This window comes from Buttiauxella cochleicola (assembly GCF_021283185.1).
GTDB lineage: Bacteria > Pseudomonadota > Gammaproteobacteria > Enterobacterales > Enterobacteriaceae > Buttiauxella > Buttiauxella massiliensis.
Window position 1 is genome coordinate 57,672 of sequence record NZ_JAJSOS010000010.1, and the last position, 57,671, is coordinate 115,342.

The following is a 57,671-nucleotide window of genomic DNA, read 5'->3' on the forward strand; positions in this document are numbered from 1 at the left end:
TGCAGGAGGTATATGGCTACACGGCAACCTGGGCAGGTCTGGCATCGGCACCGGTCGGGCTTCTTCCTGTGCTGCTGTCGCCGATTATCGGGCGTTTTGCTCATAAGCTCGATATGCGAAGGCTGGTGACATTCAGCTTTATTATGTACGCCGTCTGTTTCTACTGGCGTGCATATACCTTCGAGCCGGGGATGGATTTCGGCGCATCGGCCTGGCCGCAGTTTATTCAGGGCTTCGCTGTGGCATGTTTCTTTATGCCACTGACGACAATTACACTTTCCGGGTTGCCGCCTGAGCGTATGGCCGCTGCATCGAGTTTGTCGAACTTTACCCGAACCCTTGCCGGTTCGATTGGTACGTCGATAACCACGACGCTCTGGACTAACCGCGAGGCGTTACACCACGCGCAGTTAACGGAGTCCGTTTCACCGTTTAACCCAAATGCGCAGGAGATGTATTCAAAACTGGAAAATCTGGGGATGTCACCGCAACAAGCCTCTGGCTATATTGCGCAGCAGATCACCAATCAGGGGCTGATTATCTCAGCCAATGAGATTTTCTGGGTTTCTGCAGGAATATTTATTCTATTGCTGGGTTTAATCTGGTTTGCCAGACCACCGTTTGGTGCCGGTGGTGGCGGCGGCGGAGCGCACTAAGTCAGAAATACTAAAGGGGCCGATTGGCCCCTTTTTGCTATTGGCGCTTACGCCTAATCAGAACTAGATATGCAGCTCTTTGAGTGTCTCTTTCGGCAGAGCCAACTCTTCATTGCTGTTTACGCTTACGCCATGCTCAAGGATATGACGGGCGATATCCTGTGCTTCTTCCAGCGAGTGCATGTGGTAAGTGCCACACTGGTAAACATTCAGCTCAGGGATCTGGTTTTGCTCTTTCACCTTCAACACATCTTCCATTGCCGCTTTCCATGCATCAGCAACGCGAGTCTCTTCAGGTACACCAATCAAGCTCATGTAGAAGCCCGTACGGCAGCCCATTGGCGAAATATCAATAATCTCTACGCCATTCCCATTCAGGTGGTCACGCATAAAACCAGCAAACAGGTGTTCAAGAGTATGAATCCCTTTTTCTGGCATCACTTCCTTGTTCGGGATGCAAAAACGCAGATCAAATACAGTGATAGTATCGCCATGAGGCGTATGCATCGTTTTCGCTACACGCACTGCTGGTGCGTCCATGCGGGTATGGTCAACTGTGAAGCTATCCAACAACGGCATCTGATCACCTCCGATAAGTGATTTTTTTTAAAAATAAAATGAACCATTCTTTCTCACACTACTCTGAGTATATGAAAGACGCGCATTTGTTATCATCATCCCTGATTCAGAGATGTATATTTTGGCCACACTGATTGTGGCCTTTTTCTTTTCTACTAAGCGTGTTTCTCAAGCCACACATCAAACGGCTCGGTATCACTGGCTTCGATATCTCGCTGGCGCTGCCATGAAGCATCATGTTCTTTCTGCAACACGTCTTCGGTCAAAATCTCCAGCGGCTCTTGTACCAAAATCTGACGATATTGCTCAGCAAGGGCAAGACCTGTACCGCCGATACCATTATCAATCATAGACCGCAGAATACGTGCTGAGTACGTTAATTCTGGATCGTCGAAGCAGGCAACCAGTTGGTCACACACATCCTGATATTCACTATTCCCGGCGATGCCATCGAGCGTTTCGGCAACACGGCGTAAATCTGTGAACAAATCTTTGCCCACTTTAGCCAACGGATGCTGAGCAGTTTCACAACCGATACCCAGCGTCAGGCCCGGCTTGCGCCCTTCCAGAATCACACGATTCCAGTTTGTGCGGGTGCAAAGCAATTCGTCGCTGCTCATTTCAGGCGCGTCAGCCAGCACACACCAAATCATGAACAGGTCGAGGAAACGAACCTGCTGCTCATCAACACCAATTGGTGAGAACGGATTGATATCAAGTGAACGCACTTCAATATATTCAATCCCGCCGCGCATCAATGCATCAGAAGGCGACTCGCCAGGCCCTGTAACGCGTTTAGGGCGAATAGGTGCATAGAGTTCATTTTCAATTTGCAGCACGTTGGTGTTGATTTGAAGGCGCTTGCCATCTTTCTCAACGCCCATCTGCGCATACTCTTCCGATGGCGTTTTAATCGCGCGCTTCAACCCGGCGACATAAGTCTCCAGATTGTTAAACGTAATACCAAGGTTACTCTGGGATTTATTGGTGTAGCCCAGGTCGCTCAGTCGCAATGAAGTCGCATATGGCAGGTAATTCATGCCACATTCGGTCTTTTCAAATGGCAGTGCGCTCTCTTTCCCTTGCAGGAAGGAGGAGCAAATCGCCGGCGATGCCCCGAACAAATATGGGATAACCCAACCAAAACGGTAATAGTTACGAATCAGGCGGAAGTACCCGGCGGAAATCGCTTCTTTGCCGCTTTCAGCATCTTCAACACCCAGACGCGCCTTCCAGAACTCTAGCGGCAGCGAAAAGTTGTAGTGCACGCCCGAAATAGTCTGCATCAACGCACCGTAACGGTTTTTCAGACCTTCACGGTATAACGTTTTAAAACGCCCGTTGTTGGACGAGCCATACTGCGCCAGCTCGATATTCTGACCATCGTTGATATAACACGGCATGCTAAGCGGCCACATACGCTCATCACCCAGTTCACGGGCTGTATGGCGATGGAGATCGCGCATGAATGTCAGCATATGGTCGATATCACCATCAACTGGAGTAATAAACTCCAGTAGCGCTTCCGCGAAATCAGTAGTAATCCATTTGTGTGTCAGCGCTGAACCAAGGCTTTCCGGGTGGCCTGTTGTTGCCAACTGACCATCTGGTGTGACTCGCAGCGTTTCACGCTCAAGACCACGACAAATACCTTTAACTGCCTGAGGATGCTGTTCCAGCCAGGCCAGCGCCTGTGATACGTTCGGGATCAAATTGACCTCCCGCCTGTCGAATTCATTTTTATTAAGCATAATTGTTTTAAATGGCGATGATAATTATACCCTTTAGATTTCGAGCTGCAGGAAGGCGGCAAGAGAGCAAATCCCCAGGAGCTTACTTGAGTAAGTAAGTGGGGTTTGCGATTACAGCCAACACATCTGCAGCTTGAAAGATAACGGGTATTTCAGTCCATGCAATTAGTGCCACCACGCGATGCCCTGTACCGTTGCAGCCGCTACAACGATATAGCGAAGCGCTTTACCAAGGCATAAAAAAAAGATTACCGGTCCCCAGCTCATTCGTAATAAGCCAGCTAACAGGCACAGTAGATCGCCAACTAACGGCATCCAACTGAGTAATAATGTTGCCGGGCCGAAACGTACCAGCCAGCCAGTTGCTTTCCCATGCCAGCGCGATTGTTCCCGCAATGGAAAAAAGCGCCCCAGAATAACGTTAGTTAAGCCACCAAGGCTATTACCCATTGTTGCTATTAAGATGAGTAACCAGGTTGGGCCAGAGCCTGCAACTAATAGTGCTACCAGCACCACTTCGGAACTTCCTGGCAATAACGTAGCGCTTAGAAAGCTACTGGTAAATAATGAAAAAAGTGATAGTCCTTCACTCACAGCAAACGGACGTCCACGCCATCCATTCCCGCCGCTCTTGCAGCTTCCAGGCCAAAATCTGCATCTTCAAACACCACACATTTATTTGGTGCGACGCCCATTAATTCAGCGCACAGCAAAAAAGTATCGGGAGCGGGTTTGTGATTTTTGACATGGTCTGCGGCAACAACAGCTGAGAAATACTGCCGTAAGCCTAAATGGTTGAGCAGCGCTTCGGCGATATCGCTTTCACTGCCCGTACCTACAGCCATAGGGCGACGCCCATGCCAGGATTTGACAACATCAATGAGGGGAAGTGGGCGCACCGTATCAAGAAGCATAGCTCTCACAGCTTGCGTCTTTTCTTGCGCCAGGCGATGAGGGTCAAGATCTGCACGATTGAGTTCGATAATTGCCTGTGCAATACGCCAGGTAGGTGAACCATTCAACGCAACCATTGCTTGTTCATCGAATTGCATGCCATAGCCTGCCAGCGTCTCACGCCACGCCTTGCGATGTGTAGGTTCGGTATCGAGGATGGTTCCGTCCATATCGAAAATTAGACCTTCGTAACGTTCGTACATCTCATCCCTCACATCACTCAATATTGAGGCGTTACTTTATCGTAAACCAATAATATTGTCGCTTATTTGTAATTGAGATAGTTCAGAAGGTGACTAATGGGTTTGTAGGGTGTTACAGGAGAGTTTAAGAATGACTTCAGGCAAATTAAAACGGGGGGAAGAATGGTGCACCCAGGAAGATTACTCGCCGAAGGCTCGCCCTTCGGGCCGTTGCTGAAGCAACGTTATCTTCCCTTGTGCTTGCTGAGAAATCGAATTTCTCTGAAGCGCTACCATTGCTGGTATTTGGGAGAAATATGGTGCACCCAGGAAGATTCGAACTTCCGACCGCTCGGTTCGTAGCCGAGTACTCTATCCAGCTGAGCTATGGGTGCATCGGGTTACTGCTTTTGACTTCTGACTCGATATTACTGAACTTGCCGTAACATCGAAGAAGAATGGTGCACCCAGGAAGATTCGAACTTCCGACCGCTCGGTTCGTAGCCGAGTACTCTATCCAGCTGAGCTATGGGTGCATCGGGGTATTACTTTACTGCTGATTCAATGTCGTTGAACTTACTACAACATCGAAGAAGAATGGTGCACCCAGGAAGATTCGAACTTCCGACCGCTCGGTTCGTAGCCGAGTACTCTATCCAGCTGAGCTATGGGTGCACAGGATTACTTCTTTTACTGCTGACTTAATGCTGTTTGTTGTTCTAAACAACATCAAACTAGATGGTGCATCCGGAGAGTTACTCACGGTGCTCGCCCAAACGGGCCGTTGCTAAAGCAACGTTTTTCTCCCTGTCGCTCCTTAAGAAATTAACTTTCTTTGGAACACTACCGGCGCAAAATGGTAGTAGGAAGAATGGTGCACCCAGGAAGATTCGAACTTCCGACCGCTCGGTTCGTAGCCGAGTACTCTATCCAGCTGAGCTATGGGTGCAAAATGGCGGTGAGGCGGGGATTCGAACCCCGGATGCAGCTTTTGACCGCATACTCCCTTAGCAGGGGAGCGCCTTCAGCCTCTCGGCCACCTCACCACACGCCTCTTTCGAGGTGTACCGTTGAACTTGTTTCTGCTCATCGGCACTGCGTGGCGCACATATTACTTTCCTGCACTTATAAGTCAAACAATTTTTCCCAACTAATAATCAATTGCACACTTCACGCACAATCAGGCCGAATTGACAGCAAAAAGAGTGTTTTATCAACAGGCAGGATAAGGATAATAGATAAATGAAAGCGTTCGGGATGAATAAGAAATTATGGTGATATCGAGAAATGAAGGGAGTATTGCGTGATAAAGCAAAGAAAATGGTGCGCTAAAGGAAGCGTCTCGCTAGTGATTAGCGAGACGCAGTAACTTTAGTAACTCGTTTGTTGCGATTTTTCAGCCTGGATACGTTGGTAGATCTCTTCACGGTGAACAGAAACTTCCTTAGGGGCATTAACACCAATACGAACCTGGTTACCTTTTACCCCAAGCACTGTCACGGTCACCTCATCCCCAATCATGAGGGTCTCACCAACTCGACGAGTTAGAATCAGCATTCTTTGCTCCTTGAAAGATTAAAAGAGTCGGGTCTCTCTGTATCCCGGCATTCTCCATCATATACGCCAAAAAGTAAGTGGTGACAAACACATAAACTGTCAATGACCACGACATTACCTTCTGTTATGACTAAGTCTAGCCGATATACGCAACTTTAACCTGACTTTATCATTATTGAGTGTGTGCAGATTAAGAAGACGCCATAACCTGAATGAGTTATGGCGTCTGTCTGCACTTTATTTTTTTACTTAGAGCTTAGCCGCGACCCAGGCTTCAACACCGGCCAGAGCACCAGGCAATGCTGCCGTGTCTGTACCACCTGCCTGAGCCATATCTGGACGACCGCCCCCTTTGCCTCCGACTTGCTGAGCGATAACCCCAATCAGCTCCCCCGCTTTAACACGGTCGGTCACATCTTTAGAGACACCCACAATCAGAGAAACTTTACCTTCTGATACCGTCGCCAGAACGATGATTGCCGAACCCAGCTGATTTTTCAGATCATCAACCATAGTACGCAACATCTTCGGTTCGACGTTGGCGAGCTCACTCACGAGGAGTTTCACGCCTTTTACATCGACAGCTTTGCTGGAAAGGTTTGCACTCTCCTGCACAGCCTGCTGTTCTTTCAACTGCTGCAACTCTTTTTCGAGCTGACGAGTACGCTCCAGTACCGAACGCACTTTCTCGTTCAGGTTCAGGCTGTCACCTTTAAGCAGTTGAGCAATATCCTGTAGTTGTTCGCTCTGCGCATGAAGGTTTGCCAACGCACCTTCACCTGTCACAGCTTCGATACGACGTACGCCCGCAGCAGTACCGGATTCCGCAACAATACGGAATAGGCCAATATCACCAGTGCGATTTGCGTGAATGCCACCACACAGTTCAGTTGAGAAATCCCCCATGCTCAGCACGCGCACATGGTCATCATATTTCTCACCAAACAACGCCATTGCACCTTTAGCTTTAGCAGCTTCCAGATCCATGACGTTGGTTTCGATTGGCAGGTTGCGACGAATCTGCGCGTTGACGATATCTTCTACCGCACGCACTTCCGCAGGTTTCATTCCCTCAAAATGAGAGAAGTCAAAACGCAGGCCTTTATCGTTAACCAAAGAACCTTTCTGCGCGACATGCGTGCCAAGTACCTGACGCAGTGCGGCGTGCAGCAAGTGAGTTGCAGAGTGGTTCAGACGAATACGCGAACGGCGCTCTTCATCAACTTCAGCTTTTACGCTATCGCCCACTTTCACAACCCCAGCAACGAGCTTGCCCAGATGACCGATCGCCTGACCATATTTCTGCGTATCGTTAACAGCAAAGTCTATGCCGTTACCCTTAATCGCGCCTTTATCACCGACCTGGCCGCCAGACTCCGCATAGAATGGGGTCTCATTGAGCACCACAACAGCTTCTTGCCCGGCAGTAATTTGTTCAACCGCTTTGCCATCAACAAATAGCGCGGTGACTTTAGCAGTTAAATCAGTGTGGTCGTAACCTTTAAACGCTGTGGCTGAATCAACGCGGATCATACTGTTGTAGTCAGCGCCAAAACCGCTGGACTCACGCGCACGACGGCGTTGTTCTTCCATCGCAGCTTCAAAGCCTGCTTCATCAACTTTCAGGTTACGCTCGCGGCAAACATCCGCCGTCAGGTCAACCGGGAAACCGTAGGTGTCATACAGACGGAATGCGGTTTCGCCATCCAGAGTATCACCCTTCAGATTAGCCAGTTCTTCATCCAGCAATGCCAGGCCACGCTCAAGCGTACGAGCAAACTGCTCTTCTTCGGTTTTCAGAACTTGTTCAACCAGCGCTTGCTGACGATGCAGTTCTTCACCAGCAGCACCCATGACTTCTACTAATGGGCCAACCAGTTTGTAGAAGAAGGTTTCTTTCGCACCCAACATGTTGCCATGACGGATTGCACGACGAATGATGCGGCGCAACACGTAGCCACGGCCTTCGTTCGACGGAGTAACGCCATCAGAAACAAGGAATGCGCAAGAACGAATATGGTCAGCAATAACACGCAGCGATTTGCTGGTCAGATCGGTAGCACCTGTCACTTTAGCAATAGACTGGATCAACTTGCTGAACAGGTCGATTTCATAGTTGGAATTAACGTGTTGCAGAACTGCAGCAATACGTTCCAGACCCATACCAGTATCAACAGACGGCTTAGGCAGTGGCAGCATAGTGCCATCCTGCTGACGGTTGAACTGCATGAACACAAGGTTCCAGATTTCGATATAGCGGTCGCCATCTTCTTCTGCGCTGCCCGGAGGGCCGCCCCAAATATGGTCGCCGTGGTCGAAGAAGATTTCGGTACATGGGCCGCATGGGCCGGTATCACCCATTTGCCAGAAGTTGTCAGATGCATATGCGGCACCTTTATTATCGCCAATGCGAATAATGCGCTCGCGTGGCACACCAACTTCTTTTTCCCAGATTTCAAACGCTTCGTCGTCAGTCTCGTAAACAGTGACCCAAAGACGATCTTTTGGCAGATTAAACCACTGTTCGCCGGTCAATAATTCCCATGCGAAGTTAATGGCATCATGTTTGAAGTAATCACCGAAGCTGAAGTTACCCAGCATTTCAAAGAAAGTATGGTGACGGGCAGTGTAACCGACATTTTCCAGATCATTGTGCTTACCACCGGCGCGGACACAACGTTGAGACGTTGTTGCACGGGAATAGTTACGCTTGTCGAGACCAAGGAAAACATCCTTGAACTGATTCATCCCGGCATTGGTAAACAGCAAAGTAGGATCGTTATTCGGAACCAGGGAGCTACTCGCTACAACCTGGTGGCCTTTACTATGGAAAAAATCGAGAAACGCCTGACGGATCTCAGCGGTGCTCTTGCTCATAATTATCCTGAAATCAAGCTAACGAGGAGTTAGCAAACCGGTCATAGCCAATTTTGTTGCTTTGGTCTTGACCTGTTTACCTGGAAAAAGTGGGAATAAGATAAGTTTTCTTATGAGGGAAGTAAAATCCCGTGTATGCCTAATCGGAAAAATTTCGGTTTTTATACCCAAAATAATTAAAGTTGCGTCAAGGCGGCAAGCGAGAAAATCCCGATGAGCTTACTCCAGTAAGTGATTCGGATGAACGAGTGAAGCTAACGCCGAGGCAACTTTAAGTATGAAGGGTATATCATGAATAAACAGCCTGGATGTCTTCCATAAAGAACCCACGATACTGAAGATAACGCTGCACTTTAGCTCGCTCTTTCCATTCTGTCGGAAGTTGCTCGCCAAATTTTCGCTCGGCAATGTCTCGAGCCATCTCTTGCCAGTCTATTTCGCAATTTTCCATTGCGGCTTCGCTCAGATCACGCGCGATACCTTTGCCCTGCAATTCCTGGCGGATACGTTGCGGGCCATAACCTTTGCGGCTGCGGCTTGCGATAAAACGTGAGGCAAATTGAGCATCGTCCAACCAGCGGTGTTCATAACACCAGGCAATGACTTTTTCGATATCTTCAGGCGTGAACGGATCTTCTTCAGCTCTTGGTTTTCCGGGAAACGTAGGCTGTGTCGCGAGTTTACGGCGAAGTTCTTGTTCACTGTGATCGCGCATCGCCAGGATACGAGTGGCTTTGTCTAATAAGCGGGAATAAGGACTGCGGCGGGAAGTAGATTCGGCAGGCATAGCGGATAACCTGTTTAAAAGAAAATGGAGTAAGGCAGAAACAAATAAGGGCTGCCGTAGCAGCCCTTATGGGATTTAGAAGTCTTCTTTGGATTCAGCAACGTCTTTGTCGTGGTCATCAGCAACAAAGTCTGGTGTACCATCTGGATTATTCAGCAGCATATCACGCAGTTTCTTCTCGATTTCAGCAGCCATTGGCTTGTTTTCTTTCAGGAAGTTACTGGAGTTTGATTTGCCCTGGCCAATCTTCTCACCGTTGTAGCTGTACCAGGCACCTGCTTTTTCAATCAGCTTGTGCTTCACGCCTAAGTCAACCAGCTCGCCGTAGAAGTTGATACCTTCACCGTACATGATCTGGAATTCAGCTTGTTTAAATGGTGCAGCAATTTTGTTTTTCACCACTTTAACGCGAGTTTCACTACCCACCACGTTATCGCCATCTTTCACCGCACCAATGCGACGAATATCCAGACGTACAGAAGCGTAGAACTTCAGCGCGTTACCACCAGTAGTGGTTTCTGGGTTACCGAACATCACACCAATTTTCATACGAATCTGGTTGATGAAGATAAGCAAGGTGTTGGATTGCTTAAGGTTACCTGCCAGTTTACGCATTGCCTGGCTCATCATACGTGCCGCGAGGCCCATATGAGAGTCACCGATTTCGCCTTCAATTTCAGCTTTCGGCGTCAGAGCGGCAACGGAGTCAACAACCAGTACGTCGACTGCACCGGAACGTGCCAGCGCATCACAGATTTCCAACGCTTGTTCGCCAGTGTCTGGCTGTGAACAAAGCAGGTTGTCGATATCTACGCCCAGTTTCTTAGCGTAAATCGGGTCCAGAGCGTGCTCGGCATCGATAAACGCACACGTTTTACCTTCACGTTGAGCGGCGGCGATAACTTGCAAAGTCAGCGTCGTTTTACCAGAGGATTCTGGCCCGTAAATTTCAACGATACGGCCCATTGGTAAGCCACCGGCACCAAGCGCAATATCCAGTGAAAGTGAACCGGTAGAGATCGTTTCCACATCCATGGTACGGTCTTCACCCAGACGCATGATGGAGCCTTTACCAAACTGTTTTTCAATTTGGCCAAGTGCTGCCGCTAACGCCTTCTGTTTGTTTTCGTCGATAGCCATTTTTACTCCTGTCATGCAGGGTGATACACGGATGTGCCACGCTGCTTACTATGCTGTTTTGTTGTGCCAATTATACTGTATGGTCATACAGTATCAAGCTTATTTTTGAGAAATTCTTCCCACAGGGTTTGCAGCGCATATTCAGTGGCCTGGCGTCGAACGGCATCACGGTCACCCGCAAAAATCTGGCAGTTGGCGATGGTACCATCAAGTTTTGAAGCGAAGCCAAACCACACCGTTCCGACAGGTTTTTCTTCACTACCGCCATTTGGCCCGGCAATACCACTGACAGCAACCGCGTAATCCGCAGCGGCCGCATAAAGCGCACCTTGTGCCATTTCACGCACCACGGCTTCGCTAACTGCACCATGAGTTTCCAGCGTTCCGCTATCAACACCAATCATTTGGTGCTTAGCCTCATTACTGTAGGTAACAAAACCGCGTTCAAACCAGGCGGAACTGCCTGAAACATCAGTAATCACTTTGGCAATCCAGCCACCGGTGCAGGATTCTGCCGTGGTAACGGTCGCACCGATATGCCCGAGTGCTTCGCCGACCTGGTGACTTAATTGACGCAATGTTTTATCTGTCATGTTGGCTCCGATTGTAGACATAGCGCAGGGCTACACGATAGCACTTAACCGCTCTTGCAGAGGATTACATTAGATAACTCGAGGCACTTCCAGAAAAAAGAACGGCCAGCGAATGCTGGCCGATTAAATCACTTCATGCTGTTAGCGATAGTATCCACATTGTGCTTGAACGCCATCTCGTAAGTGCTGGCTGACCCGTTTGCGGCTGATAACGCTTCTGGATATAGTTCGCCACCCGGTTGGGCATCACTCGCAGCGGCAATTTGTTTTACCAATCGAGGGTCAGTCTGATTTTCTATAAAGTAAGTTTTGATGTGTTGTTCTTTGAGCTGCTTAATTAGTCCAGCAACGTCACTGGCATTAGCTTCCGCTTCGGTCGAGAAGCCCACTGGTGCCATGAAAGTCACGCCATACTCCTGGCCAAAGTAGCCAAATGCATCATGGCTGGTGAGCACTTTACGCTTTGATTTCGGAATAGCTTCAAAGCGCGTCTTCGCCCAACTATCGAGCAGTTTCAGGCGTGTAACATACTCGGAACCACTGTCGTTGATTGCCGCTGCATCTTCCGGGTCCGCAGCCACCAGCGCCCTGGTAATATTTTGTGCGTAGATTGCGCCATTTTCAGCACTGTTCCAGGCGTGGGGATCGGTGATTTGTTTACCGTCATCGACCATTTTCCGCGTCGAGATGCCTTCAGAAGCAACAATCACTTTGCCTTTATAGCCTGATGCGCTGACCAGACGGTCCATCCACCCTTCCATTCCCAGCCCGCTTACGATAACCACATCTGCTTTGCTTAACGCCACGCTGTCTTGCGGTGACGGTTCAAAGCTATGTGGGTCGCCATCTGGCCCCACCAGACTTTTCACCGTGACATGCTCACCACCTACTTGTTTTGCCATATCTGCCAATACGGTAAAACTGGCAACCACATTGAGGCTTTTCGCCAACGCAGCCTGGCTTGAGCACGCCAACACCAATGACACCATCATCCCAAAACGTTTCATTTAATCCCCTTGCTTGTTGTTATCAAGCCTCGACAAAGGCTACGAACCAGCCCGCTGCGCGAACCAAAAAGAATCGAGATAAAGAAGCCGACGCTTGCCGTAAGAACAATTGCAGGGCCCGCTGGTAATGCGGCGGCAAAAGACCATGCAAGCCCAATCCAGGCCGACAACAAACCGCAGACAATAGCGATGAACATCGCCCCTGGTAGTGTTTTCGCCCAGCAGCGTGCCGAAACAGCGGGAAGCATCATCAGACCGACAGACATTAGGGTCCCGAGGATTTGAAACCCGGCGACTAAATTAAGTACCAACAACGCGAGAAATACACCGTGAATAAGATGAGGAGCCAGGCGATTATTGACCTGTAAAAAGCTGCGGTCGAAAGTTTCCATCACCAGTCCACGATATAAACCGGCCAGAATAAGCAACGTCACGCTGGCTATCACGCCAACAAAAATTGTTGACTGGCTATCCACCGCCAGAATGGAACCAAATAGAAGATGAAGTAGATCAACACTGGAACCACGTAATGAAATCAGCGTGACCCCCAACGCCAGCGAGCCAAGATAAAAACCGGCAAAACTGGCATCCTCTTTAAGATTGGTGCGTGAACTGACAAGCCCTGAAATTAGCGCCACCAGCACGCCCGCAATAAAGCCGCCAATTCCCATCGCAACCAACGACATACCAGCCAGTAAATACCCCACAGCAACGCCAGGCAAAATGGCGTGAGACAGCGCATCGCCCACCAGACTCATACGTCGTAAAAGTAAAAAGATCCCCAGTGGGGCTGTGCTTATCGATAGTGCAAGACAGGCGACGAGTGCGCGTCGCATAAAACCGTAAGCAATAAACGGTTCAAAGAAGAAGTGATAAATCATGCGGATAACGCCAGATTGATACTTGATTTGCAGTAATGGGGCAGTACTTCAGCGGTATCGCCCCAATGGAAATGGTCTTGCGTAAGCAACAGAACCTGAGGGAAGTGTCTGCTAACGAGCTCGTTATCGTGCAGCACTGCCATCACTGTCTGGCCCGCCTGATGCATCTGACAGATAAGCGTCATCAAAAAATCACTGGTTTGTGAGTCAACGCCGGTAAATGGCTCATCAAGCAATACTAATGGCGCGTTTTGTACCAGCAGGCGTGCAAACAGCATTCTTTGAAACTGGCCGCCGGAAAGCGTTTCGATGGGTTGCTTGCTCAATGTAGTAAGACCAACACGCTCAATGGCATCGGCTACTCGCAGACGGATTTGGCGATTCAACGAGGAAAACAGACCTCGAGCGGGCCATGCTCCCATGCAAACCACATCGTAAACCGTGGTAGGAAACTGCCTTTCCATTTCGGCAAGTTGTGGCAGCCATGCAATACGTGGGCGCCCCTCAGTAAAAGACAATTGACCAGATACAGGTGACTGTAACTTCAGGATCGTCTTGAGAAGGGTCGATTTCCCTGTGCCATTGGCACCTATGATGGCGGTCATACTGCCTTTCACAATATGGCCAGTTAATGGCGGTGTTACTGCCCTTCCCTGATAACCCAGTACTAACTGATTTAGCGAGATCATGGCAGAGCTATCGCCCAGCGAATAGCCAGCCATAACCCAGCCAGCAGAATTAAGACCGCGCAAAATCGGACAGGCGCAGCCACTGTGAATAGTGTCCGTATAGGAAGCATTGCAGGAAAACCACTGAATTTGATTTGTTATAACATAACATAAACCAAATCAAATGCGATGTAAATTCCTGATCGACGATCAGGAAAAACCTTCATAACAATCTGGGAAGCTAACCCCGCCTCAGAATAAGACGGGGGTGAAGATTATTGAACGCGAGCCAGCGCTACTGCCTGACCGAGCTGCCAGACCGCCATCGCATAATGCGTGCTGTGGTTATAACGTGTGATGGTGTAGAAGTTCGGTAAACCGTACCAGTACTGGTAGCTATCGCCCACATCCAGGCGCAACAAGCTTGCCTCCTGGTGGTTGCCCAGAGAAGCGGTTGGGCTTAAACCAGACTCAGCCAGCGCGGATACGGAATATTTAGTTTTAAAACCATTCGCAAGCCCCGGCACCTGGCCGTTGGCAGGAACCGCAACCAAATCACCTTTCACCCAGCCATGTCCTTTGAAGTAGTTCGCTACACTGCCGATAGCATCTTCCGGGTCCCACAGGTTTACATGGCCGTCACCGTTGAAATCCACCGCATATTCTTTAAAGGCCGAAGGCATAAACTGGCCGTAGCCCATCGCTCCAGCGAATGAACCTTTCAATGCCAGCGGGTCATCGCCTTCGTTACGCGCCATCAACAGGAAGGTTTCCAGTTCGCCAGAGAAGTATTGCGCACGGCGAGGATAGGCAAACGAGAGCGTAGCAAGTGCATCGACAATCCGCGTTTTCCCCATCACACGGCCCCAACGGGTTTCAACACCAATAATGCCAACAATAATTTCTGGCGGCACGCCATAAACCTGGAAGGCGCGTTTCAGAGTGTCTTCATATTGATTCCAGAACGCGACACCATTTTGCACATTATCAGGGGTAATAAATTTGCCGCGATAGCGTAGCCATGCACCGTTTGGACCTGCTGGTGGTGCAGTAGTCGGTGCCTGCTGGTCCATTAAACGCAAAACGTAATCCAGCCGTTTGGCCTGAGAAAGCACTTCGTGCAATTGCTGGCGATCAAAACCATGCTTATTCACCATTTTATCGATGAATTTCTCAGCTTCTGGATTGTTAGCAAAATCCCCCGTCTGCATAAACACATCATGCTGCGGTTGCAACAAGAACCCCCCAGTAGGCGTGCCGGTTTGTTGAGGCTGTGTTTCTGTTTTCGGTTTGCTGCTACAAGCGGCGAGCAAAACAATAAGCGGAAGTAACGCGACGGAGTAACGCATGTGTTGGGATATCCATATAGCTAACGACGAATGTGTATTACTTATGGTAAATCAAAATCACAGTGGTAGTAACAGACTCTGCGAGACGGCGCGAATTTTTCCTGCCTTTTGGCAATGTGTGATCGCAGAGTTATGTGGTGTAATAGCGAAGCTTTTCACGACAAATCAGCTTCATGAGATAATGTGAACACTAACAATAATAAAAAATCACAATTAACTTTTAATTCAATGGATTAAAAAAGAAAAACTATGAGTACAACGGAAAATTTAGACGCCCACACCCCCATGATGCAGCAGTATCTGCGCCTGAAAGCTCAGCATCCTGAGATCCTGTTGTTCTATCGCATGGGCGACTTTTACGAGTTGTTTTATGACGATGCAAAACGTGCGTCGCAACTACTCGATATCTCTCTGACTAAACGTGGTGCATCCGCGGGCGAACCGATTCCAATGGCAGGTGTTCCACATCACGCCATCGAAAACTATTTAGCCAAGCTTGTGAATCTGGGTGAATCTGCCGCCATTTGCGAACAGATTGGCGACCCGGCCACCAGCAAAGGGCCTGTCGAGCGCAAAGTCGTGCGTATCGTTACACCAGGCACCATCAGCGATGAAGCCCTGCTGCAAGAGCGCCAGGACAACCTGCTGGCTGCAATCTGGCAAGATGGTAAAGGCTTTGGTTATGCGACGCTTGATATCAGCTCCGGGCGTTTTCGTCTGTCAGAGCCTGAAGATATCGAAACCATGGCCGCCGAACTTCAGCGTACCAATCCCGCTGAACTGCTGTATGCAGAAGATTTTGCCGAAACGCGCCTGATTGAAGGCCGCCGTGGCTTGCGTCGTCGCCCGCTGTGGGAGTTTGAAATATCCACCGCACGCCAACAGTTGAATATGCAATTTGGTACCCGCGACCTGATTGGCTTTGGTGTTGAAAATGCTCATCATGCTTTGTGTGCCGCGGGCTGCTTGCTGCAGTACGTTAAAGATACGCAGCGCACTTCCCTGCCGCATATTCGCTCCGTCACCATGGACCGCCAGCAAGACAGCATCATTATGGATGCGGCAACGCGCCGTAATCTGGAGATAACCCAGAACCTGTCTGGTGGCTTTGAAAATACGCTCGCCTCAGTGTTGGACTGCACCGTCACGCCGATGGGTAGCCGCATGCTGAAACGCTGGCTGCACATGCCAATTCGCAACATCGACGTGCTGCAAAAACGCCAGCAGACCATCGCAGCCTTACAAGAGCGTACCGCTGAAATACAGCCGGTGCTGCGTCAAGTTGGCGATCTGGAACGCATTCTGGCGCGTCTGGCACTACGCACTGCGCGTCCACGCGATTTAGCGCGCATGCGCCACGCTTTCCAACAACTGCCTGAATTGCGTGAAATGCTGGCCGATGTGCCAACAGAATATGTACAGACCCTGCGCGAAAATATGGGTGAGTTCACCGAGCTGCGTGAATTACTCGAGCGCGCAGTAGTGGAATCCCCGCCAGTGCTGGTGCGCGACGGTGGCGTGATTGCGCCAGGTTATCACGAAGAGTTAGACGAGTGGCGTGCGCTGGCTGATGGCGCGACAGATTATCTCGATAAACTGGAAATCCGCGAGCGTGAAAAGCTTGGTTTGGATACGCTGAAAGTCGGTTTTAACGGCGTGCATGGTTATTACATCCAGATTAGCCGCAGCCAGAGTCACCACGCACCAATTCACTATGTTCGCCGTCAGACGCTGAAAAACGCCGAGCGCTATATTATTCCTGAGCTTAAAGAGTACGAAGACAAAGTTCTCACGTCGAAAGGCAAAGCTCTTGCACTGGAAAAACAGCTCTACGATCAGTTGTTCGATGCGCTGTTGCCACATCTTGAAGCGTTGCAGCAAAGTTCTACGGCTTTGGCGGAACTGGATGTGCTGGTTAACCTTGCTGAGCGCGCTTACAGCCTGAATTACACTTGTCCGCAACTGACTGATAAACCGGGGATTAAAGTGGTTGATGGTCGTCATCCAGTCGTTGAGCAAGTTCTTAGCGAGCCGTTTATTGCCAACCCGCTAAGTCTCGCACCTCAACGCCGCATGTTGATTATTACCGGTCCTAACATGGGGGGTAAAAGCACCTACATGCGCCAATCGGCGTTGATCGTGCTGCTTGCCTACATTGGTAGTTTTGTTCCAGCACAGCAGGCAGAGATCGGGCCAATCGACCGTATTTTCACACGCGTAGGCGCGGCTGACGATCTGGCTTCCGGGCGTTCAACCTTTATGGTTGAGATGACCGAGACGGCAAATATTTTGCATAACGCCACCGAGAATAGCCTGGTACTGATGGATGAAATTGGTCGTGGGACTTCCACATACGATGGTCTGTCATTAGCCTGGGCCTGTGCCGAAAGTCTGGCTAATCGCATCAAAGCACTGACCCTGTTTGCCACGCACTATTTTGAGCTGACGACGTTGCCAGAAAAAATGGAAGGTGTGGCAAACGTGCATCTTGATGCTATCGAACACGGTGACACCATCGCCTTTATGCACAGTGTGCAAGATGGTGCGGCGAGCAAAAGCTACGGCCTGGCCGTTGCGGCGCTGGCTGGTGTACCAAAAGATGTGATTAAACGAGCACGTCAAAAACTACGTGAACTGGAGACGCTTTCTAATAACACGGCTGCCACGCAAGTCGATGGTACTCAGATGTCGTTGCTGTCAGTTGCTGAGGAAACCTCGCCTGCGGTAGAAGCTCTGGAAGCGTTAGACCCGGATTCGCTGTCACCAAGACAGGCGCTGGAGTGGATTTATCGGCTTAAAAATCTGGTGTGACACCTGACTAAAGCCATAAAAAAAGCGGTGACCTTAGTCACCGCTTTTTATTTGAAGAGTCGATTATTCGCGGAACAACGCTTCGATATTCAGTCCTTGAGCCTGCAAAATTTCGCGCAGACGACGTAGACCTTCTACCTGAATCTGGCGAACACGTTCACGAGTCAGACCAATTTCACGGCCAACATCTTCCAGTGTTGCAGCTTCATAGCCTAACAGGCCAAAACGACGAGCCAGCACTTCACGCTGTTTAGCGTTCAGTTCAAACAACCACTTCACGATGCTCTGCTTCATATCATCGTCTTGCGTGGTGTCTTCCGGGCCGTTGTCTTTCTCGTCAGCCAGAATGTCCAGCAGCGCTTTTTCAGAGTCACCACCCAACGGGGTGTCTACTGAAGTAATGCGCTCGTTGAGACGCAGCATACGGCTGACATCATCAACAGGTTTATCCAGTTGCTCAGCAATCTCTTCCGCACTCGGCTCATGGTCGAGTTTGTGGGAAAGCTCACGAGCAGTACGCAGATAAACGTTCAGCTCTTTCACGATATGAATCGGCAAACGAATCGTACGGGTTTGGTTCATGATTGCCCGTTCGATGGTCTGACGAATCCACCATGTTGCGTATGTTGAGAAACGGAACCCACGTTCTGGGTCAAACTTCTCAACAGCACGGATCAGCCCCAGATTCCCCTCTTCAATCAAGTCCAGCAAAGCCAGACCACGATTGCTATAACGACGGGCAATCTTAACCACCAGACGCAAGTTACTTTCGATCATGCGTCGGCGAGAAGCGATATCACCACGCAGTGCGCGGCGGGCAAAATACACCTCTTCTTCGGCTGTTAATAAAGGGGAATAACCAATCTCCCCAAGATAAAGCTGAGTTGCGTCAAGCACACGCTGAGTGGCACCTTGTGACAACAACTCCTCTTCGGCTATGTCGTTATCACTGGGTTCCTCTTCTACGAGGGCTTTTTCGTCAAAGACCTCAACTCCATTCTCATCATATTCCGCGTCTTCATTTAACTCGTTAACTTTCAGCGTATTCTGACTCATAAGGTGGCTCCTACCCGTGATCCCTGGGCAAAATACCTACCTTGCACTTCGTCCTTTAAGCGTTCTCCGCGTTGGCTACCTTCATTCACCCCAGTCACTTACTTGAATAAGCTCCCGGGGAATCACTCAGTTGCCGCCTTGATACCACTTAAATAACTATATGCAGCTTAGGATTTTGCCGGCTTATCGCTGCGGTAAATAACGCAGCGGGTTGACGGATTTCCCCTTGTAACGAATTTCAAAATGTAAACGTGTTGAACTGGTTCCGGTGCTACCCATGGTAGCTATCTTCTGCCCCGCCGTGATTTCTTGTTGTTCCCGGACCAGCATTGTATCGTTATGGGCGTAGGCACTCAGGTAATCATCGTTGTGTTTAATGATGATTAGATTACCGTAACCACGCAGCGCGTTACCGGCATACACCACTCGCCCAGAGGCGGTAGCAACAACAGCCTGGCCTTTGCTGCCTGCGATATCGATCCCTTTATTGCCACCTTCGGTAGCAGAGAAGTTCTCAATAATCTTGCCTTCAGTCGGCCAGCGCCAGGTTGAAATTGGCGCGCTATCGGACGTGCTGCTGGCAGTTGGTACAGTAGTCGTAGAGCTAACCACAGGTGCCGTAACCGGTGCTGTGACGACAGTCGCAGTACCTTTATTATTCGGCAACATTTTGTTAGCACTCTGTTCACCTGAATCCTCAGAATACGTAATTACAGGTTTAGAAGCAACCACTGCGGTGGTATTTTGCACAGGTGGCGGAGCGACGCCTTGCGCGCTGGCATCAGCCGTTGTGACCGCATTTCCGCCAGTGATTGGCGTCCCAGAAGAGCTGCCCACTTGCAGAGTCTGACCTACTTCTAAGCCATACGGGGCGGGGACATTGTTGCGCTGGGCTAAGTCACGGAAATCGTTCCCGGTAATCCACGCAATATAGAAAAGAGTGTCGCCGCGTTTAACGGTATAAGTGCTGCCGCCGGCATAGCTGCCTTTCGGAATGTTCCCATACTTGCGGTTATAAACGATACGGCCGTTTTCTGTTTGAACTGGCGTTGAAACAACGGGCTGCGGTTGAGTGCGCATAGGCTGGATCTGTGGTTGCTGCTGTACAGGCTGAATTTGCGGAGTCTGGCTTTGAGTGGACATTTTCGGTGGCTGGGTAATCAGCATTCCACTAGATGAACTGCCACCGGCATTGCTGCTACCACCTACAGAACTAATAGGCGCCTGGCTGTTATTGCTGGTACAGCCAGCTAACCAAAGGCTAACCAGCGACAACGCTGCAATACGGCGTAAAGTAAAAGTTGGGCTTCCCGCGCTCATTTATCCCCCAAAAACAATCATATGCTTATGTATGAAAATACGGCAAAACTGGCGCTTAAGGCCAGCTATCAAAATTTCGCTGCGCGTTACGTTACGCCAAAACCCTTAGAAAAAAACAAGATATTTCCGGGTTATGCCAGTTCCCCCTTCACTAAGGGCACAAAACGAACGGCTTCTACCGTATCAATGACAAATTCCCCATTCTGGCGACGAATCCGTTTAAGAAACTGTCGATCTTCGCCTACAGGGAGAACTAAAATTCCGCCTTCATCCAGCTGTGCTAAGAGCTCGCTGGGAATCTCCGGCGGTGCTGCCGTCACAATAATAGCGTCAAATGGACTACGCGCATGCCAGCCCTGCCAACCATCACCGTGACGGGTTGAGATATTGTGCAGATCGAGTTGTTTTAAACGTCGCCTTGCGTGCCATTGCAGGCCTTTAATGCGTTCAACTGAACAAACATGATGCACCAGGTGCGCCAGAATGGCCGTTTGATACCCGGAACCTGTCCCGATCTCCAGCACACGGCACTCAGGAGTCAGTTCAAGTAACTCGGTCATTCTTGCAACCATATAAGGCTGCGAGATGGTTTGGCCTGAGCCAATGGGTAATGCAGTGTTTTCCCAGGCTTTGTGCTCAAACGCTTCGTCGACAAATTTTTCCCGAGGCACCTGGGCAATTGCATCAAGAACTTTTTCGTCCTTGATGCCTTGATTGCGTAGCTGTTCGAGAAGGGTTTGTACGCGTTTGCTTACCATTGCTCATCCACTCCTGACTTGCTCAACCAGTGGCTAACCACCTCACGAGCACTGTGGGCCGTTAAGTCGACATGCAAGGGCGTGACCGACACATAGCCTTCATCAACAGCGGCAAAATCGGTATCCGGGCCTGCATCAAATTTGTCGCCAGGAGGCCCAATCCAATACAGGGTATTACCGCGAGGATCTTCTTGCGGAATAACTTTATCTGAAGGATGACGGCTACCACAGCGCGTGACACGAATACCCTTGATTTGATCAAGTGGCAAATCAGGCACATTGATATTTAAAATGCGCCCGGTTCGCAGCGGCTCACGCATCAGCGCTCGCAGAATCGTGCAGGTTACCGCAGCGGCGGTTTCATAATGCTCATGGCCATTAAGAGAAACGGCCAGCGCCGGAATACCTAAGTGTCGCCCTTCCATCGCTGCCGCAACGGTGCCGGAATAGATAACGTCATCGCCCAGATTTGGGCCTGCGTTAATCCCGGAAACCACCACTTCAGGCACCGGGCGCATCAAGGCATTGACGCCAAGGTAGACGCAGTCAGTCGGCGTGCCCATTTGCACGGAAATATCGCCGTTTGCGAGAGTGAAAGTACGCAATGAAGATTCGAGCGTCAGTGAGTTTGATGCCCCACTGCGATTACGGTCGGGGGCTACCACCTGCACCTCAGCAAATTCCCTTAGTCGGGCCGCCAAAACTTGAATGCCCGGCGCGTTGACCCCGTCATCGTTACTCAAAAGTATTCTCATATTCTTTTTACAAAGCTTCTTTTATATGAATATACGAAAAAGATAAAACCACACGTTGGTCCCATGAGACGCTTACTGTCCGCGTATTTTTTATACTCAAAAAACGCTCCAACTTGTTGTTTTATCCCATTCAGCTGATTTTAGTGCACCTGTCATGAAATTGTTGCTGTTTTTGTAACATTCACAACAAACGCCAGTCTGGAGGCTACTATACAATCCTGGGTTGACTAAATCACCTTCCGTGGGCTGAGGATTGAGCTGGAAACAAGAGGTTGTGGAACTGTCCGAGACAAAATAATGCGGAATTTAAAACAAAAAAAAGCGGGTAATATCATTACCCGCCATAAATAAGTTCTACCGTTACTCAGCAATATCAGCGTAATTACCCGGTGCGTTCATTAATTCACGCACCACGCTGGTTGCGAAACTGCCGGCAGGCAGCCAGAAATTCAGCTCAACGGTGATGTCGTCCCACCAGCTCCAGCTCAACTCTTTGGGCATAACCAGCATAGCGCGGCGAGCCGCTTCTACACGCTCACGCACCAGCAGCGACTGCAAATCCGTTTCTCCAGCAACACACTGCTGTTCAAACTCCAGTGCGGCGTTTTGCGTGCCCCAGGAACCGTCACCCGGCAGCGGTGCAGTAATTAATAATTCACCGCTATCGACACGGTTTTGCAGCTCAGGAAGCTCTTCCGGTGTGGCAACAAACCAGCTTCCACGCCCAGCTAGTTGCAGCGCATCGCCATCGATAACCTGGTTGAAATCGGACTTTTTCAGCCTTTCGCTAACAATCTGGTTAAACATGGCGCTACGAGCTGCCGACAAATAAAAACTGCGCTTATTACGATCGCGGATCGGTGCATTGCTTTGCGCCCAGCGCACGGCCTGGTGCAGGTTATTGCCTGCAATCCCAAAACGTTGGCTACCGAAATAATTCGGCACTCCACGATGCAAAATTGTATTCAAACGCTGCTCAATATCGGCGCGGTCACTCACTTCACGTAGTACCAGCGTGAAGCGATTACCTTTCAAAGCTCCTAAACGCAATTTACGGCGGTGACGGGCATATTCCAGCACCTGGCAGCCTTCAAGCTCAAACCCGCTCATATCCGGCATTTCTTTGCCCGGAAGGCGTACGCAGAACCACTGTTCAGTTACTGCATGCTTGTCTTTCTGCCCGGCAAAGCTCACTTCGCGGGCTGGAACCTTCAGATATTTCGCCAGCGCGTCAGCAACAAAGCGGGTGTTGCAGCCATTTTTCAGGATGCGTAACAGGAGTTGCTCACCGTCACCATCCGGCCCAAAACCCAGGTCTTCGATAACCACGAAGTCCTCTGGACTGGCTTTGATTAACCCGGTGCCTTGTGGCTTGCCGTGCAGCCAGGTCAGATTCTGCATATCCATTATTTGCGCGCCTTATGCAGCAGAGCGACTGCTTCGCAAGCGATGCCTTCACCACGGCCTGTAAAACCGAGTTTCTCAGTAGTGGTCGCTTTTACGTTCACATCGTCCATATGGCAGCCGAGATCTTCGGCAATAAACACGCGCATCTGCGGGATGTGCGGAGCCATTTTTGGAGCCTGTGCAATAATCGTCACATCGACGTTACCCAATGTGTAGCCTTTCGCCTGAATACGACGCCACGCTTCGCGCAGCAATTCGCGGCTATCGGCACCTTTAAACGCCGGGTCGGTGTCCGGGAATAATTTGCCGATATCGCCCAAAGCAGCCGCCCCAAGCAGAGCATCGGTTAATGCGTGCAGAGCGACATCACCATCCGAGTGTGCAAGCAACCCCTGCTCGAAAGGCACACGTACGCCGCCAATGATGATTGGGCCTGCGCCACCAAAGGCGTGTACATCAAAACCATGTCCAATACGCATTATTCTTTCTCCGTTTGGGTTAACCGCGTGAGGTAAAACTCAGCCAGCGCCAGGTCTTCAGGACGAGTCACTTTTATATTATCGGCGCGGGCGCTAATTAATTCGGGATGGAAGCCACAACACTCAAGAGCAGAGGCCTCATCAGTGATTGAGGCATGTTCATCGAGTGCGCGCTGCAAACAGCTGCGCAGTAATTCCAGAGGGAACAGTTGAGGCGTTAAAGCGTGCCACAGGTCTTCGCGATCGACGGTATGAGCGATGAGATTTTTGCCCGGCTCGCCGCGCTTCATGGTGTCACGCACAGGTGCCGCCAGAATGCCGCCGATTTTGCTGGTTTCGGTAATTGCTAATAAACGCGCTAAATCGTCCTGATGCAAACAAGGGCGCGCAGCATCGTGCACCAGCACCCATTGAGCACCTTGCACCACATTTAGCCCGGCAAGTACCGAGTCAGCACGCTGTGCACCACCGTTTATCACGGTGATATTTGGGTTAGAGGCAAGGGGCAAAGAGGCAAACCAGCTATCGGTTGGGCTAATGGCGATAACGACATGAGCCACGCGTGGATGAGCCATCAGGCTCGCCACTGCGTGTTCAAGAATAGTTTTATCGCCGATTTTTAGATATTGCTTAGGACATTCCGTTTGCATGCGGCTGCCGATACCTGCTGCCGGCACCACGGCAATTACGTCCGGGGAGGAGTCTGCCATGTAGATTCACTTACGCTTGATTATCGATTGTTCTGCCCGGCACTGTTAGTTAAGCGCTTAGAGCTATCGGGTACCAGGCGGTAGAAAGTTTCACCCGGCTTGGTCATGCTTAATTCATTGCGTGCACGTTCTTCAATGGCTTCCTGCCCGCCATTAAGATCGTCAATTTCCGCAAACAGCTGATCGTTACGCGCTTTGAGTTTAGCGTTCGTCGCCTGCTGAGCAGTAACGTCGTCGTTTACTCGCGTGTAGTCATGTACGCCGTTTTTTCCAAACCACAGCGAATACTGCAGCCAGACCAACAAGGCCAGCAATAGCAGCGTTAGTTTACCCATCCTGCCCCCTGAAAAACGGCACAATCATCGCACAAAATTTTATCGAGCTTCGCTCTGGGCACAAGGTGGCCCTTCGTATTTGCGGCAGAATTTATCACAGAAAGCGCCAACATGCGCGTTTGCAGGTGAGTTAGCGGGCATGCAGCCATAAATAGTCTGTTACGGTTTGGCCAATATTTTAAGATTAACCCATCAGCCATAAGAATAGGATGCCGAACATCAGCGCTACGGCAAGCACCGTAGCAATGCAGCTAAAGATCAAACGGCCTCGTAGAAGAGAGTGCAGTGCAATTCCCACGACAACCGCTACAGGTAGCAAAGCGAGGAAAAATGGCCAGGTATAGAGGAAGAAAAACAGCGTGTTAGGGCCATAAATCAGGAAAGGAATACCCAGCGCTAATAGCCATGACAAAAAACCGATGAACGCGCCGGCCAATGACCAGGTTGTCTCTTCGGTACCAGGGCTTGCTTCAGCCGATGTAATTGCCATGTTAGTGCCATTGCGCATAACGATTCCGTAAACCCTGCAAGCCAGGCACGTTAGGCGCCTGGCAATGTCTTAGGTTTTGATAATAACGTCACGACGCAACAGGTCTAATAATTGGGCTATCAAATTTGTTACTAATTGTTCGCCGTCTAAGTGTATTTCCGGATTCACTGGTGCTTCATAGACTGAGTCAATTCCGGTGAAGTTACGCAGTTCGCCCGCACGGGCTTTTTTGTATAAACCTTTCGGATCGCGCGCTTCGCAGATGGAAAGTGGAGTATCAACAAACACTTCAATAAACCGCCCTTCCCCCACACGATCACGCACCATCTGGCGCTCAGCCCGATGTGGCGAAATAAAGGCGGTCAACACGACTAACCCCGCATCCACCATCAAGTTGGCAACTTCACCGACACGACGAATGTTTTCTTTACGATCGGCATCGCTAAAACCCAAATCGCTACACAAACCGTGGCGTACATTGTCACCATCAAGCAAGTAAGTGCTCACGCCAAGTTTATGCAGCGCTTCTTCCAGGGCGCCAGCAACGGTGGATTTACCCGAGCCCGAAAGCCCGGTAAACCACAGCACCGCGCCCCGGTGCTGGTGAAGACTCTCACGCTGCTCAGCTGTTACTGGATGGGCATGCCAGACGACATTCTCGTCGTGCTCAGCCATTATTTTCCTCCCAGCAAATCGCGTGCACCCCAGTGTGGGAAGTGACGGCGCACCAGCGCATTCAGTTCCAGCTCAAACGCGCTAAATGCTGACGGCTCCTGAAACACCTCTTCTTGTGGCTCACGTACCATGCCAGCGCCAACCGTCACGTTGGTCAGACGGTCGATGAAAATCAACCCGCCAGTGACCGGGTTTTCCTGGTACTTATCCAGCACCAGTGGTTCATCAAAGGTTAAATCCACCAGGCCAATACCGTTCAGCGGCAGGCTTTCCACGAGGCGCTGAGTCAGGCTGTTAATTTCGACCTGATAATGAATATTGTCGACACGGGCACGTGTTTTCTTCCCTGCGACTTTAATGTCGTAGCTTTGGCCCGGCACCAATGGTTGTTCAGCCATCCACACCACATCGACTTTTGCCGTTTGTACTGCAGGCTGCGCATCACTGGCATCAACCAGCAGGTCGCCGCGGCTGATATCGATTTCATCTTTGAGCACCAGCGTAATAGCTTCACCCGCAGCGGCTTGTTGCAAATCTCCATCAAAAGTGACGATTCGTGCAATGGCAGACTCAACACCCGACGGCAGGACTTTAACGCGTTGCCCAACTTTCACGATGCCTGATGCCAGCGTTCCGGCATAACCACGGAAATCCAGATTTGGGCGGTTTACGTACTGCACCGGGAAACGCATCGGCTGTTGTTCAACGATACGCTTCACTTCTACCGTTTCCAGAAGCTCCAGCAGAGTTGGGCCGGTGTACCACAGCATGTTAGAGCTTTGCGTGGCAACATTGTCGCCTTCCAGTGCTGAAAGCGGTACAAAACGAATATCCAGATCGGACGGCAGTTGCTCAGCAAAGGTCAGGTAATCCTGTTTGATCTGCTCAAATGTCTCTTCGCTAAAGCTCACCAGATCCATTTTGTTAACCGCCACCACCAGATGTTTGATCCCTAGCAGCGTGGAGATAAAACTGTGGCGGCGCGTTTGATCCAGCACGCTTTTACGCGCGTCGATCAATAAGATCGCAAGATCGCAAGTTGAAGCACCTGTCGCCATATTACGGGTGTACTGCTCATGCCCTGGGGTATCAGCAATAATGAATTTACGTTTTTCAGTGGAGAAATAACGGTAAGCCACATCGATAGTAATGCCCTGCTCGCGCTCGGCTTGCAGACCATCCACCAGCAATGCCAGATCCAGTTTCTCACCCTGCGTACCGTGACGTTTGCTGTCGGTATGCAGCGAAGAAAGTTGGTCTTCATAAATCTGGCGCGTGTCATGTAGCAAGCGGCCAATTAGCGTACTTTTGCCGTCATCCACGCTGCCGCAGGTCAGAAAACGCAGCAGGCTTTTGTTTTGTTGTGCGTGCAGATAGGCTTCAACGCCGCCTTCATCAGCAATTTGTTGTGCAATAGTGGTGTTCATCTGGCGACTCCTTAGAAATAACCCTGGCGTTTTTTAAGCTCCATCGAGCCTGCCTGGTCGCGGTCAATTGCCCGCCCTTGACGTTCACTGGTGGTCGAAACCAGCATCTCTTCGATGATTTCCGGCAATGTCTGCGCTTCGGATTCAACGGCGCCGGTCAGCGGCCAGCATCCCAGGGTACGGAAGCGCACCATTTTCTGCTCAATCACTTCACCAGGTTGTAAATCAATGCGGTCATCGTCAACCATCAGCAACATGCCATCGCGCTCTAGCACCGGACGCGGTGCTGCCAGATACAACGGAACGATTTCAATATTTTCCAGGAAGATGTACTGCCAGATATCCAGTTCGGTCCAGTTTGAAAGAGGGAACACGCGAATGCTCTCACCTTTATTAATCTGGCCGTTGTAGTTGTGCCACAGTTCAGGGCGCTGGTTTTTTGGATCCCAGCGGTGGAAACGGTCGCGGAACGAATAGATACGTTCTTTCGCACGGGATTTTTCTTCATCACGACGCGCGCCACCAAAGGCGGCATCAAAACCGTATTTGCTCAGCGCCTGCTTCAGCCCTTCGGTTTTCATGATGTCGGTATGTTTAGCGCTACCGTGCACGAACGGGTTGATCCCCATCGCCACGCCTTCCGGGTTTTTATGCACCAGCAGCTCAAAGCCGTAGTTCTTCGCGGTACGGTCTCGGAAGTCGTACATTTCGCGGAATTTCCAGCCGGTATCAACATGCAGCAGCGGGAAAGGAAGCGTGCCTGGGTAGAAGGCTTTACGGGCCAAATGCAACATCACCGAGGAGTCTTTACCGATGGAATACATCATCACCGGATTGGCAAATTCGGCGGCAACCTCACGGATGATATGGATGCTTTCCGCCTCCAACTGCCGCAAGTGTGTAAGTCGTTTCTGGTCCATAAACTTCCCTTAGCCGAGGTTTGGTGCGGAGGGCTATAGAACCTCCGTTTAAAAATTCATTAGGGGACTATACGTCTGTGGTTTATTTGTTATGAAATTACGAATTGGAATGAGTAGTTCCACAAAGGAATAACGCCATGGAAATGCAAATCACAAAATGTGCTGAACCAGCGATTTAACGTGGCTTTCAGAGCAATTGAAATTGTGTAACGCCCGTCACAGTTTCATACTATGCGGGCAAAAAATTTTCCTGGTTGAAGGACCTTCACTATGTTTTCCGCAATGCGCCACTCGCTAACCAGCCTGGCGTTAAGCATTTGCTGTACCTTGCCCGCAGTTGCCAGCACAACGCCAATGGGCAAAATTGCCAGTCAACAAACACGCCACATTGCTACGGTATTCCCAGGACGCATGACCGGCAGCCCCTCGGAAATGCTGGCCGCAGACTACATCAAGCAGCAATTTAGCCAGCTTGGTTACCAAAGCGATATTCGCCGCTTTAACACGCGTTATTTGTACACCACCAAAGATGGCCATCAGAGCTGGCATAACGTCAGTGCAAGTTCAGTAATTGCCGCACGTGAAGGAAAAGAGCCGCAGCAAATCATCATCATGGCGCACCTCGATACCTATTCACCGCTCAGTGATAATGATGTAAATAACAATCTTGGTGGTTTAACGCTGCAAGGTGTTGATGACAATGCTTCAGGTCTGGGCGTTATGCTTGAGCTTGCAACGCGCCTGAAAGATATTCCAACGCGCTATGGCATCCGCTTTATCGCCACCAGTGGTGAAGAAATTGGCAAACTTGGTGCGGAAGATGTTCTTAAACGCATGAGTCCCAGCGAGAAGAAAAATACCTTGCTGGTGATTAATCTCGATAACCTGATTGTCGGCGACAAACTCTATTTCAATAGCGGCAAATCAACACCAACAGCGGTCAGTAAACTGACGCGCGATCGTGCGTTAAAACTGGCGCGCCAGTTGAATGTTAAAGCCGCGACTAATCCAGGATTAAATGCCAAATATCCGAAAGGAACCGGTTGTTGTAACGATGCCGACGTGTTTGATGAAGCCGGCATTCCAGTGCTTTCTGTTGAAGCAACTAACTGGTCATTGGGCAAGAAAGATGGTTATCAGCAACGAGCGAAAAGCAAAGCCTTCCCGGATGGAACCAGTTGGCATAATGGCTTAATCGATAACCAACAGTATCTGGATAAGTGGCTACCAACGCGCATCGAGAAACGCAGCCATGATGTGGTGCGTGTGATACTGCCACTGGTGAAAGAGCTGGCAAAAGCGAAGCAATAACCCCGCAAATCTAAACGGGTCGGTTCGACAAAACCGGCCTTTTAGTATGACTAATAAAAACACAATTTTGTGACCTGCCCCACTCATTTCGCCTTTCATTCTGGACACAACCCGGTATCCGAAACTTAAATAGTCATACTAATAAGTGTCAGAGAGAAGGCTATGTCCACCTGGTCCCCGCTATTTATTGATAACGACGATGCCGCAGCGCTACGTATCCATTTGACGCGCAATACTCTGCTGGGCGAAACCCTGCGCCTTCAGCAACAGCAAGTTGAACAATGGCTAAATGCACCGCTGTGGGTCCCCGGGCATGGGGAAGGCGGCGGGCCGGAACACACACAGCACAAACTGAATTACCAGATGATGAATCTTGCGGGGCGTTTGTGGCTCATTACTCAGGATGCACGTTACAAAGAACGGGTGATTCAGATTCTCTGCATCTATGCCGATCGCTACCCGCAGTTGGGTGATGCCATCAGCCACGACACCAATCCGCCAGGGCGTTTATTCCACCAGACGCTTAACGAACATATGTTTTTGCTCTATGCCGCTGAAGCCTGGCACTGTGTAAAAACTGAATCGACCGCTGAACAAGTCCAACATATTGAAAGCAATTTGCTGCGACTGATGGCGCACGACGCCACGCATACTCACGCTGCAACTTTCGATATTGTGCATAACCATGGAATGTGGTCGGTCGCGGCGGTCGCGATTTGCGGGTACGTGTTAGGTGATGACGAATGGGTGTTGGATTCGCTGTATGGCCTGGCGCGAGATAGCAAAACTGGCGGCTTCTTCGCGCAGCTTAACCAACTCTTTTCATGCGACGGTTACTATATAGAAGGGCTTTATTACCAGCGCTTTGCTCTGCGCCCTCTTCTGCTGCTCGCCGAAGCCATCTCCCGCCGCCAGCCTGAACTGAATATCTGGGAATATAACCATCGTATTATTCAACGTGCTTGTTACACCTTGTTTGCGCTGGCCTTCCCCGACGGTACGCTTCCGGCTTTAAATGACGCGTCAAAAACGATGGACTTACGCGATGAAGGTGCCGTTATCGCCGTCAGTCTGTGCTGGCAGCATTACGGAGCGTATGCCCGTCTGGCTGAGTTGGCCCGCTGGCAGTCATGCGTCTGGCCGGGGCGCGGGGCTTTATCGCTTTGCGAGCATCTGGAAAATTCGCCAGCTCAATCTTTACCCTGGCCAGGCCAGTTAGTTCGTGATGGTCAGAACGGTGAGCGTGGGGCTATCGGCGTGTTGCGGGTGCGAGATAATCAGCAAGATGACAATATGGCGCTGCTGTACTGGGGCGGTCACGGCAATATTGCCGGAATGCATTCGGCGTTAAACCACGGTCATTTCGACGACTTGCACCTGAGCCTGTTTAATCGTGGTCGCGAGTTTTTACGTGATTACGGTTTCGGTCGCTGGGTCAATATCGAACCGAAATTTGGCGGGCGCTACATTCCTGAAAACAACAGCTACTGCAAACAAACCGTCGCCCACAACACGGTGGTGGTAGATGAAGGCTGTCAGCATAATTTCGATAAAAACCAAGCCGCGTTGCACCACGGTGAAACGCACTTCTTTATCACCGATAACTCACACGGCCAGGGGATGAGCGCTCGCAGCCACGATGACTGGCCCGGCGTCAGCCAGCAGCGCACGGTGTTATTGCTCAATGTGCCGCAGTGCGAAAAGCCCTTGGTGCTCGATCTTTTCAGTCTAAGCAGCAGCGATAAACACCAATATGATTATTGCCTGCACGGGCGTGGACAACTGATCAACACCTCGCTATCACTGAATTATTCAAGGTCATGGCAGCCATTAGGCGATCGGAATGGCTATCAGCATTTATGGGATTGCGCCCGCAGCCCGGTTCCTGCAGGTGAAAATGGGCAACTGACCTGGCTTGATGGCGATACTTTTTACACCGCAACGGGCGCGTTGCCCCAGGGTGGCGAGCTGATTATTGCTCAGACCGGTGCTGGCGATCCGCAGTTCAATTTACGTGTTGAACCTGCGTGGTTATGGCGAACTCATGGCGACAACGTGGTATTTGCCACCACTATTGAAAGCCACGGCTATTTTGATGAAGCCAGCGAAACTTCACGCAATGCGCGCGGGCAGGTAAAACGTGTCGAAGTGCTTGAGCACGATATTGCCGCCCAGACTAAAGTTGCGGTTTATTTTGCGGAAGGTGAAGCGCTGGAAATCATCGTCGATAACCGCCCAGGATTTGGGCAGTTTTCGGTGCAGCCTTTATAGACGGTGTTTGCTTGCCGTCATCAACGCTAAAGATGCTTCATAGGCAGCGTCACCGTCGCCAATCATAATCGCGCGATAAATGCGGTGATGATCTTCCAGGCACATACCGCCTTCTTTCGACGAATGGCTGATAAACCACTTAAACACGGTGGTCAGCACATTGCCAAACGGGGCATAGAAGCAATTTCCCGAAGCCAGGAAAATAGCACGATGGAAGCGCGTATCCACATCCACCCACCGATCCGGGTCGAAATCTTTCGCCACGGCACACATTTCTTCATGCACACGGGAAAGCTCAATTCGCTGCTCGCTGGTCGCATTCAGCGCGGCAAGACGTGTCGCATGTGGCTCAATAACACGGCGGAACTCGAGAAACTGGTGATACATTTCCAGCGTCCCTTCCATGCCATTCATCCATTCGAGCAACTGAACATCAAGGATATTCCAGTTATTGCGCGGGCGAACACGGGTTCCCACTTTCGGGCGAGATTCAAGCATCCCTTTAGATGACACAAGTTTGAGCGCCTCACGCAATGCCGTGCGGCTCACGCCGAGCTGTTCACAAAGCTCCACTTCGCTGGGCAGAATATCCCCCGGCAAAAGTTGCCCGGAAAGAATCTTGCGGGCGATGTCGCTGGCAATAAGTCCATCCAGACCGCGTTGCGTAGTAGCAATGGTTGTGAATTGCATGCTTTTGTCATACCTGAAAAAGGGAAGGAAATTAGTGTATCACTAAACCATGTAGCCAAAAAAATTCGAGTTGCAGTCAGCACTGCTGCAACCCGAAGTACGACGGATACCTTTAAGGCGCCATCTGGCCGCCATTTACATCTAAAATCTGGCCGGTAATGTAGCCGCTCATTTTATGAGAAGCGAAGAACAGGAAGCTCGGAGCCACCTCTTCACTGAGCCCAAAACGCCCCATTGCAATCGACCCGGCAATCTTGTCACGCAGCTCCTGCGGTTTATCTTCATGGAACGCGGTATCAATGGTGCCCGGCGAAACAATGTTGAAGCGAATATTATCTTTGGTGAATTCTTTCACCCAGTTGCGATGAATGTCGTGCAACCAGGCTTTTGACGCTGCGTAAATACCTGCGCCAATGCCGCCACCTTCGCGCCCTGCAATCGAACCGGTGCTGATTACCGAGGCGGTTTCACCGCTGGTTTTTGCCGATTCACGCAGATGAGGAATCGCATATTTGGTCATCATTAATGCCGAGCGCGCGTTCAAATCCATGACGCGGTCATAGAAGTCATCGTCGATGTTCTCAAGACCTGCACGCCCACCTAAACCCCCGGCGTTATTGATAAGCACATCGAGGCCACCAAATTGTTCGACAAAAGCGCTGACCAATTGCTGACAGGCACCTGACTGGGATAAATCAGCCGGGAAATAGCAAACTTCACCACCTAAACTGCGAAGCCTCCCAAGCTGCGGTTCCATCTCCTGTGCGGAGCGGCGGCCATTAATACCCACTTTTGCGCCACAGCGTAAAAATGCCTCTGCCGCTGCCAAACCTACGCCTGCCGAAGCGCCAGTCACTAATACACGTTTATTCCGTAAATCAGAAAACATCGGATCACCTCTATTTGTCATTTAGTATTACAAATACTACCAACCTATCCGGGCTATGCAAAAGAAAAGCGCCCGGTAAAAGGCGCTTTTGCGAGTCAGAGCGTATCTTTCGCCTGCTGCGGGGAATCCTGCCCAACCCGGCAACTCAGGCGCAGCAAATACCCCACCAGGAATACCGATGCGGCACACGCCAGGAACAATAATCGCCCCCATAACGGGTTGGGAATAAGCACCATCAACACCAGGCCGCCGCTCATCAGCATGGTAATAAAGCCGATTTTTTCGCGTTGCTGGAGGTCAAACCCTTGCTGTTCTGAATCCTCAACCACCTCGGTTTCAATATTTTTGAAGAAGGTTTCAATCTGCTCCTTCTCTTTAGCTGAGTAAGAGGTTTCGCGGTAGAACAGTTTGGTGCAGATAAAGAAACCGCCCGTCAGCACCAGGTGAGCAATGATGTTGATGATGACGTTGATTTCGCTCAGTTCACGTTTGGTAAACTCAATTCCCAGCAACTGGCCGAGTGCTTTCGAGGTCAACACATCCATACACATCCATGACACAAAGATGCCGAATACCACGGTTCCCCACGCCGCCCAGCGCGGAGTGCGCTTGATAAACATGCCGAAGAACAGCGGCACCAGGAGTGGAGCCTGAGCAAGTGTTGAAACCGACATCATCAGGTCAAACAAACTCATGCCTTCAAGATGACTGAAGAACAGCGAAACAATAATCACCAGCAAGCCGTTCACAATGCAGAACATTTTCCCGGCAAACAGCTCCGCACGGTCACTGATCTTTTTATTACGGCAAACCACCGGCACCCAGAAACTGCGCACGAAAATGCCGCTGTTGCGGTTCAAAGCCGGGTCCATTGTCGACATGGTTGCGGCAAATAAACCGGCGACTAGCAAACCAACGGTTCCCGCAGGCATTGCCCGTTCAACAAAGCTCAAATAAATAGTGTCCGAGGCTTTATTACCGAGAGCGGCATATTGCGCAGTGGCATCCGGGTAAAGGCTGGCAGAAACCCACGGTGGAATAAACCAAATCAGCGTCCCTACCGCCATTAATATCATGGCAAAGAAAGCGGCCTTTTGGGCATTCTTCGAGTCTTTCGCATTCAGGAAACGGTAAGAGTCCTGCATGTTATTTATATTTTGCAGCTGTTTTACAATAAAGAAGATAACTGAACCTAATATCACCACTCCGTAATTCATATTCGGCCCCATAATAAAGCCGGATGGGAAGTGAGTGACCATATTTACCGGACCGCCAACGTTGACTAATGCAACAATGGCGCAGGCAATAGAAATAACCGCAACAATTAAGGTTTGAACAAAGTCTGAAGCAACCACGCCCCAGGCTCCGCTTAATAACGAGATCATTAACACCACAATACCGGTTACCCAAATCGTGACCGAAAGATCCCAGTCAAAAACGGTGCTAACAAATATCGCCAACGCATTCATCATTACGGCGCCGCTCAGAATACTCAGTGGGATAATCACCCATGTGAAGAAGTGTTCATTCTGCGAACCAAAGCGATGACGAATCACTTCAGTGGCCGTGTCTACGCGTACCTGGCGGAAACGTTTTGCAAACCATAGCCAGGAAATTCCGTATGCGATGGTATTCCCGAGGAATATTGCTGCCACCATAAAGCCATCGCCAAACGCTTTCCCGGCGGCTCCGGTAAATGTCCAGGCGCTAAACTGCGTCATAAACGCCGTCGCCCCCACCATCCACCACAACATCCTCCCACCACCACGGAAATAATCACTGGAGGATTTACTGGCCATTTTTTTAAATATAAAACTGATCAACACCATTAAGATGAAATAACCACAGATTACAGCGGTATCATAGATCATAATCGTACCCTTAGGTCAGAGGATTACCAGTTCCAGAGCGTTCCGTCTTCGAGGCGGCTAACAGGAAGATAAGATCTGACATAGGGATAATTTCCCATGGCGGCTTCATCTATATCTATTCCCAAACCTGGTTTATCAGAAACCAATAGCATTCCATCCTTGAGGGGCAGTTCGTATTTAAAGATGCTATTTAATTCAGGGGTGCCAAAACCAACAAATTCCTGGATACCAAAGTTAGGTGCCCAACTATTAAGATGCAAATGGGCCATTGTGGATATGGGGGATAAATCCGGTGCACCGTGCGGAGCCATACGCACATGATAAAGGTCGGCAAATGCACTGAGCTTACGCATCGGCGTTATTCCACCACCATGTGAAACTGCGGTACGGATATAATCTATCGATTGCGTTTCGATTAACTCTTTTGCATCCCAGATGGTATTAAATATTTCACCCACGGCCAGCGGCGTTGTGGTGTGCTGGCGAATAATTTGATAACCAGCCGGGTTTTCTGCCGTGACGGTGTCTTCTAAAAACAGTAAATCATACGGCTCCAGCAGTTTTCCTAACCGTGCTGCTTCTATTGGCGTCAGGCGACTATGAACATCATGCAATAAATCGATGCCGTAACCGAAACGTTCGCGAGCCGCTTTGAACAACTCAGGTATGAAATTCATGTATTTGCGCGTAGACCACGCTTGTTCCGGCGGCAACGGGCGATTACCCTGCAACTCATAGTAATTTTTCTTCCCTTCCAGCGTGCCATAAGTGCCTTTGGTGGACGGAATCGCACATTGCAGACGAATGGCTTTGTAGCCTTGTTCAATAAAATTCGCCGTGTTATCCAGCACTTCGTCGATGCTTTCACCGTTGGCATGAACATACACCGTCACGCCCTGACGGCTTTTTCCACCCAGCAGTTGCCAGACCGGTAGCCCCGCATGTTTGCCCAGAATGTCCCACAACGCCATGTCGATTGCACCGATCGCCGTCATCGTCACCGGACCTTTACGCCAGTACGCACCGCGATAAAGGTACTGCCAGATATCTTCGATATTGCGCGGATCTTTGCCGATAAGACACGGAGCAATGTGCTCTTCCAGATACGCTGCAACGGCCATTTCCCTGCCATTCAGTGTGGCGTCACCCACACCATAAATTCCTTCGTCCGTTTCAATTTTTACCGTAACAAAATTTCGTCCAGGCCGGCTCACCAGCACTTTTATACATTCGATCTTCATAGCAACTCTCGTAGGGTTGAGAAAAGACAGGGGGAGTAAATTATTTTATTTGTCGTACTATAGTATTTATAAACTGACTATTGTGTGAACAATGTCGTAATTTTTAAGTTACCAGATGAGGGGTTATTTGTTGCCAGATGGTAAATATTAGCGGTATTTATGAAAACACCTGAAATAAACATCACTAACACATTGATTTTATTGTGTGGTATGTAAACTGATAACAATGATGAATTTGCAGTTGCGAGGGGGATTGTCAAATATTACGAATCTATTAGTATGACTAATAGAAATGAAGACGAGTTCTAATCATAAAAAAAGCCCGTCGGCATGGCGCGACAAGCTTCGGGATTATAGTGCTTTCGGTGTGTTATTCGTGCAAACCACACTCGCGCTTCAAACCAAAGAAACGTGTCTCTTCTTCTGCCATACCCTCTTCCCACTTACGCGTGGTATGAGTGTCGCCCACGGAAAGGTAGCCCTGATCCCATAGTGGATGGTACTTCAGGCCATTGGCTGTGAGGTATTGGTAAACCTGGCGGTTGTCCCAGTCGATAATTGGTAGAATTTTAAAGACTTCGCGTTGAATCGCCAGCACCGGCAAATTGGCACGGCTGCCAGATTGCTCGCGGCGCAAGCCAGCAAACCAGGTTTGGCCGCCCAGCTCGCGTAGCGCACGGTTCATTGGCTCAACTTTGTTGATGTCATTATATTTCTCAATGCCTTCAACACCCTGCTCCCACAGCTTGCCGTAACGCGCTTCCTGCCACGCCGCACTTTCCTTCGCGCTGAAAACTTTCAGATTGAGCTTCAGCTTGTCGGTCAGCTCATCAATAAACTGGTAGGTTTCCGGAAACAGATAGCCGGTATCGGTAAGAATGACCGGGATATCCGGGAACTGTTGAGTTACCAGATGCAAAGACACCGCAGCCTGAATACCAAAACTTGAGGAGAGCACAAACTCCCCCGGCAGGTTTTCCAGCGACCAGGTGACACGCTGCTGCGCCGTAAGCTTTTCGAGCTGGCTGTTGACCTCGCCCAGCGCCATTATGCGCTCGACTTTCGGCAGTTCATTCAACGCTTTTAGATCGAGTACCGACATACGTGCCTCGCTAGTTGCTTGATATCATGGTGGACGGCCCCTTCGGCCTATCCACCCTACAACGGTCTTTCGTAGGTCGGACTAGCGTTAGCACCATCCGACATTAACTGCAACGCTAGTCCCACAAATCCCGGGCCGGGTCCAGCACTGGACGAATAATCCCCGCGCGGATGGTGAAATCACCGAAGCCTTCGTCCGCTTCGCGCTCTTTCGACCAGCGCCCAACCAGTTCATCAATCGATGCCAGAATTTCTGGCTCAGTGATGTTTTCACGGTACATACGCGGAATACGCGTACCAATACGGTTACCGCCGATGTGCAGGTTGTAGCGCCCTGGTGCTTTGCCCACCAGACCGATTTCAGCCAACAGCGCACGGCCACAGCCGTTCGGGCAGCCGGTAACACGCGTGACGATGTGTTCATCCGGCACGTTGTGTTTCTCCAGCACTTCTTCAACTTTAGTCACAAACTGCGGCAAGAAGCGTTCAGCTTCGGCCATTGCCAGCGGGCAAGTCGGGAAGGAAACGCAGGCCATCGAGTTTTCACGCTGTGGTTTCACCGCGTTCATCAGGCCGCTTTCTTTGGCGATCTTCTCGATCGCTGCTTTTTCGCTTGCTGGCACACCCGCCACGATCAGATTCTGGTTTGCCGTCAGGCGGAAATCGCCTTTATGGATCTTCGCGATCTCCATCAGACCGGTTTTCAGCGGCCTTCCCGGGTAATCCAGAATGCGGCCATTTTCGATAAACAGCGTCAGATGCCATTTGTCGTCGATGCCTTTTACCCAGCCAATACGATCGCCACGCCCGGTAAATTCATACGCGCGAGTCGGCTCGAATGTAATCCCGGCACGGCGTTCAACTTCGGCTTTAAACACGTCAACACCGACGCGCTCCAGCGTATATTTGGTCTTGGCATTTTTACGATCGGTACGGTTGCCCCAGTCGCGTTGCGTGGTGACAACAGCTTCCGCTACCGCCAGAGTGTGTTCCAGCGGAATGTAGCCAAACTCGCTCGCGGTGCGGGCATACGTTGCTTTGTTACCATGTTCGATGGATAAACCACCACCCACCAGCAGGTTAAAGCCCACCAGCTTGCCGTCTTTCGCAATCGCGATGAAGTTCATGTCGTTGGCATGAAGATCGACATCGTTCTGCGGAGGTACCACGACCGTGGTTTTAAACTTACGCGGCAGATAGGTGGAACCGAGGATCGGCTCTTCGTCGGTCGTCGCCACTTTCTCTTGATCCCACCAGATCTCCGCATAAGCGCGAGTGCGTGGCAGCAAATGTTCGGAAAGCTTTTTCGCCCACTCGTACGCTTCCTGGTGCAGTTCAGACTCCACCGGGTTCGACGTACACAGCACGTTGCGGTTCACATCGTTGGCGGTCGCCAGCGCATCCAGCCCAACTTCATGCAGCATTTCGTGTGCCGGTTTCACGTTCTTTTTCAGAATGCCGTGGAACTGGAAAGTCTGGCGGTTGGTCAGGCGAATGCTGCCGTAGATGGTTTTGTCTTCGGCAAACTTATCAATCGCACGCCATTGCTCGGTGGTAATAATCCCCCCCGGCAGACGGCAACGCAGCATCATGGCATGACGCGGCTCGAGTTTCTGCTCTGCACGCTCAGCACGAATATCACGGTCGTCTTGCTGATACATACCGTGGAAGCGGATCAGCAAGAAGTTGTCGCCTCTGAAGCCGCCGGTCAGGCCGTCCTGCAAATCTTCCTGAATGGTGCCACGCAAATAGTTGCTTTCGCGTTTCAGGCGCTCGGCATCAGACAGTTTGCCTTCGACCACTAATGGTCCTGGGTGTTTTTCGCTCATTAGTAGACATCTCGCTGATAACGGCGCTCAACGCGCAGCTCACTTAAAAATTCATCAGCCGTTTCGGTATCCATACCACCGAACTCAGCTACCACTTCCAGTAATGCCTGCTCAACGTCTTTTGCCATGCGATTCGCATCGCCGCAGACGTAAATGTGGGCACCTTCATTAATCCAGTTCCACAGTTCCGCGCCTTTTTCGCGCAGTTTATCTTGTACGTATATTTTATGTTCCTGGTCGCGTGACCAGGCGAGATCAATGTTGGTCAACAGGCCATCTTTGACGTAACGCTGCCATTCAACCTGATACAAGAAATCATCAGTAAAGTGCGGGTTGCCGAAGAACAACCAGTTTTTACCGCCCGCGCCGTCGTTTTCACGCTGCTGCATGAACGAACGGAACGGGGCAATACCAGTGCCTGGGCCAATCATAATCACCGGGGTTTCCGGGTTAGCTGGCAGGCGGAAGTTATCGTTGTGCTCGATGAACACACGTACTTCGCCATCTTCTTCAAGGCGATCGGCCAGGAAACCAGAAGCGCCTCCGGTGCGAGCACGCCCTTCAATGTCGTAACGCACTACGCCAACGGTAATGTGCACTTCGTTTTCAGCTTCTGCCTGCGACGATGCAATCGAATACAGGCGCGGCGTCAGTGGACGCAGCAGTTCAACCAACTGCTCAGCGGTTAATTCTGCTGGCGCATAACGCACCATGTCGACAATCGGCGTGTTATGAGCAAAGTGTTGCAGCTTAGCTTTATCACCCGCCAAATCCAGCAGCGCTGCATTGCGGGTAATCTGCGCGTATTTCTCAACAATGTTGGCGGTGTTGATAGTGAGTTCGAAATGCCACTCCAGTGCTTCGCTGAGCGGTAACGTTTTACCGTCGACCGTGACGCTTTCATCGCCTTTCAGCCACAGCAGTTCAACCAGTTCTTTAACCAGTGCAGGATCGTTTTGATACCAGACACCGAGCGCATCACCCGGCTGATAACGCAGGCCTGAATCACCCAAATCGATTTCGAAATGGCGCACATCTTTTTCTGAATCACGGCCAGTGATTTTCTGGTTAACTGCAAGCGTTGCGGTCAGCGGCGCCTCTTTAGTGTATGGGCTTGAGAATACTTCGTTGACCACGCCCGTGGCAGTCACTGCCGCTTGTGCAGGCGTTTCGGCCGGCACACGGGATTTCAGGACATCGACAATTTTTGCACGCCACTCGGCTGCTGCTGGCTGGAACTCCACATCACAATCCACGCGGTCCAACAGGCGCTCACCACCGAGTTCCGCGAGTTTGTTATCAAAGTCTTTACCGGACTGGCAGAAGAATTCGTAAGAGGTATCGCCGAGGCTGAATACCGCAAACGCGGTGCCTGGCAATTTTGGCGCTTTTTTCGAAAACAGGAATTTGTGCAACGCCACGGCTTCTTCAGGGGGTTCCCCTTCACCTTGCGTTGAAGTCACGACAACCAGCAGTTTTTCCTGGGCAATTTGTTTGAATTTATAGTCGCCCGCGTTAACCAGGTTAACGTTCAGTTTTGCTGCCAGTAAATCATCGCGCAATTGCTCACTCACGCGACGCGCGTTACCGGTTTGCGATGCAGAAATCAGCGTAATGACTGGAACTTCTGCCGCAGGTGCCTGAGCCGTGGTAACAGCGCCCGGTTGTTGATTTATCATCCCCCAGAAATAGCCGGATAACCAAGCCAGTTGCGTCTGCGAGAAATCGGTTGTCGCCGCCTGAAGGCGTGCCAATTGCTCCGGGGTTAGCGGCAGCAAAGCGGTCGGTGGGGCCTGAGTTGTCATGCTTGATTGGGTTCCAGTAGCAAAAGGTCCGTTTTCATCATTCAACGGTAAAAAGCATTCATGGTGTAAGGGTAACCATCAGGATAATAACAATTAAAGAAGGGATAGAAATATCAAATAACCAAAATGACTAACCGCTTTTACGGGTAATCCATAACGTTAAAAGTGGTTAGTTAATCCTTTGATTTATATCAACTTAAATTAGCAAACATGACTAAAACAGAGCTTTAACCAATGATGATAGTTTTAGTTAATGCTTAAAATAGTGGATTCCGGTACTATGCGGCGGTTTTTCGTCCTATTGAGATAGTAATAATGACCACCACTCTGTTTAAAGATTTTACCTTCGAAGCCGCTCACAACCTGCCGCATGTGCCTGAAGGCCACAAGTGCGGTCGCCTGCATGGCCACTCCTTTATGGTGCGTCTGGAAATCACTGGCGAGGTTGATCCTTATACCGGCTGGATTATGGATTTTTCTGAGCTGAAGGCGGCATTTAAACCGACTTATGACAGACTGGATCATTACTATCTGAATGATATTCCTGGGCTTGAAAACCCGACCAGCGAAGTGCTGGCGAAATGGATCTGGGATGAAATGAAACCGCTTGTGCCACTGCTAAGCTCAGTGATGGTAAAAGAAACCTGTACCGCCGGTTGCGTGTATAAAGGTTAAAAGAAAGGCACCGTAAAGGTGCCTTTTTAGTTTTATGCGATATTTAAATATTTATGTGTCTGCATCGAAAGTCGCCAGTTGCGGGCAATGCACGTTTCAATGCACAGGCGTGTTGCGTCTTCTTTCTGGCTGATTGGCTGAAGCGCAATAATCCGTTTTTTATCATCCACCAACGTCGCCAGCAGTTCGTCCAGCGCTTCAATATCACGCATACGCCCAACCGGGTGCTTAATTTCGTCCGCACGCTCTAACGCCTGAGACAGCACATCATATCCACCGCGCATATTCACTTTTGGTGAAACGGTAACCCAGGTTCCGGCAGTACAACGCACTTCGTGCGTGCCGCTGGTTTCAATCTGGCAGCTATAGCCGTGGTGCTCAAAGAGCGAGGTCAGTGGCGTGAGATCGTGAATACAAGGTTCGCCACCGGTAATCACTACATGGCGGGCGGTGTAGTCCTGGCGCTGAAAAATTGCCAGCAGATCTTCGGCACTGGCATTGCCCCATTTATCGCTTTCTTTGGTTTTAGCCAGAATGCTGAACAGAGAGACTTCACGATCCGCGAGTTTATCCCAGGTGTGTTTGGTATCGCACCACGCGCAGCCCACTGGGCAGCCTTGTAGGCGAATAAAAATGGCGGGCACACCAGTAAAATAGCCCTCCCCTTGCAGGGTCTGGAACATCTCGTTAATCGGATACTGCATAGTCTTCTCAGATAATAGGTATAAAGAGTAATTATCGCAGAAGTGACGGCTGAGATCATGCGTAACGCGGCTGCGGCGGCATATGTTCCAGAATCAATGTTAAAAAAACACCTGATAACGCATATAAAACATGGTTATCATCACAACAATTCCCCTTGATCTACCTCTATGCCACGCGGCTTGATCATCGTCATGTTCCCATTCACCAGACACTTTTAGCATCGCTCCAGCCATTTTTCTGATGGGCTCACAGGTGCAGGATGCCTGGCGCCACGTTAACTATGATTCTGGAGTACCCCCATGGATTTAAAACAGTATCTTCATGAACTAAAAAAAGTAGTCAACATCGACTGTGGAACAGCAACTATTGATGGCGTAGAGGAAGTCAGCAGAATTATTCAGCACTGGTATCAGGACGAAAACTGGCAATGCGACCGAGTCTCACTCGGTGAAAAAGTTGGGCCAGGATTGTTTGCAACCAACAAACCCAATGCTGATCGGTATGACGTGCTGCTCGTCGGGCATATGGATACCGTGTTCCCAGTCGGAACTGTAGCTGAGCGCCCTTTCCGCATTGAAGGAAACCGTGCATATGGCCCTGGCGTATCCGATATGAAAAGCGGGCTGCTGAATATTCTCTGGGCGTTGCGCGAAATGGATAAGGCGACTCTGGAGCGGTTATCCATTGGCGTGGCAATGAACCCGGATGAAGAAACCGGCTCCGCTCACTCCCACCACTGGATTGGTGAACTGGCAAAACGTAGCCGTTATGTATTGGTGTGTGAAGCCGCCAGGGCTGATGGTTCGCTGGTGAAAGCACGCAAAGGCATTGCAGGTTATAAACTCACATTTAAGGGTGTGGCGTCACATGCGGGCAATGACCCGGAGTCTGGTCGCTCTGCTATAAAAGCGCTGGCGCGCGCCGTTCTGGAAATCAGTGACCTGGCAGATATGTCAAAAGGAACCACTATCAATGTCGGTGTGATTTCTGGTGGTGTCGTGGCGAATATCGTACCGGAACATGCGGAGATGATTGTCGATGTCCGCTTCCAGGACAACGATGAATATGCGCGAGTCCATGCTGCAATCCAGGCTTATAGCCAGCGGGAATTCGAGCGCGATGTGAAAACCGCTGTTAAACAGCAAGCGCATAAACCAGCCATGTCACCAACAGCAGATACTGAAAAGTTAATGCAAATTGTTGAACAGGCCGGTGTTGCCGAAGGTATCGACGTACGCTGGAAGTCTGTGGGTGGTGGTTCAGATGCTAACCATACAGCCGCATTAGGTGTCCCGTCGCTTGATGGGTTTGGCCCGATCGGCGCAGGTTTCCACAGTGCGTCAGAGTATCTGGAGATAGACAGCATCGAGCCGAGAATTCGGCTGCTTAAACGCGTGATTCAGTCGCTATAAAATCAAATGGCCGGGAAACCCGGCCATATTAAATTTTCCCGGCAACGCTTACTTCTTCGTTTTAAAATCAATCACCATGCGGCCTTTGATTTTACCCTCTTCCATTTCCTTGAAGATCGCATTGATATCTTCAAGTGGGCGCATCGTCACTTTCGGCACAACTTTGCCTTCGGCAGCAAACTGGAAGGCTTCAGCCAAATCCATGCGAGTTCCAACTAATGAACCAACAACTTCGATGCCATCAAGCACCAGACGCGGAATGTTGAGACTCATGGACTCTGAAGGCAGCCCAACAGCAACAATGCGAGCACCGGCACGAACCGCATCTACCGCCGAGTTGAACGCCGCTTTTGCGACAGCGGTGACCACAGCCGCATGTGCGCCACCTACTTTTTCCTGAATAACTTTTGCCGCATCTTCATTGCGCGAATTGATGACTAAATCAGCCCCGCATTCTTTGGCAAAATCGAGTTGTGCATCATTCACGTCGATAGCGATAACTTTGGCATTAAACACATTCTTTGCGTATTGCAGTGCGAGGTTACCAAGACCACCTAAGCCGTAAATCGCAATCCACTGCCCTGGTTGGATATGCGAAACTTTCACCGCTTTGTAAGTTGTCACGCCCGCACAAGTCACGCTGCTGGCTGCGGCAGATTCGAGGCCGTCGGGTACTTTTACCGCATAGTCAGCAACAACGATGCACTCTTCGGCCATTCCACCATCTGCTGTATACCCTGCGTTTGTTACGCTACGACACAGCGTTTCGTTACCAGTATTACAATATTCGCAATTTCCGCATCCACGGAAGAACCAGGCGACACTAGCACGGTCCCCCACTTTCAGCGAAGTAACACCTGGGCCGATAGATTTCACTACCCCGATACCTTCGTGACCCAGCGTAATGCCAGTCACATCACCAAAGTCTCCATTTTTCACATGCAAATCGGTGTGACAAACACCGCAACACTCCATCGTCAGTAATGCCTCGCCGTACTCAAGTGGGCGAACGGGCTTATCTATGATGCCGACAGAGTGGTCTTTGTTAACAACTGCAGCTTTCATGGCGGTCTCCTGACCTGTGAGTGAAATAACTCACTAATCCTGGTCGAGAGCACAGGCAACCGCAAACTGCATTCCCGGTTTATGCGAGGGTGACTCAGGTTTGGCGAAAAAAGGGCACAAAAAAACCCGCCGAAGCGGGTTTTTTAATCAGAATTTAAAGCAGTAACGAATTACTGACCTTTAACTTCTTTCAGACCGTTGAACGGAGCTGGTGTGCCCGCTGCAGCCAAAGCTTCTTCGATACGAATCAGCTGGTTGTACTTAGCAACACGGTCAGAACGGCTCATAGAACCAGTTTTGATCTGGCCTGCAGCAGTACCAACAGCCAGGTCAGCGATGGTAGCGTCTTCAGTTTCGCCTGAACGGTGAGAGATAACTGCAGTGTAGCCAGCATCTTTCGCCATTTTGATCGCAGCCAGAGTTTCGGTCAGAGAACCGATCTGGTTGAATTTGATCAGAATGGAGTTAGCGATACCGTTGTCGATACCTCTTTTCAGGATTTTGGTGTTAGTAACGAACAGGTCGTCACCAACCAGCTGAAGTTTGTCGCCCATAACTTTAGTCTGGTATGCGAAACCATCCCAATCAGACTCGTCCAGACCGTCTTCGATAGAAACGATTGGGTACTGTTTGGTCAGGTCTTCCAGGAAGTGGGTGAATTCTTCAGAGGTGAAAGCTTTGTTGCCTTCGCCAGCCAGAACGTATTTACCGTCTTTGTAGAATTCAGAAGCAGCACAGTCCATAGCCAGAGTAACGTCTTTACCCAGCTCGTAGCCTGCAGCTTTAACCGCTTCAGCGATTACAGCCAGTGCTTCAGCGTTGGAACCCAGGTTTGGCGCATAGCCACCCTCGTCACCAACAGCAGTACCCATACCTTTAGATTTCAGAACTTTAGCCAGGGTGTGGAACACTTCAGAACCCATACGGATGGCTTCTTTCAGAGTTTTAGCACCAACTGGTTGAATCATGAACTCCTGGATATCAACGTTGTTGTCTGCGTGCTCGCCACCGTTGATGATGTTCATCATTGGCAGAGGCATAGAGAATTTGCCTGGGGTGCCGTTCAGTTCAGCGATGTGTGCATACAGCGGCAGGCCTTTAGAGGCAGCAGCAGCTTTAGCAGCAGCAAGGGAAACAGCCAGGATTGCGTTAGCGCCGAAGTTGGATTTGTTTTCGGTACCGTCCAGGTCGATCATGATCTTATCGATGTTAGCCTGGTCTTTCGCATCTTTACCAATTACAGCCGCAGCGATCGGGCCGTTAACTGCAGCAACGGCTTTCAGAACGCCTTTGCCCAGGAAGCGAGATTTGTCGCCATCGCGCAGTTCCAGCGCTTCGCGGGAACCAGTTGAAGCACCTGATGGTGCAGCAGCCATACCTACGAAACCGCCTTCCAGATGAACTTCAGCTTCAACAGTCGGGTTACCACGGGAGTCGATGATTTCACGACCGATGACTTTAACGATTTTGGACATTAGATTTTCCTCAGTACAAGTTAAACTAAAACTCCAGACAAACAACGCGCGAAACATTCGCGCGTTGTCGTTCTAACTTTCTGCTTACTTCGCCTGACGCTTCTGGTACTCACCGGCAGCTTTCACAAAGCCTGCGAACAGTGGGTGCCCATCACGCGGAGTAGAAGTAAATTCCGGGTGGAACTGGCAAGCAACAAACCAAGGATGATTTGGCACTTCGATGATTTCTACCAGTTGGTCATCACCGGAACGGCCCGCAACGCGCAGACCTGCTGTTTCAATTTGCTTCAACAACATGTTGTTGACTTCATAACGATGGCGATGGCGCTCAGTAATTGTCGGCTCACCGTACATCTGGCGCACCAGACTACCATCGGTCAACTGACACTGCTGGCCACCAAGACGCATGGTGCCGCCTAAGTCGCTCTTTTCAGTACGAACTTCAACGTTACCTTCTTCGTCACGCCACTCGGTGATTAAGGCGACCACCGGGTATTTACAGTCTGGCACAAATTCAGTTGAGTTGGCGTTAGCCATGCCTGCAACGTTCCGTGCGAACTCAATCAGCGCAACCTGCATACCTAAGCAAATGCCCAGATATGGAATGTTCTGCTCACGAGCATAGCGCGCGGTGGCGATTTTGCCTTCCACACCACGGTAACCGAAACCGCCAGGGATAAGGATAGCATCCAATCCCTTCAGCATTTCTTCAGCACCGCGAGTTTCAACATCCTGCGAGTCAATCAGCTTGATGTTAACGGTAAGACGGTTTTTCAAACCACCGTGTTTCAGCGCTTCAATCACAGATTTGTAGGCATCTGGCAGTTCAATGTACTTGCCGACCATACCAATCGTGACTTCGCTTGTCGGATTCGCTTCTTCATAAATAACTTGTTCCCATTCGGACAAGTTAGCTTCAGGAACGTTCAAGCTGAATCGTTTACAAATATAATCGTCCAGCCCCTGTGATTTCAACAGGCCTGGAATTTTATAGATGGAATCAACATCTTTTAGAGAAATAACCGCTTTCTCCGGCACGTTACAGAACAATGCAATTTTTGCACGTTCGTTAGCCGGAACGACGCGGTCTGAGCGGCAAATCAGCACATCAGGCTGAATACCGATAGAAAGCAGCTCTTTAACGGAGTGTTGAGTCGGTTTGGTTTTCACTTCACCGGCAGCAGCCATGTATGGCACCAAAGTCAGGTGCATATACAGCGTGTGCTCACGACCCACTTCTACGGCCATCTGGCGAATCGCTTCGAGGAACGGCAGGGATTCGATATCACCTACAGTACCGCCGATTTCAACCAGCACGACATCGTAGCCTTCGCCACCTTCAAGGATGCGTTCTTTGATTGCGTTCGTGATGTGTGGAATAACCTGGACTGTCGCGCCCAGATAGTCGCCACGGCGTTCTTTACGCAGAACATCTGAGTAGATACGGCCAGTGGTGAAGTTGTTACGACGCGTCATTTTGTTGCGAATGAAACGCTCGTAGTGACCTAAATCCAGGTCGGTTTCAGCGCCGTCTTCTGTAACGAACACTTCCCCATGTTGAATAGGGCTCATGGTACCCGGATCGACGTTGATATACGGATCGAGTTTCATGATGGATACGTTGAGGCCACGGGCTTCGAGAATAGCTGCGAGGGAGGCTGCGGCAATGCCTTTACCCAGAGAGGAAACGACCCCGCCGGTCACAAAAATATAGTTCGTTGTCATGCTGAACCTGAGAAGTTAGGTTTAAAGACGATGGGAGTACCAGGACGGGAAAGTAGTATACCCGAACAGTATCGGCGCCACAAACTTTCATTCTGTCTGCTAAGCCCTGACCTCGCACTTTGTCAGGGCACTGAAAATAGCCCGTCTGGTAGAAATGTTTTTGACTCAAATCAAGAGCTTGTTAAATCGAAATGGCCATAAAATGCGCTTGACCACAAAAACGTGTTAGATATCAGTTTCCTGGCGTTTAACTTCTTGCCAGACTTCTTCCATGATTTCCAGGTCAACTCCGGTCATTGTCAGGCCTCTGGCGGCAATAATCTCTTCTACCTGACGGAAACGGCGCTCGAATTTAAGGTTGGCTTTTTGCAAAGCGGTCTCAGCTTTGGTGCCTAAATGGCGTGCAAGATTGACGGTCGCGAACAATAAATCACCGACTTCTTCTTCCAGTTTGGCTTCATCAACGACGACCTGTTTGGCTTCAAACATCACTTCGTCTATCTCTTCATAGACTTTGTCTAATACCGGGCCAAGCGTGGTCCAGTCGAAACCAACCGTTGAACAACGCTTCTGGATTTTATGTGCGCGCATTAACGCAGGCAGAGCGTGAGGGATATCATCGAGTGCAGAATGTTGCGCTTTTTCAGCACGCTCATCGCTCTTGATTTGTTCCCAGCGCTCCAGCACTTCGGTGCTGTTTCCTGCGGTGCCGTCAGCAAAGATATGCGGATGACGACGCTCGAGTTTGTCGCTGATGGCTGCACAGATGTCGTCGAAATTAAAGCGCCCTTCTTCCTGGGCCATTTGTGCGTAAAACACCACCTGGAACAGTAAGTCGCCAAGTTCACCACGAAGATCATCAAAATCTTCGCGGTTGATGGCATCGAGCACTTCATAAGTTTCTTCAAGCGTATAGGGCGCGATAGTCGCGAAAGTTTGCTCTTTGTCCCACGGACAGCCGGTTTCCGGGTCGCGCAAGCGCTTCATAATGCCCAGAAGGCGATCGATTTGGTTCATTTCAATTCCTTGCAATACAAAATTTAAAGGCGGGATTGCTCCCGCCCTTTTGTCACAAACGTCTAACCGTGCAATCGCTTCGCATCGATAATATCCGGCACCTGGTTCAATTTACCTAGCACACGGCCCAGCACTTGTAGGTTGTAGATTTCAATATTCATGTCGATAGTCGCCAGTTGCTGTTTAGTATCGCTGCGGCTCGCAACCCCTAAAACATTCACCTTTTCATTCGCCAGAATCGTGGTGATGTCGCGTAGCAATCCGCTGCGATCGTTGGCGGTAACGCGCACCACGAGCGAATAACCGCTGGAGTAGCTTTCGCCCCACACTGCATCCACAATGCGTTCTGGCGCGTGGGATTGCAGCTCCGCAAGCTGGTCGCAGTCTGCGCGGTGAATCGAAATTCCGCGCCCCTGGGTGATAAAACCGACAATCTCATCACCAGGAATCGGCTGGCAGCAGCGCGCAATGTGGTGCATCAGATTGCCCACACCTTCTACAACGACGCGGCCATTATCTTTGCTGCGCGATTGCGGCGTGTGCGTTTTCTGCTTCAGTTGACGAAGCGCTTGTTCATCCTGCTCAGCTGCTGTTGGCTTATTAAACTGCGCTTGCAGGTAGTTACTCATCTGATTAAGACGAATATCACCGCCACCAATTGCCGCCAGTAACTCTTCGATATCGTTGAAGTTATAACGTGGCAGTAATGATTTCTCGGCCTCTTTCAGGCTGATACCCAGATGTTCAATTTCATCATCAAGGATCTGCCGCCCAGCGAGAATATTTTTGTCGCGATCTTGTTTACGGAACCAGTTGTGGATTTTCGCCCGCCCGCGGCTCGTCGTGATATAGCCCAGGTTTGGGTTTAACCAGTCACGGCTCGGGTTCGGCTGCTTCTGGGTGATAACTTCAATCTGGTCGCCCATCTGCAACTGGTAGGTAAACGGCACAATGCGCCCACCGATTTTGGCACCGATACAGCGATGCCCGACATCGCTGTGGATGTGGTAAGCAAAATCGAGCGGCGTGGAGCCTGCCGGTAAATCCACCACATCGCCTTTTGGCGTAAACACATACACACGGTCATCGAACACCTGGCTGCGCACTTCATCCAGCAGTTCACCGGAATCAGCCATCTCTTCTTGCCAGGCGATCAGTTTACGCAGCCACGCAATGCGATCTTCGTGGCCGGAACTGCCGCTTTTGGCATTGCCCTCTTTGTATTTCCAGTGGGCAGCAACGCCCAGCTCCGAATCTTCATGCATCTGCTTGGTTCGGATTTGGATTTCAATAGTCTTGCCGTTTGGCCCCAACACCACCGTATGAATCGACTGGTAACCGTTAGGTTTCGGGTTGGCGACATAGTCATCGAACTCGTCAGGCATATGGCGATAATGGGTATGCACAATACCGAGTGCTGCGTAGCAATCCTGCAAACGTTCAGCCACCACGCGCACGGCACGCACATCGAACAGCTCATCAAAGGCGAGGGATTTCTTCTGCATCTTGCGCCAGATACTGTAGATGTGTTTAGGGCGGCCATACACTTCAGCCTTAACACCCTCTTCTTTCATCGCTTTGCGCAGTGCGCTGACAAAATCGTCGATGTAATGCTCACGGTCGATACGACGCTCATGCAGCAATTTCGCGATTCGTTTGTATTCATCAGGATGAAGGTAGCGGAAGCAGTAGTCTTCCAGCTCCCATTTGAGTTGGCCAATGCCGAGACGGTTAGCGAGCGGAGCATAAATATTGGTGCACTCTTTTGCCGCCAGAACACGTTCATCTTCCGGAGCGTCTTTGACTTCGCGCAAATGAGCAATTCGCTCTGCCAGTTTGATAACCACGCAGCGGAAATCATCCACCATTGCCAATAGCATGCGACGAACGTTATCGACCTGCTCAGCAGAAACGGAATCCGTATGAGCGGCTTTTAGCTGGCGAATCGCAGCCATATCGCGCACGCCGTGAATCAACGTCACAACCTGGTTATCAATGCTTTCGCGCATCACTTCTTCGGTGACCACACCCGCATCGGCAAGAGGGAACAACAGCGCGGCTCGCAGCGTGTCGTTGTCCATGCTCAGCATCGACAGGATTTCCACCATCTCGACGCCGCGCCACAACAGCAATTCTGCGTCAGGATGGCCTTTGGTCTGTTGCTCGCAATACCGCCAGGTTTCGGCTAAGCGTTCACATGACTGCTGGTTGGTGATCCCGAGGCTCGCAATCCATCTATCGGGCGCAAATTCGCCAGCTTTATTGAGATGTGCACTTCTTACCGCAACCATTGTCCGTCCTCTTCGGTGGGGTACTAAAATCAAGTCGCTCGACTTGATTTAACCACTTAATTTCGCTCAAACAGCGCCATCGACTCCAGGTGCCCCGTGTGCGGGAACATATCCAGCATGGCGAGTTGGCGCAGTTGGTAACCTGCTTCCAGCAATGCCTCGCTATCACGAGCAAGTGTCGTCGGATTACATGAAACATAGACCACTCGGCGTGGTGCGAGTGCAATCACATGTTGCATGACACCGGGTGCCCCCGCTCGTGCAGGGTCGAGCAATATTTTGTCAAACCCTTGGGCAGCCCAGGGTTGACGAGTCACATCATCCTCAAGATTTTCATGGAAGAATGTGACATTTTTCAGTGAATTACATTGTGCATTATATTCACCTTTCGCGACCAGCGCAGCAACGCCTTCCACCCCGACGACACTTCCGGCACGCATTGCGAGTGGGAGCGTAAAATTTCCCATTCCGCAGAACAAATCCAGTACGCGGTCAGTTGGCTGAACATCCAACCACTCGATAGCTCGGGCGACCATCTGTTGGTTCACGCCATCATTCACCTGAATGAAATCCCGTGGGCTGAACGTTAAGCTTAGCCCGTCTGAATGATAGCAAGGTTCGTCATTACCCAAGGCCGTAAGTGTCTCACTGTCCGGCGCTAAATACAGCGTGACGCCATGAGAATGCGAAAAGCGTTCCAGTTTTTGTCGGTCATCATCATGGAGTGCATCTAAATGGCGCAGCACCATGAGCGGGCCATTATCTGCATGGACCAATTCAACATGCCCTAAACGCCTGACCGCTTTTAATTCTGACAAACATTGGCGCAATGGTTCCAGTAACGCTTCAAGTTGGGGCGCCAGAACCGGGCAATGGTGAATATTCACCAGTTCGCTGTCCTGAGATTTGCGAAACCCCATTTGTAAGGTCTGTGTTTTAGGCTGGTAATTCAACCCTAACCGCGCACGGCGGCGATAACCCCATGGTGTTCCAGAAATAATTTCGTTCACCACTGCCGGGTTTTCACGCGCGCCCATCATGCGGGCGAGCGCCCTTGATTTCGCTTGCTGTTGCAGTTCGATGCTGGCGTGCTGCTGCTGGCAGCCACCACAGACACCAAAATGCGGGCAACGCGGTGTCACACGTTGCGGGCTATCATTTAAACGCCGCTTAACTTTAGCCTGAGCAAAGTTACGTTTATCTTCAGTAATGGTAATTTCGACTTGTTCACCAGGCAGCGCGCCCTGGATAAAAAGCGCCTTACCGTTGTGGCGTGCGACGCCCTGGCCAAATGGGTCAAGGTCATTAACCGTCACGGTTATGATCTGACGAGTCGTAACCCGTCGCTTTGCAGAGTAGAATTGCGCCATGAGCCTGAGTGCTCTCTTAAAATATTAACTATTGCTTCAATTGTCCCATATCGGAACCCCATGACCAACTACAGCCTGCGCGCACGCATGATGATCCTGATTCTGGCGCCGACATTAATGATCGGTTTATTGCTCAGCATCTTTTTTGTCGTCCATCGATACAACGACTTGCAGCGTCAGCTTGAAGACTCTGGCGCCAACATTATCGAGCCGCTGGCGGTCGCGAGTGAATATGGCATGAGCTTTCACAGCCGAGAGTCGATTCGTCAGTTGGTCAGCGTGTTGCACCGCCGTCATTCCGATATCGTGCGAGCAATTTCAGTGTTCGACGAAAACAACAAACTGTTTGTTACCTCTAATTATCAGCTAAATGCTGCTTCACTGAAGCTACCGAATAATGAAAAACCGCCGCATAGTTTAAGCATCTCGCGGCACGGCGATTCGATTATTCTGCGAACCCCGATTATTTCTGAGAGCTACTCCCCGGACGAATCCGAGGTAACCGATGCCAAACCTGCAGGTAACACGCTCGGTTATGTCGCCATCGAGCTCGATCTCAAATCCGTGCGTTTACAGCAATATCGGGAAATTTTTATCTCGACGTTGATGATGTTGTTCTGCGTCGGTATTGCGATGCTGTTTGCCTACCGTCTGATGCGCGATGTCACCGGGCCAATTCGTAATATGGTGAATACCGTCGACAGGATAAGACGCGGGCAGCTCGATAGTCGTGTCGAAGGTTTCATGCTCGGCGAATTAGATATGCTCAAAAATGGCATCAATTCGATGGCAATGTCGCTCACCGCTTATCACGAAGAGATGCAGCACAATATTGACCAGGCCACTTCCGATCTGCGTGAAACACTCGAACAGATGGAGATCCAAAACGTGGAGCTGGATCTGGCGAAGAAACGCGCTCAGGAAGCGGCGCGTATTAAGTCTGAATTCCTTGCCAATATGTCTCACGAATTACGCACGCCGCTTAATGGCGTGATTGGTTTTACCCGTTTGACGCTGAAAACGGATTTGAATGCCACTCAGCGCGATCACCTGCATACCATTGAACGTTCAGCTAATAACCTGCTGACAATCATTAATGACGTGCTCGATTTCTCGAAACTGGAAGCGGGCAAACTGATCCTTGAAAGCATTCCTTTCCCGCTGCGTAATGCGCTCGATGAAGTCGTCACTCTGCTTGCCCATTCGGCTCATGATAAAGGGCTGGAGCTAACGCTTAATATCAAAAATGATGTCCCGGATAACGTCATTGGAGACCCACTGCGCTTGCAGCAGGTGGTGACGAATCTGGTAGGCAACGCGATTAAGTTTACCGAAAGCGGCAATATCGACCTGGTGGTCGAAAAGCGCTCGCAGGGCAATAACAAAGTACAAGTTGAAATGCGAATTCACGATACCGGCATCGGTATTCCCGAGCAGGAACAATCGCGTTTATTCCAGGCGTTTCGTCAGGCTGATGCCAGCATTTCACGTCGTCACGGCGGCACCGGCCTGGGCCTGGTTATTACCCAGAAACTGGTTACCGAAATGGGAGGGGATATTTCCTTCCACAGCCAACCAAATCAGGGTTCAACCTTCTGGTTCTATATCAACCTGGATTTGAATTCCAATGCAGTTCTGGATGGTTATTCAACCGAAAACCTGGCTGGGAAACGCATTGCCTATGTGGAACAAAATGCCACGGCGGCACAAAGCACGCTCAATATTCTGGCGAATACTCCGCTCGAAGTTGTCTACAGCCCGGCGTTTTCGACTCTTGCCGAAGGTCACTACGATATTATGCTGCTCGGTATTCCGGTTACGTTCCATGACACGTTAACCATGCTAAATCCGAAGCTTGCAAAAGCGGCCTCCATGGCTGACTGCCTGATTTTCGCATTACCAAGTCATGCACAAGTCGATGCGGAGGCTCTTAAAAAACAAGGGGTGACGGCGTGCCTGCTGAAACCTATTACCTCGACCCGACTGTTGCCGCTACTCGCTGAACACACTTTTGATGCAAGCTCCACTGTGGTTGAGAGTATTGAAAACAAGAAACTCCCACTTACGGTTATGGCGGTTGACGATAACCCTGCCAACCTGAAACTGATTGGCGCATTGCTTGAAGATCATGTGCAGAACGTCGAACTGTGCGGCAGCGGTGTGCAGGCCATCGAACGTGCAAAACAGATGCAAATAGACATTATCCTGATGGACATTCAGATGCCGGAAATGGATGGTATCCGCGCCTGTGAGTTAATTCGCCAGATGCCGCACCACCAGCAGACGCCGGTAATTGCGGTGACAGCACACGCCATGGCGGGGCAAAAAGAGAAGCTGCTAAGCGCCGGGATGAATGACTACCTTGCCAAACCAATCGAAGAGAAAAAACTTTATAGTTTGCTGATGCGTTATCAGCCCGGGGCAATCACCGCCCCTGCGCTGGTTGCAAATGTAGAAACTACACTACAAATCAGCAATCAAAATCAGACGCTGGATTGGGCGCTGGCGCTGCAACAGGCCGCTAACAAGCCGGATCTGGCACGCGATATGCTGCAAATGCTGTTGGCATTCTTGCCCGAAGTGCGCAACAAAGTTGAAGAGCAATTGGTGGGAGAAAATCCGGAACAGCTGGTCGAAATCATTCATAAACTTCACGGCAGTTGTAGCTACAGCGGCGTGCCACGGCTGAAAAACTTGTGTCGAACAATTGAGCATGAGCTGCGTAGCGGCGTGAAACCAGAAGATCTTGAGCCTGAACTCTTTGAACTTCTTGATGAAATGAACAATGTCGCCAAAGAAGCACAGCGGATGCTTTAATAAATATCGTGTTGATGTCGGATAGCTTTTGCGCTAATCCGACCTACGCGGTTTCAGAAGGTTTTGTTTTTGTTGGTGGATTAGCGCAGGCGACATCCACCACCTATTGCAAGCGTTGCGGCGATATTTCGCGCGGCCATACGCAGATTATCTCCCGCATTATCCAGGGCTTCTTCCAGGGTGCAGATGCTGTATAAGACACTAAATACGGCATCCAGGCCGTGGTCATACACCACACCAACATCCGCCGTTAAACTACCGGCAATGCCAATCACTGGCTTGTTGTAGCGCTTCGCGACTTTCGCCACGCCAATCGGTACTTTGCCGTGAATGGACTGACTGTCGATACGCCCTTCTCCGGTAATCACCAGATCTGCATCGCGCACCAGTTCATCAAGTTTCAATGCTTCGGTGACTATATCAATGCCTTGTCGCAATTGTGCTCCACAAAAAGCGTACAGCGCCGCGCCCATGCCACCCGCAGCACCGCCGCCAGAAAGTGTCAACACATCGATATCGAGGTCTCGGGCGATAATTTTTGCATAGTGATCAAGAGCCTGGTCAAGCTCACTAATCATCTCAGGTGTGGCACCTTTTTGTGGGCCAAACACCGCCGTTGCGCCCTCTTCACCGGTTAGTAAATTGGTAACGTCACACGCAACTTCAATACGGCACTCTTTAAGCCGTTTATCCAGGCCTGAAATATCAATGCTCGCGAGCCGTGCCACTTCCCGTCCCCCAAATCCCAGAGGTTCGCCATTGCTGTTCAGTAAGCGTGCACCAAGTGCCTGTAACATACCGATCCCTCCGTCATTGGTGGCGCTGCCACCAATGCCAATCAGGATACTTTGCACACCACTATCGAGCGCAAAACGAATCAGCTCACCGGTACCCCACGACGTGGTATTGAGCGGGTTGCGTAATTCAGGTGGAACCTGCTCAAGGCCACTCGCCGCAGCCATTTCAATAAAAGCGTGCTGTTTATCGCCAGAAACTCCGTAAAACGCCTGAATCGGGTCACCCAACGGCCCGGTGACATCCACTTTAATGATTTCACCGTTTGTTGCGGCGACCATCGCTTCTACGGTGCCCTCACCTCCATCAGCGACGGGCAATTTCACATAGTGGGCGTTCGGGAACACTTCCCGAAAACCGGCTTCAATCTGTGTCGCTACCTCAAGAGCACTGAGGCTCTCTTTGTAAGAATCTGGTGCGATGACAATTTTCATATGCCGTCCGTCGCTGTGGGAAAAGTTTTAGATTACCTGACCATGCATGGGCGCTTATTATTAAACGTCCAATTTGGGATCAAGAACTGCATCGCCATCGCGTCATCACGCGCGCCCAGGCCGTGCTGCTGATAAAGCTCGTGCGCTTTCATCACCTGATCCATATCCAGCTCAACGCCAAGACCCGGCGTTTTCGGCACTTGTACCATGCCGCCTTTGATTTCGAAAGGTTGCTTAGTCAGGCGCTGGTTGCCTTCCTGCCAGATCCAGTGAGTGTCGATGGCGGTGACTTTGCCTGGCGCTGCAGCGGCCACGTGGGTGAACATCGCCAGTGAAATATCGAAGTGGTTGTTGGAGTGTGAACCCCAGGTCAGGCCAAACTCGTGGCACATTTGAGCTACGCGCACCGAACCTTGCATAGTCCAGAAATGTGGGTCGGCTAAAGGAATATCCACAGATTGCAGCGAAAGCGTGTGGCCCATTTGACGCCAGTCGGTGGCAATCATATTGGTTGCAGTTGGCAGGCCTGTCGCACGACGGAATTCAGCCATAATTTCGCGACCTGAATAACCTTGTTCCGCGCCACACGGGTCTTCTGCATACGCCAGAACACCGCGTAATTGCTTACCGATGCTAATCGCTTCATCGAGCGACCAGGCGCCATTTGGGTCAAGTGTTACACGGGCCTGCGGGAAGCGTTTTGCCAGCGCAGTGACCGCTTCGGCCTCTTCGCTACCGGCTAATACACCGCCTTTAAG

48 protein-coding genes and 5 tRNA genes (2 of these 53 cut by a window edge) are annotated in these 57,671 nt (G+C 50.4%); 7 read left to right on the top strand and 46 right to left on the bottom strand.

Features of this window, described 5'->3' with window-relative positions:
• A protein-coding gene (gene emrB / locus LVQ76_RS15985) for a multidrug efflux MFS transporter permease subunit EmrB (RefSeq protein WP_232866611.1) crosses the window boundary here: on the top strand, nt 1-656 show its 3' end. The gene continues 883 nt to the left of window position 1, outside the view; the window shows 656 of its 1,539 coding nt (coding positions 884-1,539); its start codon lies beyond the left edge, outside the window; its stop codon occupies nt 654-656.
• Nucleotides 657-719: 63 nt separating this feature from the next.
• Here emrB and luxS read toward each other — a convergent pair whose 3' ends face one another.
• The 18 genes from luxS to mltB form a co-directional block, all read right to left on the bottom strand.
• Entirely contained in the window at nt 720-1,235 is a 516-nt protein-coding gene (luxS, locus tag LVQ76_RS15990; RefSeq protein WP_232922043.1) for an S-ribosylhomocysteine lyase, read from the bottom strand.
• A 155-nt stretch (nt 1,236-1,390) separates the two neighbouring features.
• Nucleotides 1,391-2,947, bottom strand: coding sequence for a glutamate--cysteine ligase (gene gshA / locus LVQ76_RS15995; protein WP_151995072.1), 1,557 nt, complete (start codon nt 2,945-2,947; stop codon nt 1,391-1,393).
• Nucleotides 2,948-3,151: 204 nt separating this feature from the next.
• Nucleotides 3,152-3,580 (bottom strand): YqaA family protein, encoded by a 429-nt coding sequence (locus tag LVQ76_RS16000; protein ID WP_232865708.1) that lies wholly within the window; start codon nt 3,578-3,580, stop codon nt 3,152-3,154.
• Nucleotides 3,577-4,143 carry a fructose-1-phosphate/6-phosphogluconate phosphatase gene (gene yqaB, locus LVQ76_RS16005; protein ID WP_034457436.1) on the bottom strand — a complete coding sequence of 189 codons (567 nt, stop codon included), beginning with the start codon at nt 4,141-4,143 and terminating at the stop codon, nt 3,577-3,579. The genes LVQ76_RS16000 and yqaB overlap by 4 nt, the downstream gene beginning before the upstream one ends.
• Nucleotides 4,144-4,440: 297 nt before the next feature.
• A tRNA-Arg gene (locus tag LVQ76_RS16010) sits at nt 4,441-4,517 on the bottom strand.
• A 64-nt stretch (nt 4,518-4,581) separates the two neighbouring features.
• Nucleotides 4,582-4,658 (bottom strand) — tRNA-Arg (locus LVQ76_RS16015).
• A gap of 62 nt (nt 4,659-4,720) precedes the next feature.
• Nucleotides 4,721-4,797, bottom strand: a tRNA-Arg gene (locus LVQ76_RS16020).
• A gap of 197 nt (nt 4,798-4,994) precedes the next feature.
• A tRNA-Arg gene (locus LVQ76_RS16025) sits at nt 4,995-5,071 on the bottom strand.
• A 4-nt stretch (nt 5,072-5,075) separates the two neighbouring features.
• Nucleotides 5,076-5,168 (bottom strand) — tRNA-Ser (locus tag LVQ76_RS16030).
• A gap of 325 nt (nt 5,169-5,493) precedes the next feature.
• Nucleotides 5,494-5,679 (bottom strand): carbon storage regulator CsrA, encoded by a 186-nt coding sequence (csrA, locus tag LVQ76_RS16035; RefSeq protein WP_013574027.1) that lies wholly within the window; start codon nt 5,677-5,679, stop codon nt 5,494-5,496.
• Between the two features lie 249 nt (nt 5,680-5,928).
• Nucleotides 5,929-8,556: an alanine--tRNA ligase gene (alaS, locus tag LVQ76_RS16040; RefSeq protein ID WP_232922044.1), complete on the bottom strand. Its 2,628-nt coding sequence runs from the start codon at nt 8,554-8,556 to the stop codon at nt 5,929-5,931.
• A 289-nt stretch (nt 8,557-8,845) separates the two neighbouring features.
• Nucleotides 8,846-9,343, bottom strand: coding sequence for a regulatory protein RecX (locus tag LVQ76_RS16045; RefSeq protein ID WP_232865710.1), 498 nt, complete (start codon nt 9,341-9,343; stop codon nt 8,846-8,848).
• A gap of 75 nt (nt 9,344-9,418) precedes the next feature.
• Nucleotides 9,419-10,483, bottom strand: coding sequence for a recombinase RecA (gene recA, locus LVQ76_RS16050; protein WP_064513292.1), 1,065 nt, complete (start codon nt 10,481-10,483; stop codon nt 9,419-9,421).
• Between the two features lie 83 nt (nt 10,484-10,566).
• A complete protein-coding gene (pncC, locus tag LVQ76_RS16055) occupies nt 10,567-11,076 on the bottom strand; it encodes a nicotinamide-nucleotide amidase (RefSeq protein ID WP_232922045.1) in 510 nt (169 codons plus the stop codon).
• Nucleotides 11,077-11,204: 128 nt separating this feature from the next.
• Nucleotides 11,205-12,083, bottom strand: a complete 879-nt coding sequence (locus tag LVQ76_RS16060) for a metal ABC transporter substrate-binding protein (protein WP_232922046.1) — start codon at nt 12,081-12,083, stop codon at nt 11,205-11,207.
• Nucleotides 12,080-12,964 carry a metal ABC transporter permease gene (locus tag LVQ76_RS16065; RefSeq protein WP_232905230.1) on the bottom strand — a complete coding sequence of 295 codons (885 nt, stop codon included), beginning with the start codon at nt 12,962-12,964 and terminating at the stop codon, nt 12,080-12,082. The genes LVQ76_RS16060 and LVQ76_RS16065 overlap by 4 nt, the downstream gene beginning before the upstream one ends.
• On the bottom strand, nt 12,961-13,653 hold the full coding sequence (locus LVQ76_RS16070; RefSeq protein WP_232905259.1) for a metal ABC transporter ATP-binding protein: 693 nt from the start codon (nt 13,651-13,653) through the stop codon (nt 12,961-12,963). The genes LVQ76_RS16065 and LVQ76_RS16070 overlap by 4 nt, the downstream gene beginning before the upstream one ends.
• A gap of 254 nt (nt 13,654-13,907) precedes the next feature.
• Nucleotides 13,908-14,981 carry a lytic murein transglycosylase B gene (gene mltB / locus LVQ76_RS16075; RefSeq protein WP_232865714.1) on the bottom strand — a complete coding sequence of 358 codons (1,074 nt, stop codon included), beginning with the start codon at nt 14,979-14,981 and terminating at the stop codon, nt 13,908-13,910.
• 249 nt (nt 14,982-15,230) lie between these two features.
• Between mltB and mutS the strand changes: the two genes are divergently transcribed.
• Nucleotides 15,231-17,792, top strand: coding sequence for a DNA mismatch repair protein MutS (gene mutS, locus LVQ76_RS16080; RefSeq protein ID WP_232922047.1), 2,562 nt, complete (start codon nt 15,231-15,233; stop codon nt 17,790-17,792).
• A gap of 63 nt (nt 17,793-17,855) precedes the next feature.
• Here mutS and rpoS read toward each other — a convergent pair whose 3' ends face one another.
• The 12 genes from rpoS to cysD all read right to left on the bottom strand — a co-directional run bounded on the left by rpoS (nt 17,856) and on the right by cysD (nt 28,124).
• The gene (rpoS, locus tag LVQ76_RS16085; RefSeq protein ID WP_151995055.1) at nt 17,856-18,848 is read right to left on the bottom strand and encodes an RNA polymerase sigma factor RpoS; all 993 of its coding nucleotides are present in this window, start codon (nt 18,846-18,848) and stop codon (nt 17,856-17,858) included.
• 183 nt (nt 18,849-19,031) lie between these two features.
• A complete protein-coding gene (gene nlpD / locus LVQ76_RS16090) occupies nt 19,032-20,168 on the bottom strand; it encodes a murein hydrolase activator NlpD (RefSeq protein ID WP_232922048.1) in 1,137 nt (378 codons plus the stop codon).
• Between the two features lie 131 nt (nt 20,169-20,299).
• On the bottom strand, nt 20,300-20,926 hold the full coding sequence (locus LVQ76_RS16095; protein WP_232865717.1) for a protein-L-isoaspartate(D-aspartate) O-methyltransferase: 627 nt from the start codon (nt 20,924-20,926) through the stop codon (nt 20,300-20,302).
• Nucleotides 20,920-21,681, bottom strand: a complete 762-nt coding sequence (surE, locus tag LVQ76_RS16100) for a 5'/3'-nucleotidase SurE (RefSeq protein ID WP_232865718.1) — start codon at nt 21,679-21,681, stop codon at nt 20,920-20,922. Before surE ends, LVQ76_RS16095 begins: the two co-directional genes overlap by 7 nt.
• 360 nt (nt 21,682-22,041) lie before the next feature.
• Nucleotides 22,042-23,088, bottom strand: coding sequence for a tRNA pseudouridine(13) synthase TruD (gene truD / locus LVQ76_RS16105; protein ID WP_233338026.1), 1,047 nt, complete (start codon nt 23,086-23,088; stop codon nt 22,042-22,044).
• A complete protein-coding gene (gene ispF, locus LVQ76_RS16110; RefSeq protein ID WP_232865719.1) occupies nt 23,088-23,567 on the bottom strand; it encodes a 2-C-methyl-D-erythritol 2,4-cyclodiphosphate synthase in 480 nt (159 codons plus the stop codon). Before ispF ends, truD begins: the two co-directional genes overlap by 1 nt.
• Nucleotides 23,567-24,277, bottom strand: coding sequence for a 2-C-methyl-D-erythritol 4-phosphate cytidylyltransferase (gene ispD / locus LVQ76_RS16115; protein WP_232922049.1), 711 nt, complete (start codon nt 24,275-24,277; stop codon nt 23,567-23,569). Before ispD ends, ispF begins: the two co-directional genes overlap by 1 nt.
• A 20-nt stretch (nt 24,278-24,297) precedes the next feature.
• On the bottom strand, nt 24,298-24,612 hold the full coding sequence (gene ftsB, locus LVQ76_RS16120) for a cell division protein FtsB (RefSeq protein ID WP_151995048.1): 315 nt from the start codon (nt 24,610-24,612) through the stop codon (nt 24,298-24,300).
• A gap of 184 nt (nt 24,613-24,796) precedes the next feature.
• The gene (locus tag LVQ76_RS16125; RefSeq protein ID WP_232865721.1) at nt 24,797-25,120 is read right to left on the bottom strand and encodes a DUF3561 family protein; all 324 of its coding nucleotides are present in this window, start codon (nt 25,118-25,120) and stop codon (nt 24,797-24,799) included.
• Between the two features lie 51 nt (nt 25,121-25,171).
• Nucleotides 25,172-25,777 (bottom strand): adenylyl-sulfate kinase, encoded by a 606-nt coding sequence (cysC, locus tag LVQ76_RS16130; protein ID WP_232905225.1) that lies wholly within the window; start codon nt 25,775-25,777, stop codon nt 25,172-25,174.
• Nucleotides 25,777-27,204: a sulfate adenylyltransferase subunit CysN gene (gene cysN, locus LVQ76_RS16135; protein ID WP_232922050.1), complete on the bottom strand. Its 1,428-nt coding sequence runs from the start codon at nt 27,202-27,204 to the stop codon at nt 25,777-25,779. Before cysN ends, cysC begins: the two co-directional genes overlap by 1 nt.
• 11 nt (nt 27,205-27,215) lie before the next feature.
• Nucleotides 27,216-28,124 carry a sulfate adenylyltransferase subunit CysD gene (gene cysD, locus LVQ76_RS16140; RefSeq protein ID WP_034497961.1) on the bottom strand — a complete coding sequence of 303 codons (909 nt, stop codon included), beginning with the start codon at nt 28,122-28,124 and terminating at the stop codon, nt 27,216-27,218.
• A 270-nt stretch (nt 28,125-28,394) separates the two neighbouring features.
• Here cysD and LVQ76_RS16145 point away from each other — a divergent pair, with 270 nt between their 5' ends.
• Both LVQ76_RS16145 and LVQ76_RS16150 read left to right on the top strand, forming a co-directional pair.
• Nucleotides 28,395-29,435, top strand: coding sequence for an aminopeptidase (locus LVQ76_RS16145; protein ID WP_232905224.1), 1,041 nt, complete (start codon nt 28,395-28,397; stop codon nt 29,433-29,435).
• 162 nt (nt 29,436-29,597) lie between these two features.
• Nucleotides 29,598-31,706, top strand: a complete 2,109-nt coding sequence (locus LVQ76_RS16150; protein ID WP_232922051.1) for a heparinase II/III domain-containing protein — start codon at nt 29,598-29,600, stop codon at nt 31,704-31,706.
• On the opposite strand, the gene LVQ76_RS16155 is transcribed toward LVQ76_RS16150, so the two are convergent.
• From LVQ76_RS16155 to cysJ, 7 genes are all read right to left on the bottom strand, one after another.
• Nucleotides 31,701-32,396, bottom strand: a complete 696-nt coding sequence (locus LVQ76_RS16155; RefSeq protein ID WP_232865726.1) for a FadR/GntR family transcriptional regulator — start codon at nt 32,394-32,396, stop codon at nt 31,701-31,703. The genes LVQ76_RS16150 and LVQ76_RS16155 overlap by 6 nt on opposite strands.
• 112 nt (nt 32,397-32,508) lie before the next feature.
• A complete protein-coding gene (locus tag LVQ76_RS16160; protein ID WP_232922052.1) occupies nt 32,509-33,285 on the bottom strand; it encodes an SDR family NAD(P)-dependent oxidoreductase in 777 nt (258 codons plus the stop codon).
• 95 nt (nt 33,286-33,380) lie between these two features.
• Nucleotides 33,381-35,156 carry a sodium:solute symporter family transporter gene (locus LVQ76_RS16165; RefSeq protein WP_232922053.1) on the bottom strand — a complete coding sequence of 592 codons (1,776 nt, stop codon included), beginning with the start codon at nt 35,154-35,156 and terminating at the stop codon, nt 33,381-33,383.
• A 23-nt stretch (nt 35,157-35,179) separates the two neighbouring features.
• Entirely contained in the window at nt 35,180-36,397 is a 1,218-nt protein-coding gene (gene manD, locus LVQ76_RS16170; RefSeq protein WP_232922054.1) for a D-mannonate dehydratase ManD, read from the bottom strand.
• Between the two features lie 370 nt (nt 36,398-36,767).
• Nucleotides 36,768-37,499: a phosphoadenosine phosphosulfate reductase gene (cysH, locus tag LVQ76_RS16175; protein WP_064513335.1), complete on the bottom strand. Its 732-nt coding sequence runs from the start codon at nt 37,497-37,499 to the stop codon at nt 36,768-36,770.
• Between the two features lie 115 nt (nt 37,500-37,614).
• Entirely contained in the window at nt 37,615-39,327 is a 1,713-nt protein-coding gene (gene cysI, locus LVQ76_RS16180; RefSeq protein ID WP_232865730.1) for an assimilatory sulfite reductase (NADPH) hemoprotein subunit, read from the bottom strand.
• Nucleotides 39,327-41,132 (bottom strand): NADPH-dependent assimilatory sulfite reductase flavoprotein subunit, encoded by a 1,806-nt coding sequence (gene cysJ / locus LVQ76_RS16185; RefSeq protein ID WP_232922055.1) that lies wholly within the window; start codon nt 41,130-41,132, stop codon nt 39,327-39,329. The genes cysI and cysJ overlap by 1 nt, the downstream gene beginning before the upstream one ends.
• Before the next feature lie 312 nt (nt 41,133-41,444).
• Between cysJ and queD the strand changes: the two genes are divergently transcribed.
• Entirely contained in the window at nt 41,445-41,807 is a 363-nt protein-coding gene (queD, locus tag LVQ76_RS16190; protein ID WP_232922086.1) for a 6-carboxytetrahydropterin synthase QueD, read from the top strand.
• A gap of 32 nt (nt 41,808-41,839) precedes the next feature.
• Here the strand turns inward: queD and queE are convergent, their stop codons facing one another.
• Complete coding sequence (gene queE / locus LVQ76_RS16195) at nt 41,840-42,511, bottom strand: 7-carboxy-7-deazaguanine synthase QueE (RefSeq protein ID WP_154152755.1); 672 nt, start codon at nt 42,509-42,511, stop codon at nt 41,840-41,842.
• 300 nt (nt 42,512-42,811) lie between these two features.
• Between queE and LVQ76_RS16200 the strand changes: the two genes are divergently transcribed.
• Nucleotides 42,812-43,924 (top strand): M20 family metallopeptidase, encoded by a 1,113-nt coding sequence (locus LVQ76_RS16200; RefSeq protein WP_232922056.1) that lies wholly within the window; start codon nt 42,812-42,814, stop codon nt 43,922-43,924.
• A 48-nt stretch (nt 43,925-43,972) separates the two neighbouring features.
• On the opposite strand, the gene adhP is transcribed toward LVQ76_RS16200, so the two are convergent.
• From adhP to rlmD, 6 genes are all read right to left on the bottom strand, one after another.
• Nucleotides 43,973-44,989: an alcohol dehydrogenase AdhP gene (gene adhP, locus LVQ76_RS16205; RefSeq protein ID WP_034457491.1), complete on the bottom strand. Its 1,017-nt coding sequence runs from the start codon at nt 44,987-44,989 to the stop codon at nt 43,973-43,975.
• 170 nt (nt 44,990-45,159) lie between these two features.
• Nucleotides 45,160-46,464 carry a phosphopyruvate hydratase gene (gene eno / locus LVQ76_RS16210; protein WP_034497984.1) on the bottom strand — a complete coding sequence of 435 codons (1,305 nt, stop codon included), beginning with the start codon at nt 46,462-46,464 and terminating at the stop codon, nt 45,160-45,162.
• An 84-nt stretch (nt 46,465-46,548) separates the two neighbouring features.
• Nucleotides 46,549-48,189: a glutamine hydrolyzing CTP synthase gene (gene pyrG, locus LVQ76_RS16215; protein ID WP_151995032.1), complete on the bottom strand. Its 1,641-nt coding sequence runs from the start codon at nt 48,187-48,189 to the stop codon at nt 46,549-46,551.
• Nucleotides 48,190-48,414: 225 nt separating this feature from the next.
• Nucleotides 48,415-49,206 carry a nucleoside triphosphate pyrophosphohydrolase gene (gene mazG / locus LVQ76_RS16220; protein ID WP_232865733.1) on the bottom strand — a complete coding sequence of 264 codons (792 nt, stop codon included), beginning with the start codon at nt 49,204-49,206 and terminating at the stop codon, nt 48,415-48,417.
• A gap of 62 nt (nt 49,207-49,268) precedes the next feature.
• Entirely contained in the window at nt 49,269-51,497 is a 2,229-nt protein-coding gene (relA, locus tag LVQ76_RS16225) for a GTP diphosphokinase (RefSeq protein WP_154152746.1), read from the bottom strand.
• 56 nt (nt 51,498-51,553) lie between these two features.
• Complete coding sequence (rlmD, locus tag LVQ76_RS16230) at nt 51,554-52,867, bottom strand: 23S rRNA (uracil(1939)-C(5))-methyltransferase RlmD (protein ID WP_232905216.1); 1,314 nt, start codon at nt 52,865-52,867, stop codon at nt 51,554-51,556.
• A gap of 60 nt (nt 52,868-52,927) precedes the next feature.
• Here rlmD and barA point away from each other — a divergent pair, with 60 nt between their 5' ends.
• Entirely contained in the window at nt 52,928-55,684 is a 2,757-nt protein-coding gene (gene barA, locus LVQ76_RS16235; protein WP_232922057.1) for a two-component sensor histidine kinase BarA, read from the top strand.
• Nucleotides 55,685-55,764: 80 nt separating this feature from the next.
• Here barA and LVQ76_RS16240 read toward each other — a convergent pair whose 3' ends face one another.
• Both LVQ76_RS16240 and gudD read right to left on the bottom strand, forming a co-directional pair.
• Nucleotides 55,765-56,913, bottom strand: a complete 1,149-nt coding sequence (locus tag LVQ76_RS16240; RefSeq protein WP_232905214.1) for a glycerate kinase — start codon at nt 56,911-56,913, stop codon at nt 55,765-55,767.
• 32 nt (nt 56,914-56,945) lie between these two features.
• Nucleotides 56,946-57,671 carry the 3' portion of a glucarate dehydratase gene (gudD, locus tag LVQ76_RS16245; RefSeq protein ID WP_232922058.1) on the bottom strand. The gene runs 609 nt beyond the window's last position, so only the last 726 of its 1,335 coding nucleotides appear in the window; its start codon lies off the right edge, out of view; its stop codon occupies nt 56,946-56,948.

Coding starts and splice junctions, on each gene's coding strand:
- luxS (WP_232922043.1), bottom strand. CDS start 1,235: ATGCCGTTGTTGGATAGCTTCACAGTTGACCATACCCGCATGGACGCA.
- yqaB (WP_034457436.1), bottom strand. CDS start 4,143: ATGTACGAACGTTACGAAGGTCTAATTTTCGATATGGACGGAACCATC.
- csrA (WP_013574027.1), bottom strand. CDS start 5,679: ATGCTGATTCTAACTCGTCGAGTTGGTGAGACCCTCATGATTGGGGAT.
- alaS (WP_232922044.1), bottom strand. CDS start 8,556: ATGAGCAAGAGCACCGCTGAGATCCGTCAGGCGTTTCTCGATTTTTTC.
- LVQ76_RS16045 (WP_232865710.1), bottom strand. CDS start 9,343: ATGCCTGCCGAATCTACTTCCCGCCGCAGTCCTTATTCCCGCTTATTA.
- recA (WP_064513292.1), bottom strand. CDS start 10,483: ATGGCTATCGACGAAAACAAACAGAAGGCGTTAGCGGCAGCACTTGGC.
- pncC (WP_232922045.1), bottom strand. CDS start 11,076: ATGACAGATAAAACATTGCGTCAATTAAGTCACCAGGTCGGCGAAGCA.
- LVQ76_RS16060 (WP_232922046.1), bottom strand. CDS start 12,083: ATGAAACGTTTTGGGATGATGGTGTCATTGGTGTTGGCGTGCTCAAGC.
- LVQ76_RS16065 (WP_232905230.1), bottom strand. CDS start 12,964: ATGATTTATCACTTCTTCTTTGAACCGTTTATTGCTTACGGTTTTATG.
- LVQ76_RS16070 (WP_232905259.1), bottom strand. CDS start 13,653: ATGATCTCGCTAAATCAGTTAGTACTGGGTTATCAGGGAAGGGCAGTA.
- mltB (WP_232865714.1), bottom strand. CDS start 14,981: ATGCGTTACTCCGTCGCGTTACTTCCGCTTATTGTTTTGCTCGCCGCT.
- mutS (WP_232922047.1), top strand. CDS start 15,231: ATGAGTACAACGGAAAATTTAGACGCCCACACCCCCATGATGCAGCAG.
- rpoS (WP_151995055.1), bottom strand. CDS start 18,848: ATGAGTCAGAATACGCTGAAAGTTAACGAGTTAAATGAAGACGCGGAA.
- nlpD (WP_232922048.1), bottom strand. CDS start 20,168: ATGAGCGCGGGAAGCCCAACTTTTACTTTACGCCGTATTGCAGCGTTG.
- LVQ76_RS16095 (WP_232865717.1), bottom strand. CDS start 20,926: ATGGTAAGCAAACGCGTACAAACCCTTCTCGAACAGCTACGCAATCAA.
- surE (WP_232865718.1), bottom strand. CDS start 21,681: ATGAGAATACTTTTGAGTAACGATGACGGGGTCAACGCGCCGGGCATT.
- truD (WP_233338026.1), bottom strand. CDS start 23,088: ATGGATATGCAGAATCTGACCTGGCTGCACGGCAAGCCACAAGGCACC.
- ispF (WP_232865719.1), bottom strand. CDS start 23,567: ATGCGTATTGGACATGGTTTTGATGTACACGCCTTTGGTGGCGCAGGC.
- ispD (WP_232922049.1), bottom strand. CDS start 24,277: ATGGCAGACTCCTCCCCGGACGTAATTGCCGTGGTGCCGGCAGCAGGT.
- ftsB (WP_151995048.1), bottom strand. CDS start 24,612: ATGGGTAAACTAACGCTGCTATTGCTGGCCTTGTTGGTCTGGCTGCAG.
- LVQ76_RS16125 (WP_232865721.1), bottom strand. CDS start 25,120: ATGCGCAATGGCACTAACATGGCAATTACATCGGCTGAAGCAAGCCCT.
- cysC (WP_232905225.1), bottom strand. CDS start 25,777: ATGGCTGAGCACGACGAGAATGTCGTCTGGCATGCCCATCCAGTAACA.
- cysN (WP_232922050.1), bottom strand. CDS start 27,204: ATGAACACCACTATTGCACAACAAATTGCTGATGAAGGCGGCGTTGAA.
- cysD (WP_034497961.1), bottom strand. CDS start 28,124: ATGGACCAGAAACGACTTACACACTTGCGGCAGTTGGAGGCGGAAAGC.
- LVQ76_RS16145 (WP_232905224.1), top strand. CDS start 28,395: ATGTTTTCCGCAATGCGCCACTCGCTAACCAGCCTGGCGTTAAGCATT.
- LVQ76_RS16150 (WP_232922051.1), top strand. CDS start 29,598: ATGTCCACCTGGTCCCCGCTATTTATTGATAACGACGATGCCGCAGCG.
- LVQ76_RS16155 (WP_232865726.1), bottom strand. CDS start 32,396: ATGCAATTCACAACCATTGCTACTACGCAACGCGGTCTGGATGGACTT.
- LVQ76_RS16160 (WP_232922052.1), bottom strand. CDS start 33,285: ATGTTTTCTGATTTACGGAATAAACGTGTATTAGTGACTGGCGCTTCG.
- LVQ76_RS16165 (WP_232922053.1), bottom strand. CDS start 35,156: ATGATCTATGATACCGCTGTAATCTGTGGTTATTTCATCTTAATGGTG.
- manD (WP_232922054.1), bottom strand. CDS start 36,397: ATGAAGATCGAATGTATAAAAGTGCTGGTGAGCCGGCCTGGACGAAAT.
- cysH (WP_064513335.1), bottom strand. CDS start 37,499: ATGTCGGTACTCGATCTAAAAGCGTTGAATGAACTGCCGAAAGTCGAG.
- cysI (WP_232865730.1), bottom strand. CDS start 39,327: ATGAGCGAAAAACACCCAGGACCATTAGTGGTCGAAGGCAAACTGTCT.
- cysJ (WP_232922055.1), bottom strand. CDS start 41,132: ATGACAACTCAGGCCCCACCGACCGCTTTGCTGCCGCTAACCCCGGAG.
- queE (WP_154152755.1), bottom strand. CDS start 42,511: ATGCAGTATCCGATTAACGAGATGTTCCAGACCCTGCAAGGGGAGGGC.
- LVQ76_RS16200 (WP_232922056.1), top strand. CDS start 42,812: ATGGATTTAAAACAGTATCTTCATGAACTAAAAAAAGTAGTCAACATC.
- adhP (WP_034457491.1), bottom strand. CDS start 44,989: ATGAAAGCTGCAGTTGTTAACAAAGACCACTCTGTCGGCATCATAGAT.
- eno (WP_034497984.1), bottom strand. CDS start 46,464: ATGTCCAAAATCGTTAAAGTCATCGGTCGTGAAATCATCGACTCCCGT.
- pyrG (WP_151995032.1), bottom strand. CDS start 48,189: ATGACAACGAACTATATTTTTGTGACCGGCGGGGTCGTTTCCTCTCTG.
- mazG (WP_232865733.1), bottom strand. CDS start 49,206: ATGAACCAAATCGATCGCCTTCTGGGCATTATGAAGCGCTTGCGCGAC.
- relA (WP_154152746.1), bottom strand. CDS start 51,497: ATGGTTGCGGTAAGAAGTGCACATCTCAATAAAGCTGGCGAATTTGCG.
- rlmD (WP_232905216.1), bottom strand. CDS start 52,867: ATGGCGCAATTCTACTCTGCAAAGCGACGGGTTACGACTCGTCAGATC.
- barA (WP_232922057.1), top strand. CDS start 52,928: ATGACCAACTACAGCCTGCGCGCACGCATGATGATCCTGATTCTGGCG.
- LVQ76_RS16240 (WP_232905214.1), bottom strand. CDS start 56,913: ATGAAAATTGTCATCGCACCAGATTCTTACAAAGAGAGCCTCAGTGCT.